The organism is Xanthomonas sp. 3498 (assembly GCF_014199795.1).
In the GTDB taxonomy this organism is placed as follows: Bacteria; Pseudomonadota; Gammaproteobacteria; order Xanthomonadales; family Xanthomonadaceae; genus Xanthomonas_A; species Xanthomonas_A rydalmerensis.
On sequence record NZ_JACHOH010000003.1, the window covers coordinates 621,319 to 677,861 of the forward strand.

Genomic DNA, 56,543 nt, shown 5'->3' on the forward strand with positions numbered 1-56,543 from the left:
CCTGTGCCCTTCCGAATTCGAGGCCGAGCGCGGGCAGCTCGACGCCACCCTGGCGCATGCGGTGGAACGGCTGGCAGCGCCGCTGGCCGAGCGCGCCGGCTACCGGGTGGCCACCGTGGCCGACCTGCTCGGCCAGCCACCACCGGTATCCACCGCCGACTACGCCTACGCGCAGCGCAGCGCCTGAGCGGCGCAGCGCGCCCTTACCCGCGCCGGAACGGCACGCCGGTCTTGGCGACCAGTTCGGCCTCGTCCACGCCCTCGGCGGTTTCCACCAGCAGCAGGCCGCTGTCGGTGACGTCGAACACGGCCAGGTCGGTGATGATGCGATCGACCACGCCGACGCCGGTCAGCGGCAGGTCGCAGGCCGGCAGGATCTTGTGGCTGCCGTCCTTGGCGACGTGTTCCATCAGCACCACCACGCGCTTGACCCCGGCCACCAGGTCCATCGCGCCGCCCATGCCCTTGACCATCTTGCCCGGCACCATCCAGTTGGCCAGGTCGCCCTTCTCGCTGACCTGCATCGCGCCGAGGATGGCCAGGTCGATATGGCCGCCGCGGATCATCGCGAAGGAATCGTGGCTGCCGAAGTAGCTGGCGCCGGCGCGGGCGGTGACGGTCTGCTTGCCGGCATTGATCAGGTCGGCATCGACCTCGTCCTCGCTGGGGAACGGACCGATGCCGAGCAGGCCGTTCTCCGATTGCAGCCACACGTCCACGCCCTCGGGAATGTGGTTGGCGACCAGGGTCGGCAGGCCGATACCCAGATTCACGTAGGCGCCGTCGGTGAGTTCGCGGGCGGCGCGCTGCGCCATGTCGTCGCGGGTCCAGGCCATGTCAGGCGTCCTTCTGGCGCAGGGTGCGCTGTTCGATGCGTTTTTCGGGATGCGGGTTGTGCACGAGGCGGTCGACGTAGATGCCGGGCAGGTGCACCTGGTCCGGATCCAGGCTGCCGGTCTCCACCACTTCTTCGACCTCGGCGATGCAGAGCTTGCCGGCCATCGCGCAGGCCGGGTTGAAATTGCGCGCGGTCTTGCGGAACACCAGGTTGCCGGCGGCATCGGCCTTCCACGCCTTGACCAGGGCCACGTCGGCGCGCAGGGCGGTCTCCAGCACGTAATGCTTGCCGTCGAACTCGCGGGTCTCCTTGCCCTCGGCCACCACGGTGCCGTAGCCGGTAGCGGTGAAGAACGCGGGGATGCCCGCACCGCCGGCACGCAGGCGTTCCGCCAGGGTGCCCTGCGGATTGAATTCCAGTTCCAGTTCGCCGGCCAGGTACTGGCGTTCGAACTCCTTGTTCTCGCCGACGTAGGACGAAATCATCTTGCGGATCTGCCGCGTCGCCAGCAGTTGGCCCAGGCCGAAGCCATCGACGCCGGCATTGTTGGAGATCACCGTGAGGCCGCTGACGCCGCTGTCGCGCAAGGCAGCGATCAAGGCCTCGGGGATGCCGCACAGGCCGAAGCCGCCGACCGCCAGGGTCTGCCCGTCCGCCACCACGTCGGCCAGCGCCGTGGCCGCATCGGGGTAAAGCTTGCCGCGCCGCCCGCCCGCAAGGGTAGTGGTGTCGCCCATTCGCCAGCTCCGCGTTGGAAATAGGCGCGTAGTCTAGCCGCTCGCCGCGCCGGACCCCCGCCGCACCGCCGCAACGACCGATTAAGCGGCGGAACGTTACACTCGGGTTTCCCCCAACTAGGACCCTCTTCCTATGTCGCTTCCCGCATTCAAGGCCTACGACATCCGCGGTCGCGTTCCCGACGAACTGAACGAGGACTTGGCGCGCCGCATCGGCGTGGCGCTGGCGGGGCAGTTGCAGAGCGGCCCGGTGGTGGTCGGCCATGACGTGCGCCTGGCCAGCCCCGCGCTACAGGCGGCACTGTCGGCGGGCCTGCGCGCCAGCGGCCGCGAGGTCATCGACATCGGCCTGTGCGGCACCGAGGAAGTGTATTTCCAGACCGACCACCTGCAGGCCGCCGGCGGCGTGATGGTCACCGCCAGCCACAACCCGATGGACTACAACGGCATGAAGCTGGTGCGCGAGAACGCGCGCCCGATCAGCTCCGATACCGGCCTGTTCGCGATCCGCGACACCGTCGCCGCCGACACCGCGCCGGCCGCGGCGCCGACCGCCGCCGAGCATCACCGCCCGGACAAGAGCGCCTACATCGAGCACCTGCTCAGCTACGTCGACCGCGCCACGCTCAAGCCGCTGAAGCTGGTGGTCAACGCCGGCAACGGCGGCGCCGGTGCCATCATCGACCTGCTGGCGCCGCACCTGCCGTTCGAGTTCGTGCGCGTCTTCCACGAGCCGGACGGCCACTTCCCCAACGGCATTCCCAACCCGCTGCTACCGGAGAACCGCGCCGCCACGGCCAATGCGGTCAAGCAGCACGGCGCCGACTTCGGCATCGCCTGGGACGGGGACTTCGACCGCTGCTTCTTCTTCGACGCCGACGGCCGCTTCATCGAGGGCTACTACCTGGTGGGCCTGCTGGCGCAGGCGATCCTGGCCAAGCAGCCGGGCGGCAAGGTCGTGCACGACCCGCGCCTGACCTGGAACACGATCGAACAGGTCGAGGAGGCCGGCGGCATTCCGGTGCTGTGCAAGAGCGGGCATGCCTTCATCAAGGAGAAGATGCGCAGCGAAAACGCCGTGTACGGCGGCGAGATGAGCGCGCACCACTACTTCCGCGAATTCGCCTACGCCGACTCGGGGATGATCCCGTGGCTGCTGATCGCCGAACTGGTGTCGCAATCCGGCCGCTCGCTGGCCGACCTAGTCGAGGCGCGCATGCAGAAGTTCCCGTGCAGCGGCGAGATCAACTTCAAGGTCGCCGACGCCAAGGCGGCGGTGGCGCGGGTGATGGAACACTTCGCCTCGCATGCGCCGACGCTGGACTACACCGACGGCGTCAGCGCCGAATTCGCCGACTGGCGCTTCAACCTGCGCAGTTCCAACACCGAGCCGCTGCTGCGCCTGAACGTGGAAACCCGCGGCGATGCGGCGTTGCTGGAACAGCGTACCCAGGAGATCTCCGAGCTGCTGCGCGGCTGATCCCGACACCCTCCCCCACCCACAGACGCACTATGGAGTTCCCCCGCCCATGAGCGACGTCCTTCCCATCATCCTGTCCGGCGGTTCCGGCACGCGCCTGTGGCCGTTGTCGCGCGAGTCGTATCCCAAGCAATTCCTGCCACTGGTCGGCGAGCAGAGCATGCTGCAGGCCACCTGGCAGCGCGCGGCGCCGGTCGCCGCGCATGCGCCCATCGTGGTCGCCAACGAAGAACACCGCTTCGTCGCGGCCGAGCAGTTGCAACAGATCGGCGTGAAGCCGCATGCGATCCTGCTCGAACCCAAGGGCCGCAACACCGCCCCGGCGATCGCCGTGGCGGCGCTGGAGGCCTCACGCGATGGCGCCGATCCGCTGTTGCTGGTCCTGCCCTCCGATCATGTGATCGGCGACGAGGCGGCGTTCCAGGCAGCGGTGCGCGTGGCCGCCATCGCGGCCGAGCAAGGCAAGCTGGTGACGTTCGGGATCAAGCCGACCGCACCGGAAACCGGCTACGGCTACATCAAGGCGGCCGCCGGCGATGGCGCGCGCGCGGTCGAGCGCTTCGTCGAAAAACCCGACTTGGCCACCGCGAAAAGTTATCTGGCGTCGGGCGAGTATTACTGGAACAGCGGCATGTTCCTGTTCCGCGCCTCGCGCTACCTGGAAGAACTGCGCAAGTTCCAGCCCGCCATCGCTGATGCCTGCACCAAGGCGTGGCAGTCGGCAAAGCGCGACGCCGACTTCACCCGTCTGGACAAGGACGCCTTCGCCGCCAGCCCCTCCGACTCCATCGACTACGCGGTGATGGAAAAGACCGCCGACGCGGTGGTGGTGCCGCTAGACGCCAAGTGGAGCGACGTCGGCTCCTGGTCGGCGCTGCTGGACGTGTCGCCGCAGGATGCCAACGGCAATGCCCACCACGGCGACGTGATCGAGATCGATTGCCGCAACACCTACGCCTACGGCTCGCGCCTGATCGCGATGGTCGGCCTGCAGGACGTGGTGGTTGTGGAGACCGACGACGCGGTGCTGGTCGGCCACCGCGAACGCATCCAGGAAGTGAAGGACATCGTCGCCAGGATCAAGGCCAACGGCCGCTCCGAAGCCACCTGGCACCGCAAGGTGTACCGTCCGTGGGGCGCCTACGACTCGATCGACAACGGCCAGCGTTTCCAGGTCAAGCGCATCACGGTCAAGCCCGGCGCCACGCTGAGCCTGCAGATGCATCACCACCGCGCCGAGCACTGGATCGTGGTGAGCGGTACCGCCGAAGTCACCCGTGGCGAGGAAGTACTGCTGCTCACCGAAAACCAGAGCACCTACATCCCGCTCGGCGTGACCCACCGCCTGAAGAACCCCGGCAAGCTGCCGCTGGAGTTGATCGAAGTGCAGTCGGGTAGCTACCTGGGCGAGGACGACATCGTGCGCTTCGAGGACACCTACGGGCGCACCTGAGTCCGGCACACGCCACAACGCAAAGAGCCGGGCACTGCCCGGCTCTTTGCTTTTCGGCTGCGTGCTTTTTCTGCCGCGTACGGCAGGTCAGGCGGCCGGTGCTGCCGTGGCGAGTTCACCGATCACCTGGCGCAGGCCATCGCGCCACTGCGGCAGTTCCAGCGCGAAATCGCGCTGCAGGCGCGACACGTCCAGGCGCGAGTAGGCCGGGCGCTTGGCCGGGGTCGGATACTCCGCGGTGGTGATCGGCAGCACCCGCGGCGCGCGCGACAGCAGGCCCGCCGCCACCGCCTCGGCGAAGATCGCCTCGGCGAAGCCGTGCCAGGTGGTCTCGCCGGCCGCGGTCAGATGCCAGGTCCCGGACGGCAGCGTCGCGCGCTGCGCCAGCACGCGCGCAGTGACATCGGCGATCAGCGCCGCCGGAGTCGGCGTGCCGACCTGATCGGCGACCACCCGCAGTTCGTCGCGGTCGGCGCCGACGCGCAGCATGGTGCGCAGGAAATTGTGTCCGTGCGCGGCATACACCCAGGCGGTGCGGAAGATCAGGTGCTGCGCACCGGAAGCGCGGATCGCCTCCTCGCCGGCCAGCTTGGTGGCGCCGTACACGCCCAGCGGCGCGGTCGGTGCATCCTCGGGATAAGGCTGCGCGCCCTGGCCGTCGAACACGTAGTCGGTGGAGTAATGCACCAGCGGCACGCCCTGCGCCGCACACCAGGTGGCGATCGCCGCCGGCGATTCGGCATTGGCACGGCGGGCGGCCTCTGCGTCCTGTTCGGCGCGATCGACCGCGGTGTAGGCCGCGGCGTTGACCACCGCCGTCGGCCGCAGCCGGTCCAGCAGTTCGCCCAGCGTCTGCGGCTGGTCGAAATCGGCGCGCTCGCAGGCGCTGCCGTCGGGCAACTGGCCGCTGCGCGTGGTCGCGAGCACCGGCCCCTGCGCCGCCAGCGCGCGCAGCAGCTCCTGCCCGACCTGGCCGTTGCCGCCGAAGACCAGCACGCTCATGGCTGGTAGACCGGCAGGCGCTCGACCGGGATATCGGCCAGGAACGGCGCGACAGCGTCCTTGCCCGACAGCACCGGCTCGGAGATCGGCCAGTCGACGCCGATCGCGGCATCGTCCCAGCGCACGCCAGCGTCGGCTTCCTTGACGTACACGTCGGTACACAGATAGCTGAACACCGCACGCTCCGACAGCACGGCAAATCCGTGCGCGAAGCCTTCCGGAATCCAGAACTGCTTCTTGTTCTCCGCGCTCAGCACCACCGCGGCCCAGCGGCCGAAGTGGGGCGAGCCATGACGTATGTCGACGGCGACGTCGTACACCTCGCCCTCGAGGACGCTGACCAGCTTGCCCTGTGGCCGCGGCCACTGGTAATGCAGGCCGCGCAGCACGCCCTTGGCCGAGGTGGAGACGTTGCTCTGCACGAACTTGGTGGGCAGTCCGTGCTCGCCGAAACGCTCGGCGTTCCAGGTCTCGAAGAAATAGCCACGCGCATCGCCGAACACCGCCGGCTCGATCACCACGCAGCCGGGCAGATTGGTTTCAATCACTTTCACGGAACGGTTCCTCGTACAGCCAGTTCATGCAGATAGGTGCCATAAGCGTTCTTGCGCAGCGGAGCGGCAAGTTTCTCCAGCTGCGCCGCATCGATCCACCCGTTCCCGAAGGCGATCTCTTCCGGGCAGCAGACCTGCAGGCCCTGCCGCGACTGGATGGTCTCGATGAAATTGGAGGCTTCGTGCAGCGACTGGTGGGTACCGGTATCCAGCCAGGCATAGCCACGGCCCAGCGCTTCCAGATGCAGTTCACCAGCTTCCAGGTAACGGCGATTGAGATCGGTGATCTCCAGTTCGCCGCGCGGCGAGGGCTTCAGTTCCGCGGCATGGTCGCTGGCCTGGCCATCGTAGAAATACAGGCCGGTGACCGCATAGTTGGAGCGCGGCTTGGCCGGCTTTTCCTCGATGTCGATGACCTTGCCGGACGCGTCGAACTCGGCCACGCCGTAGCGCTCGGGGTCGTTGACCCAGTAGCCGAAGACGGTGGCCCCATGCTGCCGCGCATCGGCACGGCGCAGGGTCTCGGTCAGGCCATGGCCGTGGAAGATGTTGTCGCCCAGCACCAGGCAGCTCGGCTTGCCGGCGACGAAGTCGCGGCCGATCAGGTAGGCCTGGGCCAGCCCGTCCGGACTCGGCTGCACCGCGTACTGGATATCCATGCCCCACTGCGCGCCATCGCCCAGCAGCGCCTGGAACAGCGCCTGCTCGTGCGGGGTGTTGATGATCAGCACCTCGCGGATCCCGGCCAGCATCAGCACGCTGAGCGGGTAATAGATCATCGGCTTGTCGTACACCGGCAACAGCTGTTTGCTGACGCCCTTGGTGATCGGATACAGCCGCGTGCCGGAGCCGCCAGCGAGGATGATGCCCTTGCGTTGTGTCATGAGGTGCTTCCTATGGACGTCCGCATGTGGATGTGCGGACGCATGCGAGGGACGCGGGTTATGCCGCGGTGCCGATCCGTTCTAGCCGATAGCTGCCATCGAGCACGCCCTGCACCCAGTCCTGATGGCTCAGGTACCAGTCCACGGTGAGCGCGATGCCCTGTTCGAAGGTGTACTTCGGCTCCCAGCCCAGTTCGTTCTTCAGCTTGGAGGCGTCGATGGCGTAGCGGCGATCGTGGCCGGGCCGGTCGGCGACGTAGGTGATCTGGCTGACGCGCGGCTTGCCGTCTTCGCGCGGACGCCGTGCGTCCAGCAGCGCGCAGATCGCCTGCACCACTTCGATGTTCTGCTTCTCGGAATTGCCGCCGACGTTGTAGGTCTCGCCCACTTTGCCCTTGGCCAGCACGGTGCGGATCGCTTCGCAGTGGTCGCCGACGAACAGCCAGTCGCGCACCTGCTTGCCGTCGCCGTACACCGGCAGCGGCTCGCCGGCCAGCGCCTTGGCGATCACCAGCGGAATAAGCTTCTCCGGAAAGTGGTAGGGGCCGTAGTTGTTGGAGCAGTTGGTGGTCAGCACCGGCAGGCCGTAGGTGTGGTGGAACGCGCGCACCAGATGGTCGGAGGCGGCCTTGGACGCCGAGTACGGCGAGTTCGGCGCATACGGGGTGGTTTCGCTGAACTTGCCGGTCTCGCCGAGGGTGCCGTAGACCTCGTCGGTGGACACGTGCAGGAAACGGAACGCGTCGCGGCGGCCGTCCGGCAGCGCCTTCCAGTGATCGCGCACCGACTCCAGCAGGCCCAGGGTGCCGACCACGTTGGTCTGGATGAAGGCGCCGGGGCCATCGATCGAGCGGTCCACGTGGCTCTCGGCGGCGAAATTGACCACCGCGTCGGGCTGGTGCTCGGCGAGCAGACGGCTCACCAGCTCGCGGTCGCCGATGTCCCCGTGCACGAACACGTGGTCGGGATTGCCTTCCAGCGACGCCAGCGTGTTCAGGTTCCCGGCGTAGGTCAGTGCGTCCAGGTTGATCACACGGATGCCGCGCGCCACCGCCTCGAGCACGAAATTACCGCCGATGAAACCGGCACCGCCGGTTACGAGCCAAGTCGCCACTGTGTGTCTCTCCTGATTGGGCGCCGTCGGCGCCTAATGTCCAAACCACACAGGATATACGCTTTATATGAACCGGTCGTGGGCGCCGCACGCGGCGATCGCGTGCCCGCCGAGGGCGCCCACCATACGCCCTCGCATGGTCAAGCGCGCCCGGTTAGAATCCTCCGACTGCCCCGTGCCAGCCGCCGCGGCCGGGCCTTCCCGCACTGCTGAAGGATCTCGTACACGATGAAAATCCTCGTCGCCTACAAGCGCGTGGTGGACTACAACGTCCGCATCCAGGTCAAGCCGGACGGCTCCGGCGTGATCACCGAGGGCGTCAAGCTCTCCGCCAACCCGTTCGACGAAATCGCCCTGGAAGAGGCGCTGCGCCTGCGCGACGCCGGCATCGCCAGCGAGGTGGTGGTCGCCACCATCGCCCCGGCCGACGCCGCCGCGCACCTGCGCAACGGCCTGGCGATGGGCGCCAACCGCGCCATCCACGTGGTCGCCGATGCGGCAATCCAGCCGCTGACCGCCGCGCGCACCCTGCTCAAGCTGGTCGAGCAGGAGCAGCCGGACCTGGTGATCCTGGGCAAGCAGGCGATCGACGACGACGCCAACCAGACCGGGCAGATGCTGGCCACGCTGTGGGGCCGGCCGCAGGCGACCTTCGCCGGCAAGCTGGTGGTGGCCGACGGCAAGGCCACGGTGACCCGCGAGGTCGACGCCGGCCTGGAAACCCTGGAAGTGGATTTGCCGGCGGTGGTCACCACCGACCTGCGCCTGAACGAGCCGCGCTTCATCAAGCTGCCGGACATCATGAAGGCCAAGAGCAAGCCGCTGCAGACGCTGGCCTTCGCCGACCTGGGCGTGGAGGCCAACGACAGCCTCACCACCACCCACTACGCCCCGCCGGCCAAGCGCAGCCGCGGCGTGATGGTCAAGGATGCCGCCGAACTGGTGGCCGCACTCAAGCAGAAGGGGTTGCTGTAATGGCCAAGATCCTCGTCATCGCCGAACATCTCAACGGGCAGCTCAACGCCGCCACCGCCAAGTGCGTCAGCGCCGCGCAGGCACTGTCGCCGGACGCCATCGACATCGTCGTGCTGGCCGCCGATCCGGCCGCGGTGGCCGCCCAGGCCGCGCAGATCGCCGGCGTCGCCCGCGTCCTCACCGTCGCCAATCCCGCCAACGAACACGCCATCGCGCAGGTGCTGGGCCCGCAGATCGCCGCCCTGGCGACCGGCTACACCCACGTGTTCGGCCCCTCCACCACCTTCGGCAAGGACCTGATGCCGGTGGTGGCCGCCCTGCTCGGCGTCAACCAGATCTCCGACCTGATGGCGGTGGACGGCGAGTACGCGTTCAAGCGCCCGATCTACGCCGGCAACGCCATCATCAGCGTGCAGGCCCCGGCCGACCAGATCGTGGTGGCCACCGTACGCAGCGCCTCCTGGCCGGAAGCGGCGCAAGGCGGCAGCGCGGCGGTCGAAGCGGCCAGCGTGGACGCGCCGCTGCCGAGCCACACCCGCTTCGTCGGCCTGGCCGCCGGCAAGTCCGACCGCCCCGACCTGCAGAGCGCCAAGCGCGTGGTCTCCGGCGGCCGCGGCGTCGGCTCGGCGGAGAACTTCCAGATCGTCTACCAGCTCGCCGACAAGCTCGGTGCGGCGGTCGGCGCCTCGCGCGCGGCGGTCGACGCCGGCTACGTCCCCAACGAACTGCAGGTGGGCCAGACCGGCAAGATCATCGCGCCGGAGCTGTACGTGGCGATCGGCATTTCCGGCGCCATCCAGCACCTGACCGGCATCAAGGACGCCGGCACCATCGTCGCGATCAACAAGGACCCGGAATCGCCGATCTTCGAGATCGCCGACATCGGTCTGGTCGGCGACCTGTTCACGGTGTTGCCGGAGCTGGAAAAGGCGCTGGGCTGAGCCGTCGCGGAGACCCGGGAATGATGCCGCACGGCGCCGACGGCGTGCCCGCGCCGCGCCACCGTGCGGATCATCTGGCGCTGTTCGTCGTGCTGTTGTGCGGCGGCTACCTGGCCGCCCTGTGGTGGATCGATCGCGGCAACGGCACGTTCGCCCGGCTGGGTGCGATCTGGCCGTTGCTGGCGCTGGCGGTGCTGCCGGTCTCGGTCAGTTACCTGTTCCGCTTCTGGCGCTGGCGCTGGCTGCTGCAACGACAAGGCCATGCGGTCCCGTTCGGCCTCGGATGGGCCGCCTACCTGGCCGGGTTCGCATTGACCGCCACCCCTGGCAAGGCCGGGGAATTGCTGCGCATCCGCTATTTCGCCCGCATGGGCGTGCCGGCAGGTCGGACGCTGGCGGTGTTCGTGTTCGAGCGCGCCTCCGACCTGCTGGTGATCCTGGCGCTGTCGCTGCTGGCCGCACCGGTCTTCCCCACTCTGGGCACGCTCGCCGCAGTGGTGCTGGGCTTTGTCGCCCTGCTGTTCGGCGCCGCCGCCTGGCCGGCCCTGCTGGCGTGGCTGGAGGGTGTGGGCCGGCGCCTGCCCGGGCGCTGGCTGCGGAGGACGGCGCAGTTCGCCGTGTTCGCCGCCACGGAACTGCGTGCCTGCCTCGGAACGGCGCAGATGGTGCGCAGCCTGATCGCGGGGGCCGGCGCCTGGGGCCTGACCTCGGCGGTCTTCGTGGGGCTGTGCAGCGGCCTGGGCCTGGACCTGGATCCGCTGGTCGCGTTCGGCATCTACCCGCTGGCGATGCTGATCGGCGCGCTGTCCTTCGTCCCAGGCGGGGTCGGCACCACAGAACTGGCGATCGTGCTGATGTTGGACCGGCTGGGCGTCGCCACCGCCGATGCGATCGCGGTCGCGGTGGCGGCGCGGCTGGTGACGCTTTGGTACGCGGTCGCCGTGGGCGCCCTGGCGATGGGCGCGACGGAATTCCTGCAACGACGCCAGGCCGCCTGAACCGCTGGTTATAATGCGGCCCCGCTATGCATCACCAGGCCGCAGCATGTCCTTCCCCCCCAGTTCTCCCGCCGACCGCCCGGCTGTTTCAGGGCGTGCGCTCTGTGTGGATCTGGACGGCACGCTGCTGAATTCGGACATCCTCTACGAGTCCCTGCTGGCCCTGCTGGCGCGCAATCCGCTGTACGTGTTCCTGCTGCCGCTGTGGCTGCTGCGCGGCAAGGCCGCGCTGAAGCGCGAACTGGCCGCGCGGGTCACGCTCCCGGCCGAAACCCTGCCCTACAACGCGCACGTGCTGGAGCTGCTGCGTACTACCTCGCAGCGCCCGCGCGTGCTGTGCACCGCCTCCGACCAGTTGCTGGTCGCGCCGATCGCCGCGCACCTGGGCCTGTTCGAAGAGGTCATCGCCAGCGACGGCCAGCGCAACCTGTCCGGCCGCAACAAGGCCGACGTGCTGGTGGAGCGGTTCGGCGCCGGCAACTTCGACTATGCCGGCAATGGCCGCGTGGACCTGCACGTGTGGGACAAGGCCGGCGGCGCCTGGGTGGTCAACAACGGCAACGGGCTGCGCGCCGCTGCCGCGCAGCGCACCACGGTGCACGGGCATTGGCCGGCGCCGCCGCGCGCCCGCGCCTGGCTCAAGGCGCTGCGCCTGCACCAATGGCTGAAGAACCTGCTGGTGTTCGTGCCGCTGCTGACAGCGCACCGCTTCCTGGACGGCGAGTCGGTGCTGCAGTCGGTGATCGCCATGGTCGCGTTCGGGCTGTGCGCTTCCGGCGTCTACGTGCTCAACGACCTGCTCGATCTCACCCCCGACCGCCAGCATCCGCGCAAGCGCAAGCGCCCGTTCGCCGCCGGTCGACTGCCGCTGCTGCAGGGCCTGTTCGCCGCACCTGCCCTGACCCTGGCCGGACTTGCGCTGTCGCTGGCCTGCAACCTGCAGTTCACAATGGTGCTGCTGGCCTACTACGTGATGACGCTGGCCTACTCGCTGCGGCTCAAGCGCATCGTGATGATCGACGTGGTGCTGCTGGCGGCGCTGTACACCGTGCGCATCATCGGCGGTGCGGTGGCCATCGAACTGGAACTGTCGTTCTGGCTGCTGGCGTTCTCGATGTTCATCTTTCTGTCGCTGGCGCTGCTCAAGCGCTACACCGAACTGCACGCGATGCTCGGCAGCGGCAAGACCAAGGCCAGCGGCCGCGCCTATTCGGTGGAAGACCTGGTGCTGCTGCAGTCGATGGGCGCGGCGGCCGGCTACATCGCGGTCATGGTCATGGCGCTGTACATCAATAGCCCGGCCAGCGTGCAGCTGTATCGGCATCCCAAGCTGCTGTGGCTGATCTGCCCGGTGCTGCTGTACTGGGTCAGCCGGGTCTGGATCGTGGCGCACCGCGGCGACATGCACGACGACCCGATCGTGTTCGCCGCCACCGACCGGGTCAGCCAGGTGGTGGTGGTGCTGTGCGGGCTGTTCGCGCTGAGCGCCATCTGATGGCCGATGCCGGGCAGTCCTGGGGACGCTACCCGCGCGCGACGCAGACGCTGCTGCCGATCGCCGACCGGGCGGCCGCCCTGCCGGCCTTCGCCGGCAACGCGCTGCCGCGTGGTAATGGCCGCAGTTACGGCGACAGCTGCCTCAATCCGAATGGCACCCTGCTGTGCGCGCGCGGCCTGGACCGCTTCATCGGCTTCGACCCGGCCACCGGCCGGCTGCGCTGTGAGGCGGGAGTCACCCTCGCCGACATCATCGATCTGGCGCTGCCGCAGGGCTGGTTCCTGCCGGTGACGCCGGGCACCCGCTACGTCACTGTGGCCGGCGCCATCGCCAACGACGTGCACGGCAAGAACCATCACCGCACCGGCAACTTCGGCCACCACGTGCTCGCCTTCGAGCTGTTGCGCAGCGACGGCAGCCGCCGCCTGTGCACCCCGCACGACGATGCCGACGGCTGGTTCGCGGCCACGGTCGGCGGACTCGGCCTGACCGGGCTGATCACCTGGGCGGAGATCCAGCTGCGCCGCGTGCCTGGCCCGGCGCTGGAGACGGAGAACATCCGCTTCGGCTCGCTCGACGAGTTCTTCGCGCTGTCCGCCGCCTCGGCCGACAGCCACGAATACAGCGTCGCCTGGATCGACTGCCTGGCCAGCGGTCGCGCCCGCGGCCGCGGCCATTTCACCCGTGCCGATCACTGCGCTGGCCTGCCCGAGGAGCGCCCGGCCTCGCCCGGCAAGGGCCTGGCGATGCCGCTGACCCCGCCGGTCTCGCTGGTCAACAAGCTGTCGCTGCGGCCGTTCAATGCGCTGTACTACTGGCGCCAACCCGCGCGCAGCAAGCGCCGGCTGAGCCATGTGCTGCCGTTCTTCTATCCGCTGGACGGCATCCGCCACTGGAACCGCATGTACGGCCCGCGCGGCTTCCTGCAGTACCAGTGCGTGCTGCCGCCGGCCACCGCGCGCGACGGCGTGGACGCGCTGCTGGCAGAAATCGCCCGCAGCGGCAGCGGCTCTTTCCTGGCCGTGCTGAAGGAATTCGGCGACCTTCCCGCGCGCGGCATGCTGTCCTTCCCGCGCCCGGGCACCACGCTGGCGCTGGACTTCCCCAACGACGGCGCCGACGTGCTGCGCCTGCTGGAGCGGCTGGACCGCATCGTCGACGCCGCCGACGGCGCTCTGTACCCTGCCAAGGATGCGCGGATGTCCGCCGCCTCGTTCCAGCGCGCCTATGCCCGCTGGCAGGACTTCAGCCGCTATCTCGATCCCCGCTTTTCTTCCGGCTTTTGGCGCCGGGTCACGGAGTGAACATGCAACGCGTCCTCATCATTGGCGCCACCTCGGCCATCGCCGAGGCTACCGCCCGGCGCTACGCCGCGCGCGGCGCGGCCCTCCATCTGCTCGGCCGCCAGGCCGCGCGCCTGGACGCGATCGCGTCGGATCTCTCGGCGCGCGGCGGCAAGGCCAGTTGCGGCGTGCTCGACGTCAACGACAGCGCCGGCCATGCGGCGGCGTTCGATGCCGCCTGGGCCGCGCTGGGTGGCGTCGACGTGGTGCTGATCGCCCACGGCACGCTGCCCGACCAGGCCGCGTGCGACGCCTCGGTCGAACTGTCGATGCGCGAGTTCGCCACCAACGGCACCTCGACGATCGCACTGTGCGCCGCGCTGGTGCCGCGCCTGCGCGCGGGCGCGACGCTGGCGGTGATCTCCTCGGTCGCCGGCGACCGCGGCCGCGCCAGCAACTACCTGTACGGCAGTGCCAAGGCCGCAGTCAGCGCGTATCTGAGCGGCCTCGGCCAGCGCCTGCGCCCGGACGGCATCAACGTACTCACCATCAAGCCGGGCTTCGTCGATACGCCGATGACCGCCGCCTTCAAGAAGGGTGCGCTGTGGGCCAAGCCCGACCAGATCGCCAAGGGCATCCTGCGCGCAGTCGACGGCCGCCGTGCGGTCGCCTACCTGCCCGGTTTCTGGTGGGCGATCATGTTCATCATCAAATCCATTCCCGAATTCGTTTTCCGCAGGATCAAGCTCTGACATGACCGACAAACACGCCAAGATCGTCATCACCGGCGCCGCGGGCCTGGTCGGCCAGAACCTGATCGTCGAACTGGAGCAGCAGGGCTACACCCAGCTTGTGGCGATCGACAAGCATGCGCACAACCTGCAGATCCTGCGCGAGCTGCATCCGGCCGTGCGCGTGGTGGAGGCGGATCTGGCCGAGCCGGGCGATTGGGCGCACGAGTTCGAGGGTGCAGCCTGCGTTGCCCAGCTGCACGCGCAGATCACCGGCAAGACCACCGACCTGTTCACTCGCAACAACCTGACCGCGACCGCGCACGTGCTCGATGCCTGTCGCGCGGCGAAGGTGCCGTATCTGGTGCACATCAGCTCCTCGGTGGTGAACTCGGTGGCCAAGGACGACTACACCAACACCAAGCGCGCTCAGGAAGAAATGGTGGTCGCCAGCGGCCTGCGCCACTGCGTGCTGCGCCCGACCCTGATGTTCGGCTGGTTCGATCCCAAGCATCTGGGCTGGCTGTCGCGCTTCATGGCCAAGACGCCGGTGTTCCCGATTCCGGGCGATGGCCGGTTCATGCGCCAGCCGCTGTACGAGCGCGACTTCTGCCGCTGCATCGCCAAGTGCATCGAACGCGAACCCGACGGCGATGTCTACGACATCGTCGGCGACACCCGCGTGGACTACGTCGACATCATCAGGACGATCAAGCGGGTCAAGAAGCTGCACACCCTGATCGTGCATATCCCGATCGGCTTCTTCGCCTTCCTGCTGCGCGTGTATTCGCTCTTCAGTTCCAAGCCGCCGTTCACCGCCGACCAGCTGAAGGCGCTGAGCGCCGGCGACGACTTCAAGGGCGTCGATACCGAAGCGGTGTTCGGCGTGCGGCAGACGCCGTTCGAAGACGCGATCCGCGAAAGCTACACCGACCCGCGCTACAGCCACATCGTGCTCAAGCGCTGAACCGTCATACGAGACTAGAATCATGAGTACATTCGCGATCGTCGGCAGCGGCCCCATGGGCCTGATGGCTGCCATGGAACTGCTGAAGAAGGGCCACCAGGTCGACGTCTACGAACGCGACGACCGCATCGGCGGCATGTCCGCGGACTTCGATTTCGACGGCCTGCGCATCGAGCGCTACTACCACTTCATCTGCAAGACCGATTTCCCGCTGTTCAAGCTGCTCGAGGACCTGAAGCTGTCCGACCGCCTGCACTGGACGGACACCAAGATGGGGTATTACTACCAGGGCAAGCTGCACAAATGGGGAACGCCGTTCGCCCTGCTCGGTTTCCCGCACCTGGGGCTGGTCGACAAGATCCGCTACGCCCTGCACGTCATGCACACCAAGGGCATCAGCGACTGGACGGCGCTGGACAAGGAAAATGCGCGTGACTGGATCACCCGCTGGATCGGCCCCAAAGCCTACAAGGTGATGTGGGAGAAGGCCTTCGCGCTGAAGTTCTTCGAGTACCAGAATGACCTGTCCGCCTCGTGGATCGGCACCCGCATCAAGCGCGTGGCGCTGTCGCGGCGCAACCTGTTCAACGAAAGCATGGGCTATCTCGAAGGCGGCTCGGCCGTGCTGCTGGAACGCATGGCGGCGGAAGTCGCACGCCTCGGCGGACGCATCCTGCTATCGCAACCGATCGAGGAAGTGGCCTCGGTCGACGGCAAGGTCACCGGCATCCGCACCCGCGACGGCCATCATGCCTACGACGGCGTGGTGTCGACGGCGCCGATCCAGTACGTGCCTGGCATGATGCCGGGCCTGCCCAAGACCTTTGCCGATCAGGTCGCCGCGATCGAGAACATCCCGGTCGCCTGCGTGATCCTCAAGCTGTCCAAGCCGGTCAGCGAAAACTTCTGGATGAACATCAGCGACGACCGCATCGCCATCCCCGGCCTGATCGAATACAGCAACCTCAACCCCGGCAAGGGCCCTGGCGAGCACATCGTGTACGCGCCCTACTACATGCCCAAGACCCATCCGAAGTGGCAGTGGAGCAACCAGCAGCTGATCGACGAAGTCATCCGTTACCTGCCGATGATCAATCCGGACTTCAAGCCGGAGTGGATCCGCGCGACCCATTGCCATCGCTACGAGTACGCGCAGACCATCTGCCCGCCAGGGTTCCAAGACATGCTGCCGCCGATGAAGACGCCGGTGCAGGGCTTCTACATGGCGGATACGGCGTATTACTACCCGGAAGATCGCTCGATCAACGAAAGCATCGACGTCGGCAGGCGTCTGGCCGAGGTTGCGGCGACGGCATGATCAGCAAGCGGTTCTTCTTCTTCCTGCTGTCCGGCGGCATCGCTGCCGCCGCCAACTTCGGCTCGCGCATCCTCTTCAGCCATTGGCTGCCGTATGCCGCCGCGATCGTGCTGGCCTACCTGGTCGGCATGACCACGGCCTTCATCTTGATGCGCAAGTTGGCGTTCAAGGAAACCTCCAACACCCAACGCACGCAGATCGCCTGGTTCGTCGTGGTCAACGCCGTCGCTCTGCTGCAGACCCTGGCGATCAGTCTGTTGCTGGCGAAGTGGGTTTTCCCCTGGCTCGGCATCCGCTATCTGGACGAAACCGTCGCCCACGCGATTGGAGTCGCCGTGCCCGTCGTGACCAGCTACCTGGGCCACAAGTACCTGTCGTTCAAGAACTGATCCGCTTCCCGCCCGTCACCTCTGCATGGGGCGAAAGGCGTTCGACCACCGTGCCACCACTCTGCGAGCAATGGCGCCATGCCCACCGCACCACAACCGCCCTCATCCGGCGCCATGCACCTGGCCAAGAGGTTCCTTCTTCCTTGGTTGGCACTGACGCTCTTTCTAGGAGCGTTCTACCATTGGTCCGGGCTGAACATTCAGACGTTCAGGGCAGAATCCGGCCTATTTATCGCTTGGGCGTACAGCGGCGATCTCGCCCACTTTGTCGACGCGCACATTTATGCCTCCTACGGTGGCCATTACACGCCACTGTACTTCGCCGCGGAGCTACTGCAGGCAAGGCTGTTCAGTACCAGCGAGCACCTATGGTTCTGGCGGCAGATGCTGTTGCTCGGCCTGCTGGGTACCGCTCTGGCTTCACTCACGCGTACGACGCTGGAGGCCTTGGGCAATGGCCGCAGCGTTGCGCAGGTCGCCGGCTATCTGCTCGCCGTGGTGTTCCTGCTGCAACCAGCGATCGCGGAAATGGTGACCTGGCCGTTCATGGCCGGACAATTCCTGTGCATGGCGTGTGCCGCGATGGGGCTGCGCTATCTGATCCGCGCAAGCGGCTTCAGGGACGAACGCGCGTTGCTCTGGGCGATGGCCTGGAGCTACGCCTCGATGCATTTTCTCGGCGTGGGCTTCGTCATCAGCATCACCGCCCTGATCAGTTGCTGCGTGCTGATGTGGAGCCAACGGCTCGCGCCCCGTCATTGGCGCACCATCTGCATCTTCGCCGTGCTGACGGCGCTACATGGCGCGATGATGACTCGTGGCGTGCCGACACCGGAACTGGCGATACCAGTGTCGACGCTGGTAAAGCGGTTTGGTGCGCTGTACATGGGACTCGTGCATGGCGGGCTGCAGTCGCTGTGGGCCAGCGGCCGCTTCCGCTGGCCGGACGTGGACGCCTTCCCGGTCGACGCCGTCTATGGCCTGGCCTTGCTGGCCGCGCTGCTTGCCGCCGCGATCGCCATGGCCCAGCGCGCCCGCGCGCAGTACCGGCCGTCACTGATGTTGGCCAGCATCGTGGTGGGTTTCCCCACACTCGCGCTGGCATTGTTCAGCGCGCTCCCGGTGCTGCGAACCAAAGGCACGCTGGATCCGCATAGCCTGGATGGCTATCTGTTCGGTACCCGCTATCTGATCTTCGCTACCTTTTTCGCTTACCTGCCGATCAGCGCGCTCGTCGGCTTGGTTGCGCGCAAGCTCGGCAAACCGATGTTGGTACCGCTCCTGATCCTGTCGCTTGGATCGGCGGCCGGCACAGTCGCCTTTATCCGCATTACCGTTCCGCAGATCTGGCCTTACCTGCTGACGCCCTCGGACGTGCTATGGGCGAACGTGGTCAAGGAAGCCGCGACGCAGCAAAAGGCGCAGGGCTATGTGAAGGACCGCCCGCTGAGCGAACTCGACCACGAGTTCAATCCACCGATGCACATGTTCACTCCATTGATCGAGCGCGACCTCGGCTGCAGAAAGTGCATCCAGGTTGAGAGCAAACCCTGACTGCTGCGCCGGGCGTTGCTGCAGCGCCCGGCGCGCGATGTCGCATATGCTGACGCATCGGCGATCAGCGTGTGAATGGATACTCAGCGCTTATGGGTCACGCACCGGAATGCAGGCGTGTGACAGACAGGACAACACCGCTCGCGGTGAAACGGGGAGATGAGGCAAGCGTGTAGCTGTGCGTTGGTGCGGTGTTACCTGGTCGCAGCGAGGCAAGCGACCAACGCGCGCACCTCACGCAGGGTGGATGCGCGCGTTACGCAGCGCATCAACGCTGATACAGCATCAGATTGAGGACTTTGCTTTCAGGGTTGCCGTTGATCGTCAGCGACTCCTTGCCCTGGGCGGGGTACACCCAGACAACCAGCTTGTCACCGCCGGCCTCGCGTGCCAGTTCGTAGCGCACCACGCCACCGCTTTGCTGCAGCGCGAACTCGGATTCCAACGTGACCGGCAGGTAGTCGTTGTCCTTGGAGCCGGCAAGCTCCGCTCTTCCGATCGTGCAGCGCTCATCCTGGCAGAGCTTCAGGGCAATCTTGCCCTGCGCGGCGCCACCGCTGTTGCCGATCTGCACCGCCGCCCGCTTGACGTGCAGCGTGGCCGGAGGCGCGAAGGTGCCGGCAAGCACCTGCTGATCGTTCAACGGGATCGCCGCATTGGAAGAGTCGTCCATGGGCACGCGGACGGAGACGTCTGCTGCCGCCAGGTACTTTTCGCACTCGCTGGCAGGATACTGTCGGCACCCGGCCAGCACCCACAGGACGGAGGCCATGGTCAGCATGGTACGCACACGCATTTCGCTTCTCCTCGATTCCGCTTCAGGCCGGCGGCAGCAGGGCGTCGGCCCTTGCCCACAGCAGGCCAAGATTGATCAATAGCTGAAGGACGACGCATGCCAACGCGATCCGCTTGCTCATGCGATCCTGCATGAACTTCATCGCGAACACGCACAGCACGATGCCGATGGCTTGCAGGCCGTGGACTGCAGGAATCGCCGGAGCACTGAACACACCTACCAGCAGCGCACTGGGCAACACCACGAAGGCGAAGAGTTCCCTGGGCCGGCGATTGCCATACGTCCATGCGCCCGCATATGCCTGCGCGCTCACCAACACGCCCATGGCGCCGGTGATCGAGATCATCACTTCCTGGAACAGCTGGTTGGGCACCATCGGATAGGTGCCGAGATACAGCGGCAGGAACGTCCGTGCTGCGTTGGCGACGCGTACCCAGAGCAGATCGCCCAGGCTCGCCGAGCTCAACAGGTTCTGCGCCACCAGGTCAGACGGAATCTGCAAGTACCAGCGCGTCCACAACCACCAGGGCAGCACGCAGGCGACCAGCGCCAGCCCATAGGCAATCACGTTGCGCACGCACTGTGGTTTGAATCCGTCGCGCAGCAGGATGTACAGCCCGAAGCATCCCGCGAAGACGATTGCGTAGGGATGCGACCAATACGCCATGCCTGCCAGCACGCCCGCGGCCAAGGCGGAACGTCGCGACAGCAACGTATAGGCACCGAGAATGAGGAAGAAGCCGCCCAGGGATTTCGGCCAGGTGAACAGGGTCTGGGCAATGAAGTACGGGCTACTGACGACCAGCAGCAAACCGGCTAGCACATAGGCCCCACGCAATCCGGCCCGCATGAGCAGCAATGCCGCACCGAGCAACAACGTGCTGTTCAACACGATGCCGACCGCGAGGAACTGCCGGAAGGCAGCGTCGTCGCCCAGGCTTCCGACGTCGGGCCAATCCTGGCCGACGTACTTGAATCTGGGCAGCGCATGGATTTGCTTTGCCGGCGGATCCAGGGCCGCACGGAACGGCACATTCACCAGCGACATCAAAATGGGACGGTTCGACAGTTCCTGCCCGGGCATGAGCGGCCGTTCGAACGCGAACTGGATGTCCCGCAGCAGGAACTCGCTGGACAGGAACGGCAGGTAATTGTCTGCCGGGAACGCTCCCATCATCACCTGCACCTTGACGTGCAGATGCTGGTTCTTGATCACGTATGGCCCGTCCGGCAACTCGCCGGGAAAGCGGGCCGGCATCGACACGATCGCCATGCACGACAGCGCCATGCCGATCCACGCGGCGAAGCCGAGAACAGTCAGCCGCCAACGCCCCGTCAGCAGCTTGCCGAGCACGCCATGGCGATACCACTGCCAGCAAGAGAGCGCGTACAGCAGCGCAAACCCGATGCACGCATTGAGCTGATTGTCGCTCGGAAGGGAGACGACGAAGACGCCAAGCGCACCATGCCCGACCACGCCGACAGCAACGGAGTACGCCAGCAGTTCCAGGCCGTGCAGCCGCCTGCCGGCCTCGGTGAGCGACAGCAACCCCGCCCCCACTCCAAGCAACGACAACGCCACCGCAACGCAAAGCGCCAGGCTTCCCCACAACTCCACTGCCACGTTACTGCCTCCTCAGTACACGAACCACGTTCCCCATGCCCGACGACCGGCCATTGGCCAAGCTCGGCTTCCCCGTCACCGGCCTGCGCGCCACTCCTGCACATGTTCCAGCATCGTCTGCGCGCGGTGCAGATAGGTATGCTCGCGCAGCGTGCGCTGCTGGGCCGCCGCGGCGATCGACAGGCAGCGATTGCGATCGCCGACCATGGCCTCAACGCACTCGCGGAACTCGCGCACGGAGTTGTAGAGCAGGACCTCGGTGCCGGGCGCGTAGTAATCGACGATCTCCAGGCTTTCGACGAAGAACAACTGGGTCGTCCCCGCCATCGCAGCTTCGAAGGTGCGCGGCCCCGGCGTGGAAGGATCAAGCTTGAAGCGATCGTTGGCGTAGTGGTAGTCGCGCCCCATGTTGAGCGTGATCCATGCACGCGCATACCGATCCGAGAGCTCGTTGTTGGGCAGGCGCTGATTGCGGCAGAACGGCAACTCCGACTCCGGCCATCCATCGCCCAGCACCACCGCAGCGTGCTCCTGCAACGGCTTTGCCAGATCGCGCAGCAACTTGATTCGGTTACCGAAAGCGACGCCGCAGAAAAAGATGTTGACGTCCTTCGTCGCCGAGATCGGACGCCAGTGCGCTCGCTCGCTCGCTGCCAGCGGCAGGTGGAACGCGCGTGGATGATCGTAATGCTCGGCGCACCACTTGTCGTTGCTGAAGACAAGATCGGCGACGTCCTTGATCTTGTAGCTGAAATCGAATTCGTAGGGATCGTCGTGCAGCCAGAACACCAGCGTCGCACCGGTCTGCGCGCAGTAGCGCTTGATGCCGCTGTAATCGGCATCGTCCGGCATGCACGAACCGAAGCACACGACCAGTTCGGGCTTGGCCGACCATGCCTTGGCCGCGGCGTGCTCGAGCGGCACGTTCACCACCAACTCGACACCACGCAATTGCCAAAAGCCTTCGGCCACGTAACTGCGCAACACCACGTTACGATTCTGATTGTCCGGCGAGGCGCCGCAGACCAGGACGCGGGAGGGCGTGTTCATTTCGCGGCTCCAGAGAGGCGGCTCACGACTTTGGAGGCGAGCCTGCGCGCCGTGTTCACCGCGCCGTTCTTCCTGAAGTACCGATACAGCCGGCCCAACCTTCCCGGCTCCGGCGTCGGCACCAATTGAGCGACCTCGTTCACCACGACGGTCGCACCGCGCGGCTGGATGGTCCACACTCGATCCATCAACAACACGCCGATCTCCTTGAGCGTCTGCCCACGCGGCGGGGCCCCGGCGTCACGCGCACGCCACGGCGGCAACTGCGCCAGCAGGCCGTGATAGAGCCCGCTGAGCCACTGCGTATGTTCCTGGTGACCGACACCGAGGCCGGCATGAACGTTCGCACGCACGCGCTCGACCTCCGCGCGATCGGCGATCAGCCTCCGTACCAGCGAGACGATCGCGCCCGACTCTCCCATCGGCAGCTTGAACCCGTTGACGCCATCGGCCACCCGCTCGCCGAGCGCGCCCGTGTCCGACACGATCGGCACCAAACCCGCGCTCCACGCCTCGGACAGGCTGATGCAGTAGGTCTCGGGCCAGATGGAAAAATGCATCGACATCGAGAAGCCGGCCAGTATCTGCGGCAGGCTGCCAGGGCGGTAGGCGCCATGCACACGCAGGTTCGGGATCTTCAGTACATTGAAGATCTCGTTGTACGGCTCGGAAAGCCGCCCGATCACCGTGAATTCGACATTGTCCGTACGCAACTGGTTGAAGGCATGGACCAGTTGGTCGCCGCCCTTGTTCTTGGTGAAGTTGCCGACGATGGCGATCCGCAGCGGCGCATCCGGCATTTCCGGCGGATGCTGCGGTACCTTCGCACGCTCGTCGCCAAGGGGCATCGGCACGCCCATGACCCGCAGCTTCTCGCTGCCCTCCAGCAATGGATACATCGTCCTGAACAGCGATGCCACGCCCTCGGTATTGGCGTGGAGCGCGTCCATCGCCAACAGCATGCGGCCGTAAAAGGCCCGGCGCTTGGCTTGACTGCCCGCGGCCAGGCCATGCGCCGCATTCAGGCACACATCGCAGGTCTCCGCCGGCAGCGCCGGAATGTTGCAGTACACCCCTCGGTAGTCCAGCAGGTTGAAGCGCGAGCAGACGACGTAGTAGTCGTGCAGGCTCAGCACCGACGGAATGCCCAGCGCGGACGGAATAAAACCAAGGGACGGCACATGGCCGATCAGATGCTGGAAATGCACCAGATCGATCCGGAACTTCTCCAGCAACCCGGAGAACATTTGCTCGCGCTCGGGGCAGGACAGCAGCGCGTCGTCGAGCGGGGAGGCGCAGTCGAAGCTCTGGACCACCTGCATCGCTTCGTTGTAGACCACGTAACGCATGCCAACCGGCGTCACCGTCCGATCGGGGACGTAGAAGAACAGTTCGAATTCGTCCCTGAGCGCCTGGCGCATGGAGTCCTGATAGACCTCCACCCCGCCGTAGGGCTCCACGCCAAGGATGTTGTGCGACACCATCATTAGGCGCCGCCGCGCCCTGGGCGCCGGCTGCAGCGACGGCACCGGCGCCACCGCCAGCGCCTCCAGCTCCGTGAACAGGGTCTGCACCCGATTGGCGTACAGGTGTTCGGCCAGGGCGCGCTGCTGTGCGGCGCGGGCGATCGCGAGGCGCTCCTGCGGGTAGGCCAGGTAATGCTCCAACTTCTGGATGCACTCCTGCACGCTGGAAAAGCCGACGTACTCCTTGCCTTCGGTGAAGAAGTCGTCCACCCGAATTTCGGGGATGGAGGTGTCCACCAACTGGAAGCCGCCCGCCAAGGCCACTTCGAAGAAGCGCGGACCTGGCGTATGCGCGACCGGATCGTTGCCCGAGGAGGAGAACGCACGATGCAGGGTCAGCACCGAACGGCTGCGATTGGAGAACTTGGCGAACTCGGTGTTCGGCGTGCGCCAGTCGTATTCGCTCAGCTCCATGCCGAGCTTCGGCGCAGGAATGTACGGGTTGGCGGGCAACGCCAGCTTCAGGTGGATATCGGGAATCGCTGCCTGCAGCTTGCCGAGAAACTCCGCCCGGTTTGGCCAGGCCGTGCCGGCAAAGAAAAGATCGTAGAAGTAGTGCCCGTCGTCTACCTCGGGCAACGCATGGAAGTGGAAGTGCTCATCCGCGGCGAATGGCAGATGGCGCCCCTTTGCACCGTATCCAGCGACACTGCCGGCATCGTTCGTGAACACCAGATCGAACAGATCCGAATTCTTCACGTTGATGCTGCGCTCGTACGGATCCTCGGTGACCCAGAGCACAGCACGGCCGCAGACATCCACCAAGCGCTCGACTACGGAGCGATCCAACTCCTCGCCGTCGAAGGCAAGCAGCAAATTGCATCCATGCCGTTGCGCCTGCGCGATGGCCGACCCGTAGTCGGCCTTGATCATGCACTCGACACCGCCGTGTTGTGCGAGCGCCCTGGCGATGGCCAAGCAGATGTAATGGTTGGGATTACTCCGCTTGGTGTCGAGGAGCAGGACGCGCCATGGCTTCATTAAAAATTCCGGGTACTGAGATCCGTGCGCGCGGATCGATTACCACAATCTTAACATCATTGAGCACCCGTGAACATTCGCTTCATGGCTCGCAACGGCGCCATCAGGCGCCAGCTGAACGAGGCGCGCATGCGTTCCAGCGCCACCTCGTGCTGCTGTTTCTCCGCTTGAATGCGCTGCATCTCCGCCTCCTTGGCCGAAAGCATTTCGGTGAGCTGCAACAGCTCTTCCTGCAGGCGCCCCATCAGCACCGGCACTTCCGCCACCTTCGCCGAAAGCTCGGCGCTGTGCGCCACTTCGCTGCGATAAGCGGCAGCCTGCTCGTCCAGCTTGGACTGCAAGGCGGCGTGCGTTTCGCGCAAGCCGGCGAGGTCGGCGGACATGTCGCCCTTTGCCGCTTCGCTCTCGTTCAACAACCCCGCCAGCCTGCCCTGCTCCCGCGCGAGCGTGCCGATGTCCAGCTTGGTCGAGATCAGCTGCCCGACGTGCTCGAACAGGCGATTCACCAGGACCGGCGCCCCTTCCACTGCGGTGAACGCGCACAGCTGGCGCAGCGCGTCGGGCTGGTCTTCGCCTACCAACAACACGCCCAAGCCATGGGTATGCGTGAATTCGAACGACGGATAGCGCTGGCGGATTTCCGCCCAGTAGCGCCAAACGCCGAAATCGCGCTCCCTGACGTTGATGTCGTGAAACAGCACCACTGCGCGCTTGGACAGCTTGCTTGCCCAGGTTTCAAAATCATTGCGGACCGCATCGTAGGTATGCAATCCATCGATATGCAGCAGATCCACACTGCCGTCTTCGAAGTACTCGACGGCCTCCTCGAAACGCATGCGCATCAAACGCGAAAAATCGGCATAGTTGCGTTGGTGGTAGTCCAGCAACGTAAAGAACACCTCGTCGCCGTAGACACCCGCGTGCTCGTCGCCTTCCCACGTGTCGACGGCGTAGCACTTGGCCTGGACCCCGCAGCCCTGAATCGCCTGGCAGAACGCCAGGTAGGACGCACCGCGATGCGTCCCCAGTTCCACCAGGATTCCCGGGCGCATTTCCTCGATCAACCATCCTGCGAACGGGATATGCCCCAGCCAAGCACTCTCCGGAGTGCACTGGGGGTGCAGGAACATCGTATTGTTAATTGGAAAGTTGATCACGATTCTGCTCCGTACACGACATTCCCGAAGGGATATGCACACTGCGCATCACGCGGATGCACTACTGGAACTGGGCGATGAAGGCATCGACATCGTCCTTGCATAGCAGATGCTGGCAGGCATGAATCTTTTCGATCGGCCAATCCCACCAGCGGATGGTGAGAAGGGCCTCGATCTGCTGCTCGGAGAAACGCTTTCGAACGAGTTTGGCCGGATTGCCGGCGACGATCGCATAAGGCGGAACATCCTTCGCGACCACGGCACCTGCGCCGACGATGGCGCCATCGCCAATGCTGACGCCGGACAGCACCATCGCACCATGCCCCAGCCAGACGTCGTTGCCGATGCGGGTCGGTCCTTTGTTGGCCGGAAGGCCATCGCGCTTGGCGAGCGGATCGCCGAAGGCGATGCGCAGGGGAAACGTCGTCACCCAGTCGCTACGGTGTTCGCCACCGCCGAAAATGACCACATCGTCGGCGATCGAGCAGAACGCGCCGATGTCGATGGACTCGTCCTCGGCCCACACCTTCAGCTCCGGATTACCGTAGGTGAACCGCCCCACGCTGACGCGCGGATCGTCGCTGGCCAGCAGCGCGATCCTGCTCTGGAAGGTATCGTTCATTGGGATTCCGCAACCTTCATCTGCACGCGCTCGAACGGGATGCCGACCAATCCGTAGCGCAGCGTAGGCGAGGACACCTTGAGGATCACCGCATCGTGCAACCAGTGATGCTGCGTATTGGTCAGGGGATCGCCCTCGGCGACAGAGACCGTCATCGAGTAATCCCCGTTCGGCAGTAGTGGCAGGTGGAAAACGAACTCCGCTTCAAGCTGATTGCCCGCGGCCACGTCGAGCGGCGGCTGCACATGGGTGAAGGTGTGCTCGCCGAACAGGGATTGTCCCAGGCTGTCCTTGACGAAAAAGCCAAGGATGGGGCTCTTCATGTCGCGATGCACATTGGCGACGATGCGCAGCGCGACATGCTCGCCGCCGAAGAAATAAGGCCGGCCAGGATCGTCGAGGTTGGTGAGCGCCACCGACGCGATGCTGGCGGCGCCCGACTGCCAACCGTCGGAGTGGGCGATGTTGTCGAACAGTTCGAGCTTGATCTCCTCCACCGGCTTGGCCACCGGACGCGGCCCGATGACCTTGCCCTCGCGCTGATCGAGCGCCTGCAGCTTCACCTCGTCGCCGTAGCTTTCCTGCGCGCAATATTCGATATAGGCCTGGGTGGTTTCCTGGGCCGAGGCGTGCATGCGCATGACCCCCTTGTCCAGCCACACCGCCGACTGGCAGAAACTCAGGACCGAGCCGGTGTCGTGGCTGACGAACAGCAGCGTGCCGCGCTCGCGGAAAGCGCGCAGGAAGCGCATGCATTTCTGCACGAACACTGCGTCGCCGACCGCCAGCGCCTCGTCGACCACCATGATGTCGGCGTCCACGTGCGCGATCACCGCGAACGCCAAGCGCACGTACATACCACTGGAATAGACCTTGACCGGCTGATCGACGAAATCCCCGATGTCGGCGAACGCCAGGATGCGGTCCAGGCGCGCCTCGATTTCCGCATGGGTCAGGCCCAGGATGGACGCGCTCATGAACACGTTCTCGCGCCCGGTGAACTCGGGATTGAAGCCCGCGCCCAGTTCCAGCAAGGCGGCGACGCGGCCGTTCACCTGGATCGACCCGGACGTCGGCGACAGCGTGCCGCAGATCATCTGCAACAGGGTCGACTTGCCCGAGCCATTACGGCCGATGATGCCCACGGTGTCGCCGCGACGCACCTCGAAGGACACGTCCTGCAGCGCCCAGAACTCTTTGAAATACTTGCGCGAGGCAAGACCCAGCGAACGCCCGACCCGCGGGAACAACGCCTGCTTGATGCGGTCGTGCGGCTTGTCGTAGACCTGATAGCACTTGGAGGCGCCAGAGACGCGAATCGCCAATTCCGACATGATGGACCTTTGAATCGAAGCGAATGCTTCAGCGAGCGGTTAGACGACGTCCGCGAAACCGCGGCGTACCAATTGGAACCAGTAGTAGCCCACGTAGGCGACGATGAGGCTGCCGATGGAATACTTGAGCAAGCCCATCCAGTCCGGCGGCAGCCCCCACATCAAGACGTTTCTGGACTGCTCGATGATGAAGGTCAGCGGGTTGAGGTAGATCCACTTGCGCATGCCTTCCGGCAGCGAGGTGATCGGATACAGCGCAGGGCTCATGAACAGCAGTACCGTCGCCAGCAGACCGGTGATCTGGCCGATGTCGCGGTAGTACACCCCCAGCGCGGCGAAGAACCAGGTGACTCCCGAGGCGACCATCACCAACGGCGCGATCACCAGCGGGAAATAGAGCACCGTCAGCGGCAGCCGATGCAGCAGCAGGAACTGCGCGATCAGCAGAACCGCCAGGGTGATGACCATGTGGAACAGCGACGACGCAACCGCCGACCAGGTCAGGATCTCCAGCGGAAACACCACTTTCTTGACGTAACTGGCGTTGGCCAGGACCAGCATCGGCGCGCGACTGATGCACTCGGACAAGAAGCCGTGGACCATGATGCCGGCAAACAGGATGATCGCGAACTCGGCGCGATTGGATTCCACCGAGCCACCCCAGCGCGCATTGAACACGTAGGAAAAGACGAAGGTGTAGACCGCCAGCATCAACAGCGGATTGAAGAACGACCAGGCCAAGCCCGCGATGGAACCGCGGTAGCGGCCAAGTACCTCGCGCTTGGCGAGCTGGTAGATCAGCTTGCGGTGCTGCGCGAAGCTGCGCAGCGCCGATGCCGGCGAAAGAGAATTGCTCATCAGGAAGTCGCCTCGTGGAACAGGTCAGTTGTGGCGCACGGGCGCAAGCGCCTGCTCGAGGTCATGGCGCAAATCCCCCACATCCTCCACCCCCACGCTCAGCCGCACCAGCGCATCGCTGATGCCGAGCTGGTCGCGGCGCTGCACCGGCACCGAGGCATGGGTCATCACCGCGGGGTGGTTGACCAGGCTCTCGACGCCACCTAGGGATTCGGCCAGGGTGAACAGGCGGGTGCGCTCGCAGAAACGCTTGGCCGCGTCGAAGCCGCCCTTGAGCACGATCGAGACGATGCCGCCGTAGCCGGCCATCTGCCGGCCGGCCAGGGCGTGCTGCGGATGCGAGGGCAGGCCCGGGTAGATCACCTTCTCCACCGCCGGGTGCGTCTCCAGCCACTGCGCCAGGGCCAGGGCGTTGTCGCAGTGCGCGCGCATGCGCAGCGGCAGGGTCTTCAGGCCGCGCAGCGCCAGGAAGCTGTCGAACGGACCCTGCACGCCGCCCACCGAGTTCTGCAGGAACGCCAGTTGCTCGGCCAGTTCGGCGTTGTCGCCGACCACGGCCATGCCGCCGACCATGTCCGAGTGGCCGTTGAGGTACTTGGTCGCCGAATGCACCACGATGTCCGCGCCCAGCGCCAGGGGCCGCTGCAGCAGCGGCGAGGCGAAGGTGTTGTCGACCACCACCAGCAGGCCGTGCTTGCGCGCGATCGCGGCGATCGCCGCGATATCGACGATCTTCAGCATCGGATTGGTCGGGGTCTCGATCCAGACCATCTTGGTGGTCGGGCGGATCGCCGCCTCGAACGCAGCCGGGTCGGTCAGGTCGACGAAGCCGAACTCCAGCGCGGCGGTGCGTTTGCGCACGCGCTCGAACAGACGGTAGCTGCCGCCGTACAAGTCGTCCATCGCGATGACGTGGCTGCCGCTGTCCAGCAGCTCGATCACCGTGGCCGTCGCTGCCATGCCGGAGGCGAAGGCGAAACCACGGCTGCCGCCTTCCAGGGCCGCCACGCAGCGCTCGTAGGCGAAGCGGGTCGGGTTGTGGGTGCGCGAGTACTCGAAACCCTGATGCTCGCCGGGGCTGGACTGAGCATAGGTGGAGGTCGCGTAGATCGGCGGCATCACCGCGCCAGTGGACGGGTCCGGGTGCTGTCCGCCATGGATGGCCAGGGTCGCCAGCGCCAGCGCTGGGCCGTCGCCTTGGGGGTTCGACGTGTTGTCCGTCATGAAGGGGGTTACCGGAAAAGGGGCGTGATTCTAGCAGCGCGGTCTGAATGGCCCCATGCAGCGGGGCCGGCCAGCCGCGGGGAGTGTTACTGCACCCGGCGGCGCAGGTAGTTGAGCAGGTCGATACGGGTGATCAGGCCGAGGAAGGCGCCCTCGTTCATCACGATGGCGACCTGGCCGCGATCGAACACCGGCAGCAGGGCCTCGATCGGCGATTTGACGTCCAGCCGGTCGAGCTTGCTGACCATGGCCGTGGCCACCGGGTCACGGAACCTCGCCTCGTCGCCGTATACATGCAACAAGACGTCGCTTTCGTCGACGATGCCGACGAGTTGGTCGCCCTCCATCACCGGCAGCTGCGACACGTCGTACAGTTTCATGCGCTGGTAGGCGGTGGTCAGCAGGTCCTTGGGGCCGACCACCACGGTGTCGCGCTGGCTGTACGGGCGCAGGATCAGGTCGCGCAGGTCGCCGTGCTGCGGGCGCTCCAGGAAGCCGTTGTCCAGCATCCAGTAGTCGTTGTACATCTTCGACAGGTACTTGTTGCCGGTGTCGCAGACGAACACCAGCACCCGCTTGGGCTCGGTCTGTGCGCGGCAGTACTTCAACGCCGCCGCCAGCAGGGTGCCGGTGGAGGAGCCACCGAGGATGCCCTCCTTGGCCAGCAGCTCGCGCGCGGTGTGGAAGCTCTCGGCATCGCTGATCGAGTAGGCCTTCTTGACCCGGCTGAAATCGGAGATCGCCGGCAGGAAGTCCTCGCCGATGCCTTCCACCAGCCAGCTGCCGGACTTCTCGCTGACCGTGCCCTGCTCGATGTACTCGGTCAGGATCGACCCGACCGGGTCGGCCAGCACCAGCTCAGTGTGCGGCGAGGCGGCGGCGAAGGCACGCGACAGGCCGGTCATGGTGCCGGAGCTGCCGCAGCCGAACACGATCGCGTCCAGCCGGCCGTCCATCTGCCGCAGGATCTCCGGGCCGGTGCCGAACTCGTGCGCGGCCGGGTTGTCGGGGTTGCCGAACTGGTTGATGAAATAGGCGCCAGGGGTCTCGGCGGCGATGCGCGCGGCCAGGTCCTGGTAGTACTCCGGGTGGCCCTTGGCCACGTCGGAGCGGGTCAGCACGACCTCGGCGCCCATCGCCTTGAGGTTGAAGATCTTCTCCCGGCTCATCTTGTCCGGGACCACCAGGATCAGCTTGTAGCCCTTCTGCTGGGCGACCAGGGCCAGGCCGATGCCGGTATTGCCGGCGGTACCCTCGACCAGCACCGCGCCCGGCTTGAGGTCGCCGCGGCGCTCGGCCGCCTCGATCATCGACAGGCCGATGCGATCCTTGATCGAGCCGCCGGGATTGGCGCTCTCCAGCTTCAGGTACAGCTCGCACACCCCGGTGTCGAGCTTGCTGGCCTTGACGATGGGGGTGTCGCCGATCAGGTCGAGTACGGAGGAGTGAATGGCCATCGGGTCCGAATGCGTCGCGCCGCGGCAGCGGCTGGACCGGTCATTATCCCCGCTCGGGGATGGAAACGCGCGGCGGGGACGAAAAAAGCCGCGATCGCGGCTTTGGAGGGGGATGACGCGGACGGTGGCAAACCGACGAGGAGGCCAGCCACCGCCCGCGACAAGGGGGCAATAGTACGGTCAGTGCGGCTTCTGCTCGTAAAGGCGCAGCAGCTTTTCCTTGGCGGCGAGCTTTTCGCGCTTCATCTGCGCCAGGGTGACATCGTCGATCGGCAGCACGCCGAGTTCGGCGTCCATGCACTTCTTGTCCAAGGTCTTGTGGCGCTGGTAGAGCTGCTTGAACTCCGGATCGGACTTGATCAACGCGTCGATTTCGGTCTGCGGTTGCCCTTCGAACATAGGAATAGCCTCCTTCAGCTAGAAACAAGAACGCCCCGGCCGCTGCGGCACGGGGCGTTGCCTGGGAGCGGAAGTGCGCGAGCCGCCGGCTGCACCGCTGCAACGCCTGGAACCACGGTTCCTGCGACGTCGGACTGCGGTGTGCGCCACTGCGTCATCGGCTCGAACTCCTCCGTTGGCACCAGGCGGCGGGAGTGCCACCTGGAATACCGACCCTACGCTTCCCCACCGCCGCGGACAAGAGAAGCAGGCCCGCTTTGCCGCATTCAGTTGCTCGGCGCTCAGGCCCAGGGAAAAACCCCGTTAAACCGCCTGCGCAGGGCGCCCGCAGACCTTAGGGCGCGATCACAACTTCGGCCGAACGCGCCTTGGTCGAGGGCCCCTTCTTGCCGACCGCCTGCACCCGGTTGGCGGCGACGCCGCCGCTCACCAGGGCCGCGCGCAGGGCGTCGGCGCGCTTCTGCGCCACGCCGGCGTCGGTGTCGTAGGCCTCGATCCGCACCTTGCCCTTGCTGATCTGCAGATACTGCGACAGGGCCTTGGTCTGATTGGTGGCGTCGCCCGACAACGCGGCCTTGCCCGCACCGAAGGCCGCACCGGAGAAGGTGAAGACCTCACCGCGGGTCTCGAAGCGCGAGGCCGGCAGCTTGGTGCCGGCGACCAACTCGGCCTCCTCGCGCGCCAGCTTGGCCGACTTCTGCTGCGCGGCGCTGAGCTTGGCGGTCTGCTGCCCGGCGACGCTGGCCAGCGCGGCATCCGCGTCCGCCCGCGCGGCCTGCTCGGCTTCGGCGGCCTGGCGCAGGCTCTCGGCCTCCTCGGCCTGGATCTGCGCCTGCACGCGCAGGCGCTCGGCCTCCTGGCGGGCGCGGGCGGCCTCGCGACGGCTGGCCTCGATCAGCAGGTCGCTGCGGGTCTTCTCCAACTGGTCGACCCGGCGCCGAGCAATTTCGGCGCGGGCCATGGTTTCGGCGATCTCGACCCGGCGCTCGGCCAGGTAGCGCGCCTCGTCGCGCTCCTTGCGCTTGGCGTTGGCGAAGTTGGCCACCGCCTGCTGCGCCTGCAGGCGCTCGTAGGCGGCGACATCGGCATTGAGCGGATCGGCCTGCAGCGCCATCAGGCGCTGGTTGAGCACGGCCAGCTCGGGATCGTCGGCCGCGATCGCGCCCAGCGGCGCCAGCAGCAACGCCAGCAGGGCCAGGCGGCGCATTCCGTGCAGGACGCGGCTCATGGACGGCCCTCCCCGGTGCCCAGGGTCTGTTGCAGCTGGGCCACCTCGGCCTGGCGCTGCTTCAGTTGCGCATTGGCCACCGCCTCCTCGCTGCGCGCCCGCGCCAGATCGGCATCGGCGGCCACGCGCAGCGCCAGCTGCGGCGCGGTCTTGCGCTGGCGGCGGTCGAGCGCGGCCTGCTGCGCCTGTTCCAGGCCCTGGCGGGCACTGGCCAGCAGGTCCGGCGCGTACTGGTCGGCATCGGCCTGGATCGCGCGCTGCACCGCCTGCTGGGCAGACAGCAGCTCCGGCGAGGCCACCTGGGCGAACGCGGCCGGCGCGGCGAACAACGCCAATGCGCAGGCCATCACATACTGCTGACAACGGAAGTGTGCGAAGCTAGTTTTCATCTAGGGGGGCCGTGGACGGAGACGTCGGTCACGGCCATTGTCGGAAGCCTGTGGCGCGCTTGCAACGGGCGATTGCGGATCGTTGGGGAACCATTGCGCATGGATATCGGCTATTTCCTGAAGCTGATGACCGAAAAGAACGCCTCGGACATGTTCCTGACCACAGGAGCACCGGTCTATATCAAGATCGAAGGCAAGCTGTACCCGCTCGGTGCCACCGGCCTGCCGCCAGGCATGGTCAAGAAGATCGCCTACTCGCTGATGGACGAAGGCCAGGTGCCGCAGTTCGAGCGGGACCTGGAATTGAACATGGCCATCGCCCTGCAGGACGCCGGGCGCTTCCGCGTCAACGTGTTCAAGCAGCGCGGCGAGGTCGGCATGGTGATCCGCGCGATCCGCAGCAAGATCCCCAGCATCGAGGAGCTGCACCTGCCACAGGTGCTCAAGGACGTGATCATGACCCCGCGCGGGCTGGTCCTGGTGGTCGGCTCGACCGGCTCGGGCAAGTCCACCTCGCTGGCGTCGATGATCGACTACCGCAACAGCACCACCACCGGGCACATCCTCACCATCGAGGACCCGATCGAATACCTGCACAAGCACAAGCTGTCGATCGTCAACCAGCGCGAGGTCGGCCTGGACACCCACGCCTTCCACAACGCGCTGAAGAACGCGATGCGCGAGGCGCCGGACGTGATCCTGATCGGCGAGATCCTGGACGCGGAGACCATGGAGGCGGCCATCGCCTTCGCCGAGACCGGGCACCTGTGCCTGGCCACCCTCCACTCCAACAATGCCGACCAGACCATCGAGCGCATCCTCAACTTCTTCCCCGAGAACGCGCACAAGAACGTGCTGATGAACCTGTCGCTGAACCTGCGCGCGGTGATTTCGCAGCGCCTGGTCAAGGACAGCAGCGGACGCCGCCGACCGGCCTCGGAAGTGCTGCTGAACACGCCGATGATCCGCGACCTGCTGCGCCGCGGCCAGGTCCACGAGATCAAGCAGGCGATGGAGGAGTCGCTGGAGGAAGGCATGGAGACCTTCGACCAGTGCCTGTTCCGCATGGTCAAGCAGGGCCAGATCGAGCAGGAGGAAGCGCTGCGCGCGGCCGACTCGCGCGACGGCCTGGCCCTGAAGTTCCGCCTGTCCGAAGGCGGCAGCGGCGAGCACGACCCCTACGCCGACTACGACAGCCCCAGCGCCGCGCCGCGGATCACCCACGGGTTCGTCTGAGGCCTCGCCGCTTCGTCACAGCAGCGGCGAGGGCACGGCCGGGGCTTCGCAGGTCTGCGATCGCGATGCAGCCGCGGCAACAGTGGACCGACCGCCCATCGGCGGTCGCTGCCGCGTCGCCCTTGCCAGGGCAAACGCCACTTCCACGCAGTTACGCGCCAGGCCCGGCCCCAGCCACTGCGGGAGTCAACTGTCATGCAGCCGCGACGCGCGAAGCCAAAAGCCGACTGACACCCCCCGTCGTCGGGACTGAAGTCCCTCCCACAGTGCACCCGGCGAGTTCGCCGCAAGCTTCTATGGAAGCGACTTCAGCCGCGACGCGCGAAAGCCGGAGCGTCCGACACACTGCAGTCGGGACGGAAGCCCCTCTCATACCCTCACGCGCAACGATGCGGCGGTGGAGGGTGGTGGTGGCCGACCGGGCATCATCGGAAGCCCGGTCGCGACGGAAGCCGCTGCTACGGCGCAGCGCGACTCACTGCGCGTCGGGCTGGTTCTCCGGGCGCGCCGCCTCGAATGCCGGCAACGCCAGGCAGGCGCGCTCGATCCGTTTCAGGGTCGGGTAGACCTGCAGGTCCACGCCGAAGCGACGCGCGTTGTACAGCTGCGGCACCAGGCAGCAGTCGGCCAGGCCCGGCTGCTCGCCGTGGCAGAAGCGGCCAGTGTCGGGCGACTCGGCCAGCAACTGCTCCAGCGCGTCGAAGCCGGTCTGCATCCAGTGCCGCATCCACTCCTCGCGCTCGGGCTGCGGCACGTTCCAGGCGCTCTCGAAGAACTGCGCCACGCGCAGGTTGTTGAGCGGATGGATGTCGCAGGCGATCAGTTGCGCCAGGCCGCGCACGCGGGCGCGGTCGATCGGCGCGTCCGGCAGCAGTGGCGGCTCCGGCCAGCGCTCGTCCAGGTATTCCAGGATCGCCAACGACTGGCGGATCGGCTGGCCGTCGTGGCACAGGGTCGGCACCAGCTCCTGCGGGTTCAACCGCGCATATTCCGGCGAGTGCTGCTGCCCGCCGTCGCGCACCAGATGCACCGGCAACGACTGGTAGGCCAGACGCTTGAGCTCCAGCGCGATGCGCACCCGGTACGCGGCGCTGGATCGCCAGTAGGTGTAAAGCTGCAGTGCCTCGTCCATGCCCGCCTCCGTCTGCGCAATCGACAACGATACCGGTGGACAGCGGCGGTGCGGCGCCGCCGGTCGCCCCGGTAGCGCCGCCGGCCGGGTCAGGGCAGCGGTGCCTGCTCGATGCGCTGCTCGATCGCGCCGAAGATGCTCACTCCGTCACGGTCCAGCATCTCGATCCGCACCACGTCGCCGAAGGACATGTATGGGGTACTCGGCTTGCCGTCGCGCAGGGTTTCCACGGTGCGCTGCTCGGCGAAGCAGGAGGCGCCGCGTGTGGTGTCCTGGTTGGCGATGGTGCCCGAGCCGACCACCGCGCCGGCCGCCAGCGGCCGGGTCTTGGCCGCATGCGCGACCAGCTGCGCGAAATCGAACTGCATGTCCTCGCCGGCTTCCGGCGCGCCGAACCAGGCGCCGTTGATGTGGGTCAGCAGCGGCAGGTGCACCTTGTTGCCCTGCCAGGCCTGGCCCAGTTCGTCGGGGGTGACGAACACCGGCGACAGCGCCGAACGCGGCTTGGACTGCACGAAGCCGAAGCCCTTGGCCAGCTCCGGCGGAATCAGGTTGCGCAGCGACACGTCGTTGACCAGGCCGATCAGCTGGATGTGCGCGGCGGCCTGCGCCGGGCTGACCGCCATCGGCACGTCGTCGGTGACCACCACGATCTCGGCCTCCAGGTCGATGCCGTAGTCCTCGCTGACCACCTTGACCGCATCGCGCGGGCCGTAGAAGCCGGCGCTGACCGCCTGGTACATCAGCGGATCGGTGTAGAAGCTCTCCGGCACCTCGGCGCCGCGCGCACGGCGCACCCGCTCGACGTGCGGCAGGTAGGCGCTGCCGTCGAGGAATTCGTAGGCGCGCGGCAGTGGCGCCGCCAGTGCCGCCATGTCCAGGTCGAACTGGCCGTCGGCGCTGCCGTCGTTGAGCGACTCGGACAGGGCGTTCAGACGCGGGGCGAGGTTGCTCCAGTCCTCCAGCGCGCGCTGCAGGGTCGGTGCGATGCCGGTGGCGCGCACCGCGCGGGTCAGATCGCGGGACACGACGATCAGGGTGCCGTCGCGACCGCCTTCCTTCAGGGAACCTAGCTTCATGTCCGTCCAGTGCTGGGGGCTGAGCCGGCGATTGTACGGCCAGACGCCTGCTTGGTTTCAACTGAAACGGACACCACGTTTGTGCAGCGCGCCAATTCAGGTAGACTATGTCGGTCTGCATGCGGCCGTCCGTTTCCCTCAGGGACAGCCGGCGAGGCCAGGATCGCAACGATCCGACTCGCCCGCCCCGCCCGACGCCTTTCGTGGTGCCGACGAACCCCAGCCTCGCGCTGCGGGTTGATCCACCCTCTCGCAGCGCGGTTCACGGGAACGCTCCGAGCCTCACCTACTTGCGCCTGCGCGCCGGGTCCGTCCCGGCGTCGGCGCGTTATCCGGAGCATTCTCATGTCGTTCGAATCCCTGGGCCTTGCGCCCTTCCTGCTGCGCGCGTTGGCCGAGCAGGGCTACGAAACCCCCACCCCGATCCAGGCGCAGGCCATTCCCGTCGCCCTGGAAGGCCATGACCTGATGGCCGGCGCGCAGACCGGCACCGGCAAGACCGCCGCGTTCGGCCTGCCGCTGCTGCAGCACCTGGGCACCTCGCCGCAGCCGGTCAGCAGTGGCGGCCCGCGCAAGCCGCGCGCACTGATCCTGACCCCGACCCGCGAGCTGGCCACCCAGGTGCACGACAGCCTGCGCGGCTACAGCAAGTACCTGCGCATCCCCAGCACCACCATCTACGGCGGCGTGGGCATGGGCAACCAGCTCGACGCGCTGCGCCGCGGCGTGGACCTGCTGATCGCCTGCCCGGGTCGCCTGCTCGACCACCTGGAGCGTCGCAGCGTGGACCTGTCGGGCATCGAGATCCTGGTGCTGGACGAGGCCGACCGCATGCTCGACATGGGCTTCCTGCCGTCGATCAAGCGCATCCTCGCCAAGCTGCCCAAGCAGAACCGGCAGACCCTGCTGTTCTCGGCCACCTTCGAGGAAGGCATCAAGCAGCTGGCCCGCGAGTTCATGCACGACCCGCAGGAAATCCAGGCCACCCCGAGCAACACCGTGGCCGACACCATCACCCACCGCGTGCACCCGGTGGACGGCGCGCGCAAGCGCGAACTGCTGCTGCACCTGCTGGCCGCCGACTCGCGCAAGCAGACCCTGGTGTTCGCCCGCACCAAGCACGGTGCCGACAAGCTGACCATGTTCCTGGACAAGTCCGGGCTGAAGACCGCCGCGATCCACGGCAACAAGAGCCAGGGCCAGCGCCTGCGCGCGCTGAGCGACTTCAAGGCCGGCCGCATCACCGTGTTGGTCGCCACCGACATTGCCGCGCGCGGCATCGACATCGACCAGTTGCCCAAGGTCATCAACTACGACCTGCCGATGGTCGCCGAGGACTACGTGCACCGCATCGGCCGCACCGGCCGCAACGGTTCGACCGGCGAGGCGATCTCGCTGGTGGCGCAGGACGAGGCCAAGCTGCTGCGCGCGATCGCGCGCATGCTCAAGCGGGAGATGGACATCCGCGACGTGCCGGGCTTCGAGCCGGTCACGCCGATCCGCTGGGGCAACAACAACCCGCCGGACGAGCGTCCGGGCGGTGCCCGTCCGCCGCGTCGCGGCAGCCATGCCCGTCGCGGCCATGGCGATGCGCCGGCGCACGCGCATGCGCACGCCGGCAGCAAGAAGCCCGGCGGCAACCACGCCGACGGCGCACGCCGCCAGGGCCAGGGACGCCGGCAGGGCAACGGCGGCAACCGTCCCGCCGCGCCGCGCTGATCGCAGCGCCCGTACAGCGCTGCCGCGTCACTCGACAAGCCGCCCTTCGGGGCGGCTTTTTCGTTGCGTGGCCCCAGCGCGGGCACAGGCACGGCATCGCCGTGCGATGCCCGCCACGGGCCACCGCCGCTGCATCGCCTCGACCCGCGCGCGACCGCGCCGCTCCCGCCCCTGCCCGTACAATGCCGCCCATGGATATCTTCAAAGTCTTCACCCTCGAAGCCGCACACCGCCTGCCCAACGTGCCGCCCGGCCACAAGTGCGCGCGCTTGCACGGGCACTCGTTCCGCATCGAGCTGCACGTCAGCGGCGAACCCGGCGCCGAGAGCGGCTGGGTCATGGATTTCGGCGACATCAAGGCGGCCTTCCGCCCGCTCTACGACCAGCTCGACCACCATTACCTCAACGACATCGAGGGCCTGGACAACCCCACCAGCGAACGCCTGGCGGTGTGGATCTGGGACCGGCTCAAGCCGGCACTGCCGCTGCTGAGCGAAGTGGTGGTCCATGAAACCTGCACCTCCGGCTGCCGTTATCGCGGTCCGGGTTGAAAGGCTGGGAATGGGGAGTGGAGAATCTCAAGGGCGGCACCGCGGTGGCTGAGCGTTTGCAATGCCGCCCGCCCGTGCGTCGTAGCGCGCATTGGCGCTTGCCATAAACCCAGAGGCGCCTTGCCGAGCCCCGGAAAATTGCGCCAAGCCATTGATCCGAAAGGTAGATTGAACAAATCCTGAGCGGCTTCAGAAAATTTTGTTGCATCGCAGCAGAATGGGCGTATGTTGCACTGCAACAGCAGTCGGCATTCCAACGGAGTTGCATGATGTCCGCTCAATTCAACGATCAGTTCAGCAGCTACACCCAGCAGTTCGCCGCTGCCGCGGCGCGTGCCAACCGCCTGGCGCTGGAGAGCGCCGAGAGCGTGTTCGGCGTGCAGTTGAAGACCTTCGAGAAGAACGTGTCGGCCACCACCGGCTTCCTCGGCGAACTGACCGAGGCCCGCGATCTGGGCACCGTGCAGGCGCTGTGGCCGAAGGGCCTGCAGATCGCCCGCGACAACTTCGAGCGGCTGGCCACGGCCAACCAGGAAGTGTTCGGCCTGGGCCTGAAGACCTCCGAGGCGATCGGCCAGCTGGCCAAGCACCAGTTCGAGGCGGCGACCGAACAGGCTGCGCCCAAGGCCAAGCCCACCGCCAAGTAATACCGTTTTCGACGTCGCTGCGGTTCGCCGCCCGACGCACGCTCGGTCTGCATGGGTCCCTCCCCCCGTGCAACCACAGGCCCGGTAGATCCCTCCCTCTACCGGGCCTTTTTTATGGGCGGGATTCGGGAGTGGGGATTGGGGATTTGTCGATCTCGCGCGTCCCGGCGTTCCTGGCTTCCTTCATGGGAGAGGCTTCAGCGCCGATGCTCTGCTCGAAACCGGTAGATCTCTTCTTCTACCGGCTTATGCGCGCGCTTCGGGAGTGGAGCGAACATTCGGGACGAGCCGAACCCGCAGTCGGGATGCCTGTCTGTGGGAAGGGCTTCAGCCCCGACGCGTCATCGGCAAGGCGTCGGGACTGAAGTCCCTCCCACACAAGCCGGCAGCGCAGCGCGCGTCTCGGCAGCGGCTCAGTCCGGGGACATTCCCGCCCACGGCTGCAACTCCGCCGCCAACTGCGCGGCCTGCGGTTGCGGCCGGTACGGCAAGCGCCCCCAGCACGGCATCGGCAGACGCGCGCGCAGCATCGCCATGTTGTCGTCGATGCGCTCCATCGCCGGGTCGATCTCGTTGCCGATCCAGCCGATGCACTGCAGGCCGTCGGCGGCGATCGCCGCGGCGCTGAGCCGGGCGTGGTTGAGGCAGCCCAGGCGCAGGCCAACCACCAGCACCACCGGCAGTCCCAGCGCGCGCGCCAGATCGGCCTGATCCAGCGTCGCCGACAGCGGCGCCGCCCAGCCGCCGACGCCCTCCACCACCACCACGTCGGCCTGCGCACTCAGGCGTTCGAAGGCGGCGGCGATCGGCGCCAGTTCCAGTTGCACGCCGGCATCGGCGGCGGCCAATTCCGGCGCCAGCGGCAGCGGCAGCGCGTAGGGATTGAGATCGGCGTAGGCCGGCCGCGGCGTGCTCGCGTCCTGCAGGGCAAGCGCGTCCTCGTTGCGCCAGCCGTCGGCGTCGCGACTGCAGCCGCTGGCGACCGGCTTCATGCCCACCGCGCGCTGGCCACGCGCGCGCAAGGCATGCAGCAGCGCGGTGCTGGCGATGGTCTTGCCGATGCCGGTATCGGTGCCGGTGACGTAGAAGGCGGGAACAGCCATGCGAAAACCCTGTCGGTTGGCCGGCGGGACGCGCGGCGGCGCGCAGGATAGCCGGGCGCGCCGCGCGCGTCAGCCGCCGCGGTGCCGGCGGACGCAGCGCGCTGCTAGACTCGCGCGATGTTCGCCTCGTCCTCGCTCACCGGCAGCAAGCCGGAACAGTACGCCCAGTTGCTCGACCAGGCCCGTGCCCTGGTCGCCGGGGAGCCCGACCGCATCGCCAATGCCGCCAACCTGGCCGCGCTGGTGTATCACGCGCTGCCGCGGCTGAACTGGGTCGGTTTCTATCTCTACGACGGCAAGGAACTGGTGGTCGGCCCGTTCCAGGGCCTGCCCGCCTGCGTGCGCATTCCGTTGCACAAGGGCGTGTGCGGCGCGGCTGCCAGCAGCGGCCAGACCCAGCGCATCGACGACGTGGAGGCGTTCCCCGGGCACATCGCCTGCGATTCCGCCTCGCGCTCGGAACTGGTGGTGCCGCTGCTGCGCGACAGTGCATTGGTCGGCGTGTTCGACCTGGACAGCCCGGACCTGGCCCGCTTCGACGCCGACGACCAGCGCGGCCTGGAAGCGATCGCCCAGGTCTTCGTCGACAGCCTGCGATGAGCACGGCCAAGCTGCGCAACATCGGCCCCAAGAGTGCGGCCTGGCTGCGCCAGGTCGGCGTGCGCACGCAGCAGGACCTGGAGGCGGCCGGCGCGGTCGGCGCCTTCGTCAAGGTCAAGCGCGCCGGCTTCAAGCCCAGCCTCAACCTGCTGTATTCGCTGGAAGGCGCGCTCAGCGGCTGTCACTGGCAGGAACTGTCCGAGGCGCGGCGCGCGCAGTTGCTGGGCGAGCTGGAGACCGCGACGGCGGCGCTGCCGGCGCAGCGCGGCCTGCCCGTTGCCGGGCCGGTGGCGACCACCCATTTCGACCGCGACGACACGCGCGGCGACGACGCTGCCGACGGCGCCTACGCGCACGAGGCGCACGACACGCCGGTGGCCGACCATCACGGCGACGACGACGGCCACGGCACCCACGCCGACTAGGGCGTTGCCGCATCCCCAAGCATGCCGCGCCTTGATTGCGCATGCCTGTGACAACGCAGAACGTGGACGTGAGTCCGCGCCCGAGCGACGACGCGACCACGGACGCACGCGATCACAGCCCTTCGGGCGAGGTCTGGCCGGCATGTCGCCTGCGCCGCGCGGCCCGACCTGACTACCCGTCGGCGCTGCGCCACGCAACACCGGTGGCGCGCCTGCCAGACCCAAAGCCGCATCCCCGGGATGGATGGGCATGCCCTACCCCGCGCAGCCAGCGGCGATCGCGTACAATCGCGCCGCTTCAAGGTGACCCACCGGCTCCGGCCAGCGGGTTGAAACGGGAAGCCGGTGCGTCTTGCGACAAGGCCGGCGCTGCCCCCGCAACGGTAAGCGATCCGCGCTGACGACTTTCGCCACTGTGCCACGGCATGGGAAGGCGTCGCAGCCGGGAGGTCCGCCTCCCCGATCGCCAGCCCGGAGACCGGCCTTGCAGCTCACTGGTTGCGATGCGGAGGGCGTCGCGGCGTGCCGCGCCGCGTTCGGCGCCGTCCGCTTGCACCTTCCGTTCGCGACTCCCTCGCCGTCACAGCGCGCAGCCGCGCGCCGGAGTTGCCACCCATGTCGTCCCGCCTGCTTTCGGTCGCGATCGCGTCCGCCCTGTCCCTGCCCGCGCTGGCCCACGCCGCCGACGCCGCCACCGATCTCGACCAGGTCCTGGTCACCGCCACCCGCACTCAGATCTCGGTGGAGGACAGCGTGGTCCCGGCGCAGGTCATCGACCGCGCGGAGATCGAGCGCAGCCAGGCCACGTCGCTGGCGCAGCTGCTGCAGGGTCGCGCCGGCATCGGCATCTCCAATCAGGGCGGCCTGGGCAAGCTGACCACGCTGAGCCTGCGCGGCAGCGAATCGGACCACGTGCTGGTGCTGGTGGACGGCGTGCGCATCGGCTCGGCCAGCGCCGGCCTGGCCGCGTTCCAGGACCTGCCGCTGAGCCAGATCGAGCGCATCGAGATCGTGCGTGGCCCGCGGTCGAGCCTGTACGGCTCCGACGCGATCGGCGGCGTCATCCAGATCTTCACCCGCCGCGGCGGTCAAGGCTTCCAGCAGAACCTGAGCCTGGGCGGCGGCAGCCACGGCCTGCGCGAGGCCGGCGCCGGCTTCAGCAACCGCGGCGAGCGCGGCTGGCTGGCCGTGCAGGGCGGCTACCAGAAGACCGACGGCATCAATGCCTGCAACGGCTCGGCCACGCTGTTCGCCGGCTGCTTCGTCGACCAGCCCGACCGCGACGGCTACCGCAACGTCTCGCTGAGCGCGCGCGGCGGCTACGCGCTGACCGACACGCTGCGCATCGAAGGCCAGGCGCTGAACATCGACAGCCGCAACGAGTACGACGGCGATCCGCTGTTCGCCGGCAACGAGGCCGACAACACCCAGCAGGTGTTCGGCGGCAAGCTGGACTGGACCCCGTCCGATCGCCTGCACCTGGCCGCGCAGCTCGGTCGCAACGTCGACGACGCCGACAGCTACTATCGTGCCCCCGGCGCGCGCACCCGCAACTTCGTCAGCACCTTCGACAGCCGCCGCGACACCGCCGCGCTGCAGGGCGACATCACCCTGGCCGAAGGCCACCTGCTCAGCGTCGGCAGCGACTGGCAACGCGAGCACGTCACCAGCACCACCGCTTTCGACGTCGACAGCCGCGACAACACCGGCGTGTTCGCCGAGTACCAGGGCCGTTTCGGCGCGCAGCAGGTGCAGGCCAGCGTGCGCAGCGACGACAACGAGCAGTTCGGCGAGCACACCACCGGCAGCCTCGGCTGGGGCCTGGCGCTGGCGCATGGCCTCAAGCTCACCGCCAGCGTCGGCACCGGCTTTAAGGCGCCGACCTTCAACGACCTGTACTACCCGTTCGCCGGCAATCCGGAGTTGAAGCCGGAGCGTTCCAAGAGCGGCAACCTGGGCGTGGCGCAGTACGCCGACAGCTGGAACTGGACCTTCAACGCCTACGAGACCCGGGTCAAGGACCTGATCTCCTACGACGCGATCAGCTTCCTGCCGGTCAACGTGGACGAGGCGCGCATCCGCGGCGCCGAACTGACCGGCTATGCATTGCTGGCCGGCTGGGAACTGTCGGCGCAGCTGAGCCACACCGACCCGCGCAACCGCAGCGATGGCGACAACCGCGACAACTGGCTGGCGCGCCGCGCGCAGAACACCGCGCGCCTGGACGTGGATCGCGGCATCGGCCCGGTCAAGCTCGGCGTCACCGTCTTCGGCAGCGGCCACCGCTTCGACGACGCGGCCAACCGCGTACGCCTGGCCGGCTACGGCACCGTCGACCTGCGCGCGGAATACGCGTTCACCCCGGACTGGACGCTGCAGGCCAAGGCCAGCAACGTGTTCGACCGCGACTACCAGACCATCAACTGGTACAACCAGCCGGGCCGCGAGTACGCGCTGACCCTGCGCTACGCGCCGGCGGCGCGCTGAGTCGGCGTCCCGTGCTGCGCCGGCGGGCGTGGCGCGGGGCAGCCCGCACGGAAAACACGCGCGTCTTTTTTGTAGGAGCGGCTTCAGCCGCGACAGGCTTTCCCGCGAACTCCCGTCGCGGCTGAAGCCGCTCCTACGAAAGGCGGGATGTGCGACCACGTCGGATGCAGATGCGCGCATTCTCAACGCAGGCATGCGCCACGCATCGCGCAATTGGTCGCGCGCGATAAGGGCCGCTGGCTTTCGAACGCAAACACCCGCCTTCGTGCTCATGCATCGCTGCACAAACCTCACAGTTCGGCGCCCGCTACGCGCCCGTACCCTCACCCCAACCCCTCTCCCGGGGGGAGAGGGGCGTACTGCGTCATGGATTGTGGGAGTGGCTTCAGCCGCGCCGGGCTTTGCCGGGAAAGCCTGTCGCGGCTGAAGCCGTTCAACCGCATCCCGATCTTTGCGCTGCTCCGCGGTGCTTGAACCGCCGTCGTATCAACGCAGTTGCAGCAGCTCGCGCAGGTCGTCCATCAGCAGCACCACATCGGCGGTGGCCAGATCCAGATCGCGCGGATAGCCGTAGCGCACCAGCGCCACCGGCATGCCGGCGGCCTGCCCGGCCTGCAGGTCGGTCCCCGAATCGCCGACCATCAGGCAGCGTGCCGGCGGTTGCGCGAACTGCTGTGCCAGGTGCAGCAGCGGCGCCGGGCTGGGCTTGCGTTCGGGCAGGCTGTCGCCGCCCAGCACCGCAGAGAACAGATCGGCCACGCCCAGATGGCGCAGCAAAGGCGGCACCATCGCCGACGGCTTGTTGGTGCACAGCGCCAGCGTGACTCCGTCCGCGTGCAGTTGCGCGAGCGCCTCGGCCGCGCCGGGATACAGCCGCGGACTGCGCAACAGGCATTCGGCGTAGTGGCGCATGAAGGTCGGCATCACCGTCTCGAGCGGCGTGGCGTCGCCGGCATGCCGCCAGGCGATCTCGACCAGCTTGCGCACACCCTCGCCGATCCAGCCGAGCACGGTCGCCTCCGGCACGCGCGGCAGGCCGAAGTCGGCCAGCGTGCGGTTCAACGCCTCGGCGATGTCGGCGCCGCTGTCGACCAGGGTGCCGTCCAGGTCGAACACCACCAATGCGTAGGGGAACGTCATGTCGTGCCAATGCGGGAGGGGGAAGTGCGCATTGTAGGTGGGGCAAGGCTGGTATGCGGTCGCCACAAGGCCGATCAGCATGACCAGACGATGAAGTCGGTGTTCCAATCCTTGCAGCATGCCCCTGTGGGAGGGACTTCAGTCCCGACGCGGAAGAGGCGAAGGCCACGTTTCCGGTTCGCTCGCGTCTCCCTTGGCTTTCAATCCACGCCGGTAACCGTGCGACTGGAGCTGGTGCCTGTCTTGGCTGTCCCGGATCGGGTTTCAATCCACGCACACTTAAGGGCAGGACTGCGACAGACGCTGCCTATGGTGCAGCCGTTCCTATTTCGACCTCTGCACCCGTGAAGGTGCGGCTGCCAACTCGGCATCCTCGACGGCTACAACAACCCGTTTCAATCCATGCACCAGTAGAACACGATACAGCTTCCGCGCGCGACCAGCTCAACCGAACAAGCACCCCTGCGCCTGTCCCGGCTCGCGTTCGTGGAAGCCGGACAGGCCCACGCCGACCAGGCGATAACGGGTGGACGTCGGCAGGTCCACGCGCTCGCGCAGCGCAAGGGCGATGTCGATCAAGGCCTGCAGCGAATCCGGCGGCTGCTCCGGAGTGAAGCTGCGGGTGAGGATGCGGAACTGCGCGGTCTTCAGCTTCAGCACCACCGTGCGCGCGATGCGGTCGGTGCGGCGGGTGGCGTTCCAGGTCCTCTCGGCCAGTTGCCGGATCGCCGGCTCCAGTGCGTCCAGCGCCAGGTCTTCGGCGAAGGTGTCTTCGGAGGAAATCGACTGCACCGGCTGGTCCGACTCCACCGGGCGTTCGTCGATGCCGCGCGCACGCTGGTACAGGCGCAGGCCGAAGCTGCCGAAGCGCGCTTCCAGTTCGGCCTCGCCGCGCGCGCGCAGGTCGCCGACGGTGGCGATGCCCAGTTCCGCCAGCTTGGCCTCCATCACCTTGCCCACGCCGGGCACCTTGTTCACCGGCAACGGCGTCAGGAACGCGTCCACGCGATGCGGACGGATCACGAACTGGCCGTCGGGCTTGCGCCAGTCCGAGGCGATCTTGGCCAGGAACTTGTTCGGCGCGATCCCGGCCGAGGCGGTCAGCGCCGTTTCCTCGCGGATCTGCGCGCGGATGGTCTGGGCGATCTCGGTGGCCGTGCGCAATTCGCCCTTGGGCGCCGTGACGTCCAGGTAGGCCTCGTCCAGCGACAGCGGCTCGATCATGTCGGTGTGGCGCTGGAAGATCTCGCGCACCTGCCGTGACACCGCCTTGTAACGAGCGAAATCCGGCGGCACGAAGATCGCGTCCGGGCACAGCCGCTCGGCGCGCAGCGCCGGCATCGCCGAGCGCACGCCGAACACGCGCGCCTCGTAGGAGGCGGCGCACACCACCGAGCGCATGCCGCGCCAGGCCACCACCACCGGCTTGCCGCGCAGCGCCGGATCGTCACGCTGCTCCACGGACGCGTAGAACGCATCCATGTCGACGTGAATGATCTTGCGCATCGACCCCATACCCTACGCCTGCGAACGGTGTGCGCATGATAAGCCCCGCACTGCGCACGGGCTGAGAATGCGCGCCTTGATCCGGCGCAGTGCGCGCGCCGCCGCAGATGCCGACACTACGCGTGCGTACGGATAAAACGTTTGATTGAACGCGCAAGGCTCATGCACTCTTGCGCGCCTCGACTGTCTCGCCTGGGAATGTTCCGCTCATGAGTCGTCTGTCCTCCTATTCTCGCGAGCAATTGCTCGCCAGCGCACGCGGCGAGCTGTTCGGCGCCGACGCCGGGCGCCTGCCCAACGACCCGATGCTGATGTTCGACCGCATCGTCGCCATCGACGAGACCGGCGGCGCGCACGGCAAGGGCGTGATCCGCGCCGAACTGGATATCCGCCCGGACCTGTGGTTCTTCGGCTGCCATTTCATCGGCGACCCGGTCATGCCCGGCTGCCTGGGCCTGGATGCGATGTGGCAGTTGACCGGCTTCTTCCTGACCTGGCTGGGCGCACCCGGCCGTGGCCGTGCGCTGGGCGTGGGCGAGGTGAAGTTCACCGGGCAGGTGCTGCCCACCGCCAGGCAGGTGGTCTACGAGATCGACATCAGCCGGGTGATCAACCGCAAGCTGGTGATGGCGGTGGCCGATGGCCGCATGTCGGTGGATGGGCGCGAGATCTATACCGCCAAGGACATGCGCGTGGGCCTGTTCACTTCGACGGAGGCATTCTGATGCGGCGCGTGGCAATTACCGGGATGGGCATCACTTCGTGCCTGGGCAACGACCTGAACAGCGTGTCGCGCGCATTGCGCGAAAGCCAGCCCGGCATCCGCCATAACCCGCAGGCGGTGGAAGCCGGCCTGCGCAGCCAGGTCGGCGGCGATGTGCAGTTGGACCTGGACGCGGCGATCGACCGCAAGCTCAAGCGCTTCATGGGCGATGCCTCGGCCTACGCCTATCTGGCGCTGCGCGATGCGCTGGCCGATGCCGGTCTGGACGAGGCGGCGATCAGCGATCCGCGCATCGGCCTGATCGCCGGCTCCGGTGGCGGCTCCAGCCACTGGCAGGTGGAAGCGGCGGACCTGCTGCGCAACCGCGGCGTGCGCAAGGTCGGCCCGTACATGGTGCCGCGCACGATGTGTTCGGCGGTGTCGGCCAGCCTGGCCACCGCGTTCAAGATCAAGGGCGTGAGCTATTCGCTGTCGGCGGCCTGCGCGACCTCGGCGCACTGCATCGGCGCGGCGGCGGACCTGATCCGCCACGGCCAGCAGGACGTGATGTTCGCCGGCGGCGGCGAAGAGCTGGACTGGACCATGAGCCTGATGTTCGACGCGATGGGCGCGCTGTCCACCGGCTTCAACGACACGCCGGCGGTGGCGTCGCGGCCCTACGATGCCGCGCGCGACGGCTTCGTCATCGCCGGCGGCGGCGGCATGCTGGTGTTGGAGGACTACGAGCGCGCGGTAGCGCGCGGGGCGCGCATCCATGCCGAACTGGTCGGCTACGGCGTGACCTCCGACGGCGCCGACATGGTCGCCCCGTCCGGCGAAGGCGCGGTGCGCTGCATGCGCATGGCGCTGCAGGGCGTGGACACTCCGATCGACTACCTCAACACCCATGGCACCTCGACGCCGCTGGGCGACGTCACCGAGCTGGACGCGGTGCGCGCGGTGTTCGGCGATGCGGTGCCGCCGCTGTCCTCGACCAAGGCGCTGTCCGGACATTCGCTGGGCGCGGCCAGCGTGCACGAGGCGATCTACTGCCTGCTGATGCTGCGCGACGGCTTCATCGCCGGCTCGGCCAACATCGACACGCTGGATCCCCGCGCCGAGGGCTTCCCGATCGTCCGCGAGAGCCGCGATGCCGCGTTGCGCACGGTGATGTCCAACAGCTTCGGCTTCGGCGGCACCAACGCCGCGCTGGTGTTCGCCAAGGCCTGAGCCGGGCCAAACGCGCACGCTGCCAGGAGCGGCAGCGTGCCGCGCGTCAACGCTCCAGTTGCCTGACGTCGCGACGCCCGGCGTCGTGGTCCTTGTGCGCTTCCGGCTTGGCCGGTGGCGCTGAAGGCGGAGGCGGAGGCGGTGGTGGCGGTGGTGGCGGTGGTGGCGGTGGTGGCGGCGGTGGTGGTGGCGGTGGTGGCGGCGGTGGTGGCGGTGGTGGCGAACTCGGCTTCGGCGGATGCCGCTCGACCCATTGGATCGTCGCCGGCGACGGCGGCCACGACGGCGATGCCGATGGCGCGGACGCAGGCGGCGGCACGGGCATCAGTCCCATCGATTCGCGCTGGCGGCGGTCGTCGTCCTGGCGTTGCAACTCCTTCGCCAGTTCCTTGTTGTAGCGGGGATTGAGCGCGTCCGGCGGCGGGATCTGGTACATCTGCTCGCCGGGCGGCGTCCATTGCGGCGTGGCGCTCACCGCCTCGGACGCGGACGCAGGCGACGGCGGCGTCCGCCATTGCGGCGCCAACTGGCGCTGCAGCGGGGCAGGAATCTGCGCCGGGCCGGCCGCGGTCGCGGTGCTTTCCAGCGATCGATAGCGCGCGCGTTCGCGCGCCCACGGCTGACCGCGATAGTGCGTGTCCCAATAGCGGTCCAGCGCAAAGCCGACCGTGGGCACGCCGGGCGCAACGCCCTGTTCCTGGGCGTTGAAGTCGATCGCACCGGCCGGCAGCCAGCCGCGTTTCTCGCGCCAACTGACATCGCACCAGGCCCAGTCGCGGGTGCAGCCATGCACCCGCAGCGCCTCGTCGGTGACCGGGGTGACCACGCGCGGATACTCCGGTGCGGGGCCGGCACGCAGGCTGGCGCCGATGCGCACCGTGCCGCTGCCGTCCTGCGCCAACGCTGGCGCGGCCATGCCCAACAGCAACGGCGTCCACCACCCTGCTCGCTTCATGCGGTCCTCCTTGTGCGCAGCGGCCGCTCCTGCGCCGCGATCGCGGCGGCGAAGATCGCCGTGCCGCTGCGTTTTGTTCTAGCACAGAGGAGCCGGGATTGGGGATTGGGGATTGGGGATTGGGGATTGGGGATGACCAGCCTGTGGCTGTTGAAAGCGGGGATTGGGGATTGGGGATTGGGGGCGGCAACGTGCTGTGCGGAGCCAAACATTGGCAAGCCATTTTCTGCAGGAGCGGCTTCGGCGGCGACAGGCGTTACCGGTAATGCCCCGTCGCGGCTGAAGCCGCTCCTACAACAAAGCCAGAAGCGCGAGGAATGCCATGCACTCGCGAAAAATCACAAATCCCCAATCCCAACTCTCGAATCCCCGCTTACCCCGCCATGCCGCTGTGCCGCAGCAGCGCCTCCAGCTCCGGCGCGCGGCCGCGGAAGGCGGTGAAGTTCTCCAGCGCCGGACGGCTGCCGCCGCGCGAGAGGATCTCGCGCAGGAAGCGCGCGCCGGTGGCGGGCAACTGGTCAGGCGCTTCCTCGAACGCCGCATAGGCGTCGGCGCTGAGCACCTCGGCCCATTTGTAGCTGTAGTAGCCGGCCGCATAGCCGCCGGCGAAGATGTGGCTGAACTGGTGCGGGAAGCGATTCCAGGCCGGCGGCCGATTCACCGCCACTTCGTCGCGTACGCGCTCGAGCAACTGCAGCACGCTGTCGGCCTGCGCATCGAAGTCGTGGTGCAACTGCATGTCGAACAGCGCGAACTCGAGCTGGCGCACGGTGAACATGCCGCTCTGGTAGTTCTTCGCCGCCAGCATCTTGTCGAACAGTGCGCGCGGCAGCGGCTCGCCGCTGTCCACGTGGGCGGTCATCGCCTGCAGGCGCGGCCATTCCCAGCAAAAGTTCTCCATGAACTGGCTGGGCAGTTCCACCGCATCCCATTCCACGCCGTTGATGCCGGCCACGCCCAGTTCGCCGACCTGGGTCAGCAACTGGTGCAGGCCGTGGCCCATCTCGTGGAACAGGGTGGTGACTTCGTTGTGGGTGAAGGTGGCCGGCTTGCCGTCGCTGCCGCGGCCGAAGTTGCACACCAGGTACACCAGCGGGGTCTGCACGCCGTCGGCGCGCTCGCGGCGATTGCGGCAATCGTCCATCCAGGCGCCGCCACGCTTGCCTTCGCGCGCGTACAGGTCCAGATAGAACTGCCCGACCAGGCGCCCCTGCGCGTCGCTGAGGCGGAAGAAACGCACGTCCGGATGCCACACCGGCGCGCTGTCGGCCTCCACGCGCAAGCCGTACAGGTCGTGGATCAGGCCGAACAGGCCGTCCAGCACCTTGGGCTCGGTGAAGTAGCGCTTCACTTCCTGCTCGGAGAAGCTGTAGCGCGCCTGCTTGAGCTTCTCGCCGGCATAGGCCAGGTCCCAGGCTTCCAGCGTGTCCAGGCCCAGATGCTCGCGCGCGAATGCCTCCAGTTCGGCGCGGTCGCGCTGCGCGTAGGGCTTGGCGCGTGCGGCCAGATCGTGCAGGAAGTCGAGCACTTGTGCGGGATCCTGCGCCATCTTCGTGGCCAGCGAATACTCGGCGTAGCTGGCGAAGCCGAGCAGCGCGGCCAGTTCGCCGCGCAAGGCGAGGATGCGACCGATCGCCGCGCTGTTGTCCAGCGCCGCATCGCCGAACTCCGAGGCGCGGATCGCGTTGGCGCGGTACAGCGTCTCGCGCAGCGCGCGATCCTCGGCGTACATCTGCACCGGCAGGTAGCACGGCATCTGCAGGGTCAGCTTCCAGCCCGCCTGGCCATCGCGTTCGGCCGCTGCGCGCGCGGCGGCGATGCTGTCCTCGGGCAGGCCGGCCAGGCGCGCCTCGTCGTCGATCAACAGCGACCACGCATCGGTGGCGTCGAGCACGTTCTGCGAGAACTTGGCCGACAGCGCCGACAGTTCTTCCTGGATCGCGGCGAAGCGCTGCTTGTCGGCCTCGCTCAGTTCGGCGCCGCCCAGGCGGAAATCGCGCAACGCGTTGTCCAGCACCTTGCGCTGCGCCGGGCCGAGCGTTGCCGCCTCCGGCGATTGCGCCAGCGTGCGGTACTGCGCGAACAGCGCCAGGTTCTGCCCCAGCGCGCTGGAGAAGCGCGTCACCTTGGGCAGGTTGGCGTTGTAGGCCTCGCGCAGCGCCGGTGTGTTGACCACCGCCTGCAGGTGGCTCACCTGGCCCCAGGCGCGCCACAGGCGCTCGGTGGCGTCGTCCAGCGGCGCCACGAAGTTGTCCCAGCGCACCGGCGCCACGGTCTCGGCGGCTGCCACCGCGGCCTCGGCCTGCGCCAGCAGGGTGTCGATCGCCGGGCCGATGTGCTCGGGCTGGATCGCATCGAAGCGCGGCAGGCCGGAAAAATCGAGCAGGGGATTGGTCATCGCGGAAGTCTCGGTCACGGAAGGAAGGCCGGCGGCGCCGGCCATGGCAGTGAGATGGCGGTTAGTCCAGCGCGGCACAAGGCAGCGGCGGCAACCCGGCGCCGGCCACCGCCGCGGCCAGCTGCGCATCGGCCTGGTCCACGTCGATGCCGTGCTCGGCGTACCACTGCGGCCGGTAGTAGCTGTGCACGTAGCGCTCGCCGCTGTCGCACAGGATGGTGACGATGGCGCCGCTGCGGCCCTGCTCGCGCATGCGCGTGGCCGCCTGCAGCACGCCGACGAAGTTGGTGCCGGTGGAGCCGCCCACGCGCCGGCCCAGGCGCGCGCTGACGTAGCGCATCGCCGCCAGGCTCAGCGCGTCGGGCACCTTGACCATCGCATCCACGCAGCTGGGGATGAAGCTCGGCTCCACCCGCGGCCGACCGATGCCTTCGATGCGCGAGCCGCCGGTGCTTTCCAGGCCGGCGTAGTCGCGCCCGGCCAGCGCCTCGCGGTAGCCGTCGAAGAACAGCGACACCTCCGGATCCGCGCACAGGATGCGGGTGGGATGGCGCCGATAGCGCACGTAGCGCCCGAGCGTGGCCGCGGTGCCGCCGGTGCCGGGGCTGCACACGATCCAGGCCGGGATCGGGTGCGGCTCCTCCTGCATCTGCCGGAAGATCGATTCGGCGATGTTGTTGTTGGCGCGCCAGTCGGTGGCGCGTTCGGCGTAGAGGAACTGGTCCATGAAATGGCCGCCGGTCTCGCGTGCCAGTTGCACCGAATCGGCATGCAGGTCGCAGGCGCGCCCGACCAGGTGGCAGCGCCCGCCCTGGAACTCAATCGCGGCGATCTTTTCCGGCGAGGTCGTCGCCGGCATCACCGCGATGAACGGCAGCCCCAGCAGGCGCGCGAAGTACGCCTCGGACACCGCCGTGGAGCCGCTGGAGGCCTCGATCACCGGCCGCCCCTCGCGCAGCCAGCCGTTGGCCAGCGCGTACAGGAACAGCGAGCGCGCCAGGCGATGTTTGAGGCTGCCGGTGGGATGGCTGGATTCGTCCTTGAAATACAGGTCGATGCCGGGGAAACCGGGCAGGTCCAGCGGGATCAGATGGGTGTCGGCCGAGCGGTTGAAGTCGGCTTCGATCTTCTGGATGGCGGCGGCCACCCAAGCGCGATGGGTCATGGCGGTGCGGGAGCGGAGAAACCGCGCCCACGATACACGCCCGGCACGCGCCCGGGTCATGCGCGACCGCGGCCGCCACGCCGGCGTTCACCCGGCGTGGCGTGGCGCCGGGGCGGCGCTCAGCCGGCGGCCACGCTGAAACCGGCGTCGGCGATCGCCTGCTCCAGCGCGGCCACGTCGATGCGCGCGGGGTCGTAGTCGATGCCCACGCGCCCGCCCTCCAGCACCACCGTGCTGGCGCTCACGCCCGGACAGGCGTCCAGCACCCGCTGCAGCCGCGCGCTGCAGCCGCCGCAACTCATGCCGTGGACGAGGAGATCGAGATGTTGCATGTCAGGCTCCAAAGTGAAGAAATCGAACACGCGCTCACTGCGCACGCCAGCGATTCAGCAGCAGCGCGTTGCCCAGCACCGAGACCGAACTCAGCGCCATCGCCGCGCCGGCGATCACCGGGTTGAGCAGGCCGAACGCGGCCAGCGGGATGCCCAGGCCGTTGAAGACGAAGGCGAAGAACAGGTTCTGGCGGATCTTGCGCACGGTCGCCGCGGACAGGTCGATGGCGGCGGCGACGCCGGCCAGGTCGCCGTGCATCAGCACCACGTCGGCCGCCTCGATGGCGATGTCCGAACCGCTGCCGATGGCGAAACTGACGTCGGCCGCGGCCAGCGCCGGGGCGTCGTTGATGCCGTCGCCGACCATGCCCACGTGTGCGCCCGGCACGGCCTGCAGCTGGCGCACATGCGCGGCCTTGTCCTGCGGCAGCACCTCGGCCTGCACCTGCTCGATACCGAGTCGCGCGGCCACCGCCTGCGCCGCGTGGCGGTTGTCGCCGCTGAGCATGGTCACGGCGATACCGCGCGCCTGCAGCAACGCCACCGCCTCGGCGGCGTCCTCGCGCAGCGGATCGGCGATGGCGATGTAGCCGGCCACGGCGCCGTCCACCGCCACCCCGACCACGCTCTGGCCCTGCGCCTGCGCCGCCTCGGCCTGGCGGCGCAGCGTCGGGTCGGCCGGCACGGCGACCAGGCCGTCGAGCCACGCCAGCGCCCCCAGCGCGACCTCGCGCCCGTCCACGCGGCCGCGCACGCCCTGCCCCGGCAGCGTCTGCACTGCCTCGGCCAGCGGCGCCGGCACCGCCGCGCGCACGCCCAGGTCGGCGGCGCGCTGCACGATGGCGCGCGCCAGCGGATGCGCCGACCCGGTCTCCAGCGCCGCGGCCAGGCGCAACAGCGGCGCGGCCTCGGCCTCGTCGGCGACCAGCACCGCGGTCACCTGCGGCTGGCCCAGGGTCAGGGTGCCGGTCTTGTCGACCACCAGCGCGGTCAGCGCGCGGGCGCGTTCCAGCACCTCGGCGTCGCGGATCAGGATGCCGGCGCGCGCGCCGACGCCGGTGCCGACCATGATCGCGGTCGGCGTGGCCAGGCCCAGCGCGCACGGGCAGGCGATCACCAGCACCGCCACCGCGTGCACCAGGGCGTCGGCGAAGCTGCCGCCCAGCGCCCAGGTCGCGCCCAGGGTGATCGCGGCGATGGCCAGTACCGCCGGCACGAACACCGCGGCGATGCGATCGACCAGGCGCTGGATCGGCGCGCGCGAGCCTTGCGCGGCATCGACCATGCGCACGATCTGCGCCAGCAGCGTGTCCGCGCCAACGCCGGTGGCGCGCGCGCGCAACAGGCCAAGCTGGTTGACCGTGGCCGCATGCAGGCGGCTGCCCGGTGCCTTGGCCACCGGCAGCGCCTCGCCGGAGAGCATCGCCTCGTCCACGCTGGAGTGGCCGTCGAGCACCTCGCCGTCCACCGGCACGCGCTCGCCGGCAGCGACCACGAACACGTCGCCGACCGCCAGTTCCGCCGCATCCACCTCCACGATGACGCCGTCGCGCTCGACCCGTGCGGTGGTCGGCGCCAGGTCGAGCAGCGCGCGCACCGCCGCAGTGGTGCGACGCTTGGCGCGCGCCTCGAGCAGGCGCCCGAGCAAGACCAGGGTGATGACGCTGGTGCTGGCCTCGAAGTACACGTGCTGGTCGTGCAGGCCGGCCACGGTGACCACGGCGCTGTACAGATAGGCCATGCCGGTGCCCAGCGCGACCAGCACGTCCATGTTGGCGCTGCCGTTGCGCAGCGCGCGGTAGCCGGCGCGGTAGAAGCGCGCGCCGACCCAGCACTGCACCGGCGTCGCCAGCAGCCACTGCAGCCAGCGCGGCAGCGGCTCGGCGTGCGCACCGCGCAAGGCGTCGCCGTCCAGCATGCCGAGCATCTGCCCCCAGAACGGCAGGGTCAGCAGCACCGCCGCTGCGAACATTCCCAGCTCGCGCCGCCAGGCGCGGCGCTCGCTGCGGTCGCGCTCGGCCAGCTGCTCGGGGTCCATGGCCTGCGCGACGCGCGCGCCGAATCCCGCACGGGCGATCCGCGCGATCAGCTCCGCCGGCGCGACCGCACCGTTCACGATCTCCACCCGCGCCTTGGCCGAGGCCAGGTTGGCGTGGCCGGCGAGCACGCCCGGGGTCTTCGCCAGCACCGCGTCGATCGTCGCCACGCAGGAGGCGCAATGCAGGCCGCTGAGTTCCAGGGTCAGGGTCTGGGTCGGCACGCTGTAGCCGGCCTGCTGGATGCGCTGCAGCAGTGTCGGCAGGTCCACTTGCTGCGGGTCGTAGTCGACCTGCACGCGCGCGCCGGCGTAGCTGGCCTGCGCCGCGACCCCGGGCAGGCGCTGCAACGCCTTCTCCACGCCGGCCGCGCAGGCGGCGCAGGTCATGCCCTGCACCGGCAAGGTCAACGAGGCGGTGGCGCGGTCCGCGCTCATCGCCGCGGCTCGCCGGCGGCATCGCCGCGGACGTCGCCCAGGATCGGGCAGGCGTCCGGCACACCGCGGCCGGGACACTCCTCGACCAGCACCGCCAGGGTGTCGCGCATCTCGGTCAGTTCGGCGATGCGCCGGTCCAGCGCCTGCAGGCGCGCGCTGGCGCGCTGCTTGATGCCCTCCACGCCGTGCACGCGATCGTCCTGCAGCGCCAGCAGCTCGCCGATCTCCTCCAGCGAAAAGCCCAGTTCCTTGGCGCGGCGGATGAAGCGCACCCGCTGCACCGCCGCGGCGTCGTACTCGC

51 protein-coding genes, 1 pseudogene and 1 riboswitch (2 of these 53 only partly in view) are annotated in these 56,543 nt (G+C 67.7%); of the genes and pseudogenes, 22 read left to right on the plus strand and 30 right to left on the minus strand.

From position 1 onward, the window contains the following. Window positions 1-187 carry the 3' portion of a glycoside hydrolase family 99-like domain-containing protein gene (locus GGR66_RS12475; RefSeq protein WP_184448429.1) on the plus strand. It extends 1,883 nt beyond the left edge of the window, so the window shows 187 of its 2,070 coding nt (coding positions 1,884-2,070); its start codon lies off the left edge, out of view; the stop codon is at window positions 185-187. Between the two features lie 16 nt (window positions 188-203). Here GGR66_RS12475 and GGR66_RS12480 read toward each other — a convergent pair whose 3' ends face one another. Continuing rightward, entirely contained in the window at window positions 204-836 is a 633-nt protein-coding gene (locus GGR66_RS12480; protein ID WP_184448430.1) for a CoA transferase subunit B, read from the minus strand. Between the two features lies 1 nt (window position 837). Beyond that, window positions 838-1,575, minus strand: coding sequence for a CoA transferase subunit A (locus GGR66_RS12485; RefSeq protein WP_184448431.1), 738 nt, complete (start codon window positions 1,573-1,575; stop codon window positions 838-840). Window positions 1,576-1,708: 133 nt separating this feature from the next. On the opposite strand from GGR66_RS12485, the gene GGR66_RS12490 reads away from it, so the two are divergent. Continuing rightward, on the plus strand, window positions 1,709-3,055 hold the full coding sequence (locus GGR66_RS12490) for a phosphomannomutase (protein WP_184448432.1): 1,347 nt from the start codon (window positions 1,709-1,711) through the stop codon (window positions 3,053-3,055). 49 nt (window positions 3,056-3,104) lie between these two features. Continuing rightward, the gene (locus GGR66_RS12495; protein ID WP_160968899.1) at window positions 3,105-4,508 is read left to right on the plus strand and encodes a mannose-1-phosphate guanylyltransferase/mannose-6-phosphate isomerase; all 1,404 of its coding nucleotides are present in this window, start codon (window positions 3,105-3,107) and stop codon (window positions 4,506-4,508) included. A gap of 87 nt (window positions 4,509-4,595) precedes the next feature. Here GGR66_RS12495 and rfbD read toward each other — a convergent pair whose 3' ends face one another. From rfbD to rfbB, 4 genes are read right to left on the minus strand one after another with little or no spacing between them, the layout of a single operon-like run. After that, window positions 4,596-5,510, minus strand: coding sequence for a dTDP-4-dehydrorhamnose reductase (gene rfbD, locus GGR66_RS12500; RefSeq protein WP_184448433.1), 915 nt, complete (start codon window positions 5,508-5,510; stop codon window positions 4,596-4,598). Then, window positions 5,507-6,064 (minus strand): dTDP-4-dehydrorhamnose 3,5-epimerase, encoded by a 558-nt coding sequence (gene rfbC, locus GGR66_RS12505; protein ID WP_019797144.1) that lies wholly within the window; start codon window positions 6,062-6,064, stop codon window positions 5,507-5,509. Before rfbC ends, rfbD begins: the two co-directional genes overlap by 4 nt. Further along, window positions 6,061-6,948 carry a glucose-1-phosphate thymidylyltransferase RfbA gene (gene rfbA / locus GGR66_RS12510; protein WP_184448434.1) on the minus strand — a complete coding sequence of 296 codons (888 nt, stop codon included), beginning with the start codon at window positions 6,946-6,948 and terminating at the stop codon, window positions 6,061-6,063. Before rfbA ends, rfbC begins: the two co-directional genes overlap by 4 nt. A gap of 58 nt (window positions 6,949-7,006) precedes the next feature. Continuing rightward, entirely contained in the window at window positions 7,007-8,062 is a 1,056-nt protein-coding gene (gene rfbB, locus GGR66_RS12515) for a dTDP-glucose 4,6-dehydratase (protein ID WP_184448435.1), read from the minus strand. 228 nt (window positions 8,063-8,290) lie between these two features. Here rfbB and GGR66_RS12520 point away from each other — a divergent pair, with 228 nt between their 5' ends. The 10 genes from GGR66_RS12520 (at window position 8,291) to GGR66_RS12565 (ending at window position 18,716) form a co-directional block, all read left to right on the plus strand. After that, window positions 8,291-9,037, plus strand: a complete 747-nt coding sequence (locus GGR66_RS12520; RefSeq protein WP_017917125.1) for an electron transfer flavoprotein subunit beta/FixA family protein — start codon at window positions 8,291-8,293, stop codon at window positions 9,035-9,037. Beyond that, window positions 9,037-9,978 carry an electron transfer flavoprotein subunit alpha/FixB family protein gene (locus tag GGR66_RS12525; RefSeq protein WP_184448436.1) on the plus strand — a complete coding sequence of 314 codons (942 nt, stop codon included), beginning with the start codon at window positions 9,037-9,039 and terminating at the stop codon, window positions 9,976-9,978. Before GGR66_RS12520 ends, GGR66_RS12525 begins: the two co-directional genes overlap by 1 nt. 20 nt (window positions 9,979-9,998) lie before the next feature. Beyond that, window positions 9,999-10,976: a lysylphosphatidylglycerol synthase transmembrane domain-containing protein gene (locus tag GGR66_RS12530; RefSeq protein ID WP_184448437.1), complete on the plus strand. Its 978-nt coding sequence runs from the start codon at window positions 9,999-10,001 to the stop codon at window positions 10,974-10,976. A gap of 106 nt (window positions 10,977-11,082) precedes the next feature. Further along, the gene (locus GGR66_RS12535) at window positions 11,083-12,471 is read left to right on the plus strand and encodes a UbiA family prenyltransferase (protein ID WP_184448499.1); all 1,389 of its coding nucleotides are present in this window, start codon (window positions 11,083-11,085) and stop codon (window positions 12,469-12,471) included. Continuing rightward, window positions 12,471-13,778 (plus strand): FAD-binding oxidoreductase, encoded by a 1,308-nt coding sequence (locus GGR66_RS12540; protein ID WP_184448438.1) that lies wholly within the window; start codon window positions 12,471-12,473, stop codon window positions 13,776-13,778. The genes GGR66_RS12535 and GGR66_RS12540 overlap by 1 nt, the downstream gene beginning before the upstream one ends. 2 nt (window positions 13,779-13,780) lie before the next feature. Continuing rightward, window positions 13,781-14,509, plus strand: coding sequence for an SDR family oxidoreductase (locus GGR66_RS12545; protein WP_184448439.1), 729 nt, complete (start codon window positions 13,781-13,783; stop codon window positions 14,507-14,509). A 1-nt stretch (window position 14,510) separates the two neighbouring features. Continuing rightward, window positions 14,511-15,455: an NAD-dependent epimerase/dehydratase family protein gene (locus tag GGR66_RS12550; protein WP_184448440.1), complete on the plus strand. Its 945-nt coding sequence runs from the start codon at window positions 14,511-14,513 to the stop codon at window positions 15,453-15,455. A 22-nt stretch (window positions 15,456-15,477) separates the two neighbouring features. Further along, entirely contained in the window at window positions 15,478-16,773 is a 1,296-nt protein-coding gene (locus GGR66_RS12555) for an NAD(P)/FAD-dependent oxidoreductase (protein ID WP_184448441.1), read from the plus strand. After that, window positions 16,770-17,162, plus strand: a complete 393-nt coding sequence (locus GGR66_RS12560; RefSeq protein WP_184448442.1) for a GtrA family protein — start codon at window positions 16,770-16,772, stop codon at window positions 17,160-17,162. Before GGR66_RS12555 ends, GGR66_RS12560 begins: the two co-directional genes overlap by 4 nt. A gap of 78 nt (window positions 17,163-17,240) precedes the next feature. Next, a complete protein-coding gene (locus GGR66_RS12565) occupies window positions 17,241-18,716 on the plus strand; it encodes a hypothetical protein (RefSeq protein WP_184448443.1) in 1,476 nt (491 codons plus the stop codon). Between the two features lie 268 nt (window positions 18,717-18,984). Here the strand turns inward: GGR66_RS12565 and GGR66_RS12570 are convergent, their stop codons facing one another. From GGR66_RS12570 to GGR66_RS12630, 13 genes are all read right to left on the minus strand, one after another. Next, a complete protein-coding gene (locus GGR66_RS12570) occupies window positions 18,985-19,512 on the minus strand; it encodes a hypothetical protein (protein WP_184448444.1) in 528 nt (175 codons plus the stop codon). A gap of 22 nt (window positions 19,513-19,534) precedes the next feature. After that, window positions 19,535-21,136: a hypothetical protein gene (locus GGR66_RS12575; RefSeq protein WP_184448445.1), complete on the minus strand. Its 1,602-nt coding sequence runs from the start codon at window positions 21,134-21,136 to the stop codon at window positions 19,535-19,537. Window positions 21,137-21,211: 75 nt separating this feature from the next. Beyond that, window positions 21,212-22,186 (minus strand): glycosyltransferase, encoded by a 975-nt coding sequence (locus GGR66_RS12580; protein WP_184448446.1) that lies wholly within the window; start codon window positions 22,184-22,186, stop codon window positions 21,212-21,214. Further along, a complete protein-coding gene (locus GGR66_RS12585) occupies window positions 22,183-24,693 on the minus strand; it encodes a glycosyltransferase (protein ID WP_184448447.1) in 2,511 nt (836 codons plus the stop codon). Before GGR66_RS12585 ends, GGR66_RS12580 begins: the two co-directional genes overlap by 4 nt. Before the next feature lie 56 nt (window positions 24,694-24,749). Next, window positions 24,750-25,850, minus strand: a complete 1,101-nt coding sequence (locus GGR66_RS12590) for a class I SAM-dependent methyltransferase (RefSeq protein ID WP_326520998.1) — start codon at window positions 25,848-25,850, stop codon at window positions 24,750-24,752. Window positions 25,851-25,911: 61 nt separating this feature from the next. After that, entirely contained in the window at window positions 25,912-26,472 is a 561-nt protein-coding gene (locus GGR66_RS12595) for a CatB-related O-acetyltransferase (protein ID WP_184448448.1), read from the minus strand. After that, on the minus strand, window positions 26,469-27,806 hold the full coding sequence (locus tag GGR66_RS12600) for an ABC transporter ATP-binding protein (RefSeq protein WP_184448449.1): 1,338 nt from the start codon (window positions 27,804-27,806) through the stop codon (window positions 26,469-26,471). Before GGR66_RS12600 ends, GGR66_RS12595 begins: the two co-directional genes overlap by 4 nt. 39 nt (window positions 27,807-27,845) lie before the next feature. Further along, on the minus strand, window positions 27,846-28,664 hold the full coding sequence (locus tag GGR66_RS12605) for an ABC transporter permease (RefSeq protein ID WP_184448450.1): 819 nt from the start codon (window positions 28,662-28,664) through the stop codon (window positions 27,846-27,848). 24 nt (window positions 28,665-28,688) lie between these two features. Beyond that, window positions 28,689-29,888 (minus strand): cystathionine gamma-synthase, encoded by a 1,200-nt coding sequence (locus GGR66_RS12610; RefSeq protein WP_184448451.1) that lies wholly within the window; start codon window positions 29,886-29,888, stop codon window positions 28,689-28,691. A gap of 86 nt (window positions 29,889-29,974) precedes the next feature. Continuing rightward, window positions 29,975-31,345, minus strand: a complete 1,371-nt coding sequence (locus tag GGR66_RS12615; protein ID WP_010340227.1) for a pyridoxal-phosphate dependent enzyme — start codon at window positions 31,343-31,345, stop codon at window positions 29,975-29,977. Window positions 31,346-31,525: 180 nt separating this feature from the next. Further along, entirely contained in the window at window positions 31,526-31,744 is a 219-nt protein-coding gene (locus GGR66_RS12620) for a YdcH family protein (protein WP_010340228.1), read from the minus strand. A 334-nt stretch (window positions 31,745-32,078) separates the two neighbouring features. Continuing rightward, window positions 32,079-32,951, minus strand: a complete 873-nt coding sequence (locus GGR66_RS12625; RefSeq protein WP_160968941.1) for a hypothetical protein — start codon at window positions 32,949-32,951, stop codon at window positions 32,079-32,081. A 17-nt stretch (window positions 32,952-32,968) separates the two neighbouring features. Further along, window positions 32,969-33,361: a DUF4398 domain-containing protein gene (locus tag GGR66_RS12630; RefSeq protein ID WP_048491628.1), complete on the minus strand. Its 393-nt coding sequence runs from the start codon at window positions 33,359-33,361 to the stop codon at window positions 32,969-32,971. Window positions 33,362-33,460: 99 nt separating this feature from the next. Here GGR66_RS12630 and GGR66_RS12635 point away from each other — a divergent pair, with 99 nt between their 5' ends. Beyond that, window positions 33,461-34,597 (plus strand): PilT/PilU family type 4a pilus ATPase, encoded by a 1,137-nt coding sequence (locus GGR66_RS12635; protein WP_160968863.1) that lies wholly within the window; start codon window positions 33,461-33,463, stop codon window positions 34,595-34,597. A gap of 475 nt (window positions 34,598-35,072) precedes the next feature. Here GGR66_RS12635 and maiA read toward each other — a convergent pair whose 3' ends face one another. Together maiA and GGR66_RS12645 are read right to left on the minus strand one after the other, a co-directional pair. Next, window positions 35,073-35,729, minus strand: a complete 657-nt coding sequence (gene maiA, locus GGR66_RS12640; protein WP_184448452.1) for a maleylacetoacetate isomerase — start codon at window positions 35,727-35,729, stop codon at window positions 35,073-35,075. An 89-nt stretch (window positions 35,730-35,818) separates the two neighbouring features. After that, the gene (locus GGR66_RS12645; protein WP_160968859.1) at window positions 35,819-36,808 is read right to left on the minus strand and encodes a fumarylacetoacetate hydrolase family protein; all 990 of its coding nucleotides are present in this window, start codon (window positions 36,806-36,808) and stop codon (window positions 35,819-35,821) included. A 345-nt stretch (window positions 36,809-37,153) separates the two neighbouring features. On the opposite strand from GGR66_RS12645, the pseudogene GGR66_RS12650 reads away from it, so the two are divergent. From GGR66_RS12650 to GGR66_RS12660, 3 genes and pseudogenes are all read left to right on the plus strand, one after another. After that, window positions 37,154-38,470, plus strand: a pseudogene (locus GGR66_RS12650) (DEAD/DEAH box helicase); the annotation flags it as partial. A 248-nt stretch (window positions 38,471-38,718) separates the two neighbouring features. After that, complete coding sequence (gene queD / locus GGR66_RS12655; RefSeq protein WP_017916250.1) at window positions 38,719-39,078, plus strand: 6-carboxytetrahydropterin synthase QueD; 360 nt, start codon at window positions 38,719-38,721, stop codon at window positions 39,076-39,078. A gap of 269 nt (window positions 39,079-39,347) precedes the next feature. Beyond that, complete coding sequence (locus tag GGR66_RS12660; protein ID WP_160968855.1) at window positions 39,348-39,725, plus strand: phasin family protein; 378 nt, start codon at window positions 39,348-39,350, stop codon at window positions 39,723-39,725. Window positions 39,726-40,138: 413 nt separating this feature from the next. Here GGR66_RS12660 and bioD read toward each other — a convergent pair whose 3' ends face one another. Next, window positions 40,139-40,828, minus strand: coding sequence for a dethiobiotin synthase (gene bioD, locus GGR66_RS12665; protein ID WP_184448453.1), 690 nt, complete (start codon window positions 40,826-40,828; stop codon window positions 40,139-40,141). 117 nt (window positions 40,829-40,945) lie between these two features. Here bioD and GGR66_RS12670 point away from each other — a divergent pair, with 117 nt between their 5' ends. The 3 genes from GGR66_RS12670 (at window position 40,946) to btuB (ending at window position 44,340) form a co-directional block, all read left to right on the plus strand. Further along, window positions 40,946-41,428 (plus strand): GAF domain-containing protein, encoded by a 483-nt coding sequence (locus GGR66_RS12670; protein WP_184448454.1) that lies wholly within the window; start codon window positions 40,946-40,948, stop codon window positions 41,426-41,428. Next, entirely contained in the window at window positions 41,425-41,853 is a 429-nt protein-coding gene (locus GGR66_RS12675) for a TfoX/Sxy family protein (protein ID WP_184448455.1), read from the plus strand. The genes GGR66_RS12670 and GGR66_RS12675 overlap by 4 nt, the downstream gene beginning before the upstream one ends. Before the next feature lie 284 nt (window positions 41,854-42,137). After that, window positions 42,138-42,355: riboswitch (cobalamin riboswitch) on the plus strand. A gap of 113 nt (window positions 42,356-42,468) precedes the next feature. Next, entirely contained in the window at window positions 42,469-44,340 is a 1,872-nt protein-coding gene (btuB, locus tag GGR66_RS12680) for a TonB-dependent vitamin B12 receptor (protein ID WP_184448456.1), read from the plus strand. Between the two features lie 486 nt (window positions 44,341-44,826). On the opposite strand, the gene gph is transcribed toward btuB, so the two are convergent. Further along, complete coding sequence (gene gph, locus GGR66_RS12685) at window positions 44,827-45,480, minus strand: phosphoglycolate phosphatase (RefSeq protein WP_184448457.1); 654 nt, start codon at window positions 45,478-45,480, stop codon at window positions 44,827-44,829. A gap of 444 nt (window positions 45,481-45,924) precedes the next feature. After that, entirely contained in the window at window positions 45,925-46,986 is a 1,062-nt protein-coding gene (dinB, locus tag GGR66_RS12690) for a DNA polymerase IV (RefSeq protein ID WP_184448458.1), read from the minus strand. Between the two features lie 209 nt (window positions 46,987-47,195). On the opposite strand from dinB, the gene fabA reads away from it, so the two are divergent. Then, a complete protein-coding gene (fabA, locus tag GGR66_RS12695; RefSeq protein ID WP_160968846.1) occupies window positions 47,196-47,711 on the plus strand; it encodes a 3-hydroxyacyl-[acyl-carrier-protein] dehydratase FabA in 516 nt (171 codons plus the stop codon). Then, entirely contained in the window at window positions 47,711-48,919 is a 1,209-nt protein-coding gene (gene fabB / locus GGR66_RS12700) for a beta-ketoacyl-ACP synthase I (protein ID WP_184448459.1), read from the plus strand. Before fabA ends, fabB begins: the two co-directional genes overlap by 1 nt. Before the next feature lie 46 nt (window positions 48,920-48,965). On the opposite strand, the gene GGR66_RS12705 is transcribed toward fabB, so the two are convergent. The 6 genes from GGR66_RS12705 to GGR66_RS12730 all read right to left on the minus strand — a co-directional run. Beyond that, a complete protein-coding gene (locus GGR66_RS12705; RefSeq protein WP_255421684.1) occupies window positions 48,966-49,874 on the minus strand; it encodes a hypothetical protein in 909 nt (302 codons plus the stop codon). A gap of 373 nt (window positions 49,875-50,247) precedes the next feature. After that, window positions 50,248-52,272, minus strand: a complete 2,025-nt coding sequence (locus GGR66_RS12710; RefSeq protein ID WP_184448502.1) for a M3 family metallopeptidase — start codon at window positions 52,270-52,272, stop codon at window positions 50,248-50,250. A 61-nt stretch (window positions 52,273-52,333) separates the two neighbouring features. Next, window positions 52,334-53,437 (minus strand): PLP-dependent cysteine synthase family protein, encoded by a 1,104-nt coding sequence (locus GGR66_RS12715; protein WP_160969200.1) that lies wholly within the window; start codon window positions 53,435-53,437, stop codon window positions 52,334-52,336. A 119-nt stretch (window positions 53,438-53,556) separates the two neighbouring features. Further along, complete coding sequence (locus GGR66_RS12720) at window positions 53,557-53,769, minus strand: heavy metal-associated domain-containing protein (protein WP_184448460.1); 213 nt, start codon at window positions 53,767-53,769, stop codon at window positions 53,557-53,559. A gap of 34 nt (window positions 53,770-53,803) precedes the next feature. Beyond that, entirely contained in the window at window positions 53,804-56,242 is a 2,439-nt protein-coding gene (locus GGR66_RS12725; protein ID WP_184448461.1) for a heavy metal translocating P-type ATPase, read from the minus strand. Further along, window positions 56,239-56,543, minus strand: the 3' portion of a protein-coding gene (locus GGR66_RS12730) for a heavy metal-responsive transcriptional regulator (RefSeq protein WP_184448462.1). The gene runs 136 nt beyond the window's last position; only the last 305 of its 441 coding nucleotides appear in the window; the start codon falls outside the window, past its right edge — the gene reads right to left on this strand; it ends in the stop codon at window positions 56,239-56,241. Before GGR66_RS12730 ends, GGR66_RS12725 begins: the two co-directional genes overlap by 4 nt.

Bases quoted from the DNA above. Each gene is read 5' to 3' on its own strand.
- GGR66_RS12630 (WP_048491628.1), bottom strand. From the start codon at position 33,361: ATGAAAACTAGCTTCGCACACTTCCGTTGTCAGCAGTATGTGATGGCC.
- GGR66_RS12530 (WP_184448437.1), top strand. From the start codon at position 9,999: ATGATGCCGCACGGCGCCGACGGCGTGCCCGCGCCGCGCCACCGTGCG.
- GGR66_RS12540 (WP_184448438.1), top strand. From the start codon at position 12,471: ATGGCCGATGCCGGGCAGTCCTGGGGACGCTACCCGCGCGCGACGCAG.
- GGR66_RS12620 (WP_010340228.1), bottom strand. From the start codon at position 31,744: ATGTTCGAAGGGCAACCGCAGACCGAAATCGACGCGTTGATCAAGTCC.
- GGR66_RS12560 (WP_184448442.1), top strand. From the start codon at position 16,770: ATGATCAGCAAGCGGTTCTTCTTCTTCCTGCTGTCCGGCGGCATCGCT.
- GGR66_RS12595 (WP_184448448.1), bottom strand. From the start codon at position 26,472: ATGAACGATACCTTCCAGAGCAGGATCGCGCTGCTGGCCAGCGACGAT.
- GGR66_RS12705 (WP_255421684.1), bottom strand. From the start codon at position 49,874: ATGAAGCGAGCAGGGTGGTGGACGCCGTTGCTGTTGGGCATGGCCGCG.
- fabA (WP_160968846.1), top strand. From the start codon at position 47,196: ATGAGTCGTCTGTCCTCCTATTCTCGCGAGCAATTGCTCGCCAGCGCA.
- GGR66_RS12600 (WP_184448449.1), bottom strand. From the start codon at position 27,806: ATGTCGGAATTGGCGATTCGCGTCTCTGGCGCCTCCAAGTGCTATCAG.
- GGR66_RS12565 (WP_184448443.1), top strand. From the start codon at position 17,241: ATGCCCACCGCACCACAACCGCCCTCATCCGGCGCCATGCACCTGGCC.
- gph (WP_184448457.1), bottom strand. From the start codon at position 45,480: ATGACGTTCCCCTACGCATTGGTGGTGTTCGACCTGGACGGCACCCTG.
- GGR66_RS12570 (WP_184448444.1), bottom strand. From the start codon at position 19,512: ATGCGTGTGCGTACCATGCTGACCATGGCCTCCGTCCTGTGGGTGCTG.
- fabB (WP_184448459.1), top strand. From the start codon at position 47,711: ATGCGGCGCGTGGCAATTACCGGGATGGGCATCACTTCGTGCCTGGGC.
- rfbA (WP_184448434.1), bottom strand. From the start codon at position 6,948: ATGACACAACGCAAGGGCATCATCCTCGCTGGCGGCTCCGGCACGCGG.
- GGR66_RS12485 (WP_184448431.1), bottom strand. From the start codon at position 1,575: ATGGGCGACACCACTACCCTTGCGGGCGGGCGGCGCGGCAAGCTTTAC.
- GGR66_RS12495 (WP_160968899.1), top strand. From the start codon at position 3,105: ATGAGCGACGTCCTTCCCATCATCCTGTCCGGCGGTTCCGGCACGCGC.
- btuB (WP_184448456.1), top strand. From the start codon at position 42,469: ATGTCGTCCCGCCTGCTTTCGGTCGCGATCGCGTCCGCCCTGTCCCTG.
- GGR66_RS12675 (WP_184448455.1), top strand. From the start codon at position 41,425: ATGAGCACGGCCAAGCTGCGCAACATCGGCCCCAAGAGTGCGGCCTGG.
- GGR66_RS12550 (WP_184448440.1), top strand. From the start codon at position 14,511: ATGACCGACAAACACGCCAAGATCGTCATCACCGGCGCCGCGGGCCTG.
- GGR66_RS12480 (WP_184448430.1), bottom strand. From the start codon at position 836: ATGGCCTGGACCCGCGACGACATGGCGCAGCGCGCCGCCCGCGAACTC.
- queD (WP_017916250.1), top strand. From the start codon at position 38,719: ATGGATATCTTCAAAGTCTTCACCCTCGAAGCCGCACACCGCCTGCCC.
- GGR66_RS12580 (WP_184448446.1), bottom strand. From the start codon at position 22,186: ATGAACACGCCCTCCCGCGTCCTGGTCTGCGGCGCCTCGCCGGACAAT.
- dinB (WP_184448458.1), bottom strand. From the start codon at position 46,986: ATGCGCAAGATCATTCACGTCGACATGGATGCGTTCTACGCGTCCGTG.
- GGR66_RS12490 (WP_184448432.1), top strand. From the start codon at position 1,709: ATGTCGCTTCCCGCATTCAAGGCCTACGACATCCGCGGTCGCGTTCCC.
- GGR66_RS12670 (WP_184448454.1), top strand. From the start codon at position 40,946: ATGTTCGCCTCGTCCTCGCTCACCGGCAGCAAGCCGGAACAGTACGCC.
- GGR66_RS12645 (WP_160968859.1), bottom strand. From the start codon at position 36,808: ATGAAGCTAGGTTCCCTGAAGGAAGGCGGTCGCGACGGCACCCTGATC.
- maiA (WP_184448452.1), bottom strand. From the start codon at position 35,729: ATGGACGAGGCACTGCAGCTTTACACCTACTGGCGATCCAGCGCCGCG.
- GGR66_RS12660 (WP_160968855.1), top strand. From the start codon at position 39,348: ATGTCCGCTCAATTCAACGATCAGTTCAGCAGCTACACCCAGCAGTTC.
- GGR66_RS12715 (WP_160969200.1), bottom strand. From the start codon at position 53,437: ATGACCCATCGCGCTTGGGTGGCCGCCGCCATCCAGAAGATCGAAGCC.
- GGR66_RS12635 (WP_160968863.1), top strand. From the start codon at position 33,461: ATGGATATCGGCTATTTCCTGAAGCTGATGACCGAAAAGAACGCCTCG.
- GGR66_RS12610 (WP_184448451.1), bottom strand. From the start codon at position 29,888: ATGACGGACAACACGTCGAACCCCCAAGGCGACGGCCCAGCGCTGGCG.
- GGR66_RS12725 (WP_184448461.1), bottom strand. From the start codon at position 56,242: ATGAGCGCGGACCGCGCCACCGCCTCGTTGACCTTGCCGGTGCAGGGC.
- GGR66_RS12555 (WP_184448441.1), top strand. From the start codon at position 15,478: ATGAGTACATTCGCGATCGTCGGCAGCGGCCCCATGGGCCTGATGGCT.
- GGR66_RS12545 (WP_184448439.1), top strand. From the start codon at position 13,781: ATGCAACGCGTCCTCATCATTGGCGCCACCTCGGCCATCGCCGAGGCT.
- GGR66_RS12625 (WP_160968941.1), bottom strand. From the start codon at position 32,951: ATGCGCCGCCTGGCCCTGCTGGCGTTGCTGCTGGCGCCGCTGGGCGCG.
- GGR66_RS12720 (WP_184448460.1), bottom strand. From the start codon at position 53,769: ATGCAACATCTCGATCTCCTCGTCCACGGCATGAGTTGCGGCGGCTGC.
- GGR66_RS12710 (WP_184448502.1), bottom strand. From the start codon at position 52,272: ATGACCAATCCCCTGCTCGATTTTTCCGGCCTGCCGCGCTTCGATGCG.
- GGR66_RS12585 (WP_184448447.1), bottom strand. From the start codon at position 24,693: ATGAAGCCATGGCGCGTCCTGCTCCTCGACACCAAGCGGAGTAATCCC.
- GGR66_RS12520 (WP_017917125.1), top strand. From the start codon at position 8,291: ATGAAAATCCTCGTCGCCTACAAGCGCGTGGTGGACTACAACGTCCGC.
- bioD (WP_184448453.1), bottom strand. From the start codon at position 40,828: ATGGCTGTTCCCGCCTTCTACGTCACCGGCACCGATACCGGCATCGGC.
- rfbD (WP_184448433.1), bottom strand. From the start codon at position 5,510: ATGAGCGTGCTGGTCTTCGGCGGCAACGGCCAGGTCGGGCAGGAGCTG.
- GGR66_RS12615 (WP_010340227.1), bottom strand. From the start codon at position 31,345: ATGGCCATTCACTCCTCCGTACTCGACCTGATCGGCGACACCCCCATC.
- GGR66_RS12605 (WP_184448450.1), bottom strand. From the start codon at position 28,664: ATGAGCAATTCTCTTTCGCCGGCATCGGCGCTGCGCAGCTTCGCGCAG.
- GGR66_RS12525 (WP_184448436.1), top strand. From the start codon at position 9,037: ATGGCCAAGATCCTCGTCATCGCCGAACATCTCAACGGGCAGCTCAAC.